Here is a 57,671-nt window from a genome sequence, read left to right on the forward strand (position 1 = left end):
TAAGATTTTGTTCGGCTCAATGAATACTGACTTCAAAACTTATCGTTACTCGAAAGTAACAAGCAATTTTAAAGCTATTACCATTCCAACAGAATGATAATGAATTGACTGTGCCAAATAACCGAAGTTATTTGTATTGGTCACTCAGTTCATTGATACCTAAAGTGATTCAATAGAATCATTTTTGGATTATCATCAACGAGTGCCCACACAGATTGATAGGTTTATATTTTTAAAGAGCGTTGTTTTAAGCTTTGCTCAAAACGGACGGCTATTTTAGCGAGATAACTTGTTGTGTCAAACACTTTTTTCGTTATTTTCTCTTAAAGTTAATAACTTAACTTTTAACCGCTCGATGCCTCGGATTGCTGAATCAGCTTCCCGTGACAACGAGAGCGGATTATAGAGATAATCTTCTTGAGCACAAGCTTTAAATTGAAATAAATTCAACTTCTCACACCATTAGCTGACAAACTAACCAAATCGATTTAAATTACAGCAAAAAGGCCCGAAAGGGCCTTGTTTTTTATTGATGTGCAATGATTTGATCTTTACTGACCACCAACTTAACTGGCTTTTCCGGTAAAATCTTGCCAGCCAGTATCGCTTTGGCCAACGGATTCTCCACTGTTTGCTGGATGGCTCGCTTGAGCGGACGAGCGCCAAATACCGGATCAAAACCAACCTGTGCTATCAGCTCTAATGCTTTTTCCGAGACTTCAAGCGAATAGCCTTTATCTTCCATCCGAGTCGACAGCTGGTTAAGTTGAATCGATGCGATGGATTTAATGTGAGCCTGACCCAACGGATGGAAAACAACGCTCTCATCCACTCGATTCAAAAATTCAGGTCGGAAATGCTTGTTGACCACTTCCATGACCTGAGATTTCATACTTTCATAATCAAGCGCACCAAAGTTTTCTTGAATTCGTGCAGAACCTAGGTTGGACGTCATAATGACCACAGTATTGCGAAAATCGACCGTTCGACCTTGGCCATCGGTCAAGCGACCATCATCTAGAACTTGCAACAAAATGTTAAACACATCTGGATGGGCTTTTTCGACCTCATCCAACAAGATAACAGAATAAGGTTTTCTGCGCACCGCTTCTGTCAGATATCCCCCCTCTTCATAACCAACGTAACCGGGAGGTGCTCCGACCAAACGAGCAACCGAGTGCTTTTCCATAAACTCTGACATATCGATGCGGACCATGGCACTTTCACTATCAAACATAAAGTGCGCGAGTGATTTACACAATTCCGTTTTGCCAACCCCAGTCGGACCTAAACACAAAAACGATCCAATTGGTTTGTCAGGGTCCGATAAACCCGCTCTACTGCGGCGAATAGCATTAGAAACCACTTCCACGGCTTCAGTTTGGCCTATGACACGTTTATGAAGTTCATCTTCCATACGCAAGAGTTTTTCTTTTTCCGCTTCAAGCATCTTAGACACTGGAATACCAGTTTGCTTTGAGAGTACATCTGCAATTTCGTTATCAGTAACCTTATTACGCAATAAAGTCATTTCCTGCATTTCAGCTTGAGTCGCCAGATCAAGTTGCTTCTCCAACTCTGGGATACGCCCATATTGAAGCTCTGACATTCGGTTTAGGTCTCCGGCTCGACGAGCAAATTCCATATCCAAGCGCGCTTGCTCAAGCTCACCTTTTATATGTTGGGTACCTGATAACGATGCTTTCTCAGCGTTCCATACTTCTTCAAGTTCTGCAAACGCTCTTTCTCGTTCACTTAGCTCATCGTTTAGCGTACTCAAGCGCTTTTCACTTGCTTCATCGTGCTCGTTCGTGAGTGCTTGTTGTTCTATTTTGAGCTGAATGATTTTTCGCTCTAATTTATCCAGTGATTCGGGTTTGGAATCAATCTGTATTCGAATACTCGAAGCGGCCTCATCGATAAGATCGATGGCCTTATCTGGCAATTGACGATCAGAGATATAGCGGTGAGATAAGCTCGCCGCTGCAACAATAGCAGGGTCAGTAATTTCGACATGGTGATGAAGTTCATAACGTTCTTTGAGTCCACGTAGAATAGCCACGGTATCTTCGACAGATGGTTCTTCTACGAGAACTTTCTGAAAACGACGTTCCAAAGCCGGATCTTTTTCGATGTATTGACGGTACTCATCTAATGTAGTGGCTCCTACACAGTGTAATTCACCTCTTGCCAAAGCCGGTTTCAGCATATTACCGGCATCCATAGAGCCTTCACCTTTACCAGCACCGACCATTGTGTGGATTTCATCAATAAAAAGGATGACACTGCCTTCTTCTTTAGACAGTTCATTTAATACCGACTTTAAACGTTCTTCAAATTCACCTCTATATTTTGCTCCAGCAACCAGCGCGCCCATATCAAGTGAGAGTACGCGCTTGTTACGCAATCCTTCCGGCACCTCGTTATTAATGATGCGCTGGGCTAACCCTTCAACAATGGCCGTTTTGCCTACCCCAGGTTCACCGATAATCACCGGATTGTTTTTTGTACGACGTTGAAGCACTTGAATGGTTCGCCGAATTTCATCATCCCTGCCAATAACAGGATCGAGTTTGCCCTGCTCAGCTCTCTCAGTCAGATCAATCGTAAATTTCTCTAAAGATTGACGTAAATCTTCAGCATTCTGATCATTGACTTTCTGCCCGCCTCTAACTTTATCAATCGCAGAACTAAGCTTCTTTTCAGTTAAACCCAGCTCTTTTAACAATTCGCCCAATGGCCCTTTGTCTTCAATTGCTGCCAGTAAAAAAACTTCAGACGAAATATACGCATCTTGGCGCTTTTGAGCGACTTTATCGCAGAGATTGAATAGTGCGCCCATAGAGCTGGATAGTTGGACATCTCCGCCAATACCACTGACTTTGGGCAAGCGGTCAAGAATCTCACTCACTTTTGAGCGTAAATGAGTGACATCAACATCAAGTATGGTCAGCAATGGACGAATGGGGCTGCCATTTTGATCCATCAATGCAACCATAAGGTGAACAGGTTCTATATATTGGTGATCCCTACCTAGTGCTAATGACTGGGCATCGGATATCGCGATTTGAAACTTGCTTGTGAATCTGTCAAGACGCATGCCTACTTTCCTAACCTCAAAGAAAAACTCTTATAATCAGTATGGAAGATGGCTACAGAAACCTGAGTTTTCAAGGGTAAGTCTATGCTGACTTCACAGTTTATTTAGTTTTCTTTCCAGATAAAGGTTGCTTGTCTGCCCGTGGTGCCATTGCGGCGATACGAGTAAAAGCGATTTGAATCTTCATAAGTGCATAAATTGCTATAGTAAATACGATGAACGCCTGCTCGGTTAAGTCTTTGAGTCGCCAATACATTCATATCGGCTAACCACTTTCCTTTTTGTTCCCTCTGCGTAAAGGCCTCAATGGCGCTAGGAACGATGGCCGTAAACGCCTCGACAACGTCTCTGCCCACTTCAAAAACGGTTTGACCTATGGCAGGACCGATCCAAGCCATCACTTCACCATCAAACTTTATCACTGCATTTTCAATAATACCGCTGGCCAAACCGCGCCAGCCAGCATGCACTGCCGCCACTTGTGTACCAAGCACATTCGTTAAAAGTACCGGAAGACAATCCGCTGTCATCGCGCAACAAACCACTCCCGAACTTTGGGTAAACGCCCCATCAGCATCGAGCACTGTTGTGGTTGGCTGAACCAGACTTTCCACCACTGTTGAATGGGTCTGGTTGAGCCACACGGGCGCTGACGGCATATTTGCCAGATACTCAATCTCACCTCGGTTTCTTTCAACGGTATGATTATCATCCCCAACATGTGTGCCCAAATTCAATCCTTGATATGGGCCACGAGAAAATCCACCTATTCTTGTCGAAGAAATGGCTTTAATGTTTCCTGCTGCTGGCCAATTGGGGATAATCATACCCATGATTAAAAATCATCTTCCAAGCCATATTCACGAGTATCCTGTCGCAGTGCTTCAGCCATTTCAATCATATCGTCTGGTACTGGCGCGTGAAACTCAACCTCCTCACCTGTCCTTGGGTGTTCAAACTTAAGCATGACAGCATGCAAAGCCTGACGGTCAAAAGAACGGATGTGTTCAGCCAATTCTTGTGAAGCGCCACTTGGTATACGCGCACGGCCACCATATGCAGTGTCACCCAATAGTGGGTGCTGTAAATAAGACATATGAACACGAATCTGGTGAGTACGGCCAGTTTCAAGGCGTAAGCGAATACGAGTATGCTCACGGAAGTGTTCAGCAACTCGATAATGCGTTATAGCCGGCTTACCCATAGGGCTCACAGCCATCAGCGTTCGCTTGGTTGAGTGACGACCAATCGGTTGCTCCACTCGACCACCAGCAGTCATTCGGCCAATCGCAATCGCTTCATACTCACGGACAAAGTTGCGCTTCTTCTGTAATGCGCGCACTAGGCGAGTTTGAGCAGGTACGGTTTTGGCGACCACCATTAAACCTGTGGTGTCTTTATCAAGACGATGAACAATACCCGCTCGCGGAACTTCAGCTATGTTAGGAAAATGGTGCAACAAAGCATTTAACACTGTTCCATCAGGCGTACCTGCACCAGGGTGAACAACAAAACCTCGTGGTTTATTGATCACCATAATGTCGTCATCTTCATAAACGATATCCAAAGGAATATCTTGTGCTTCCCAGCGTTCTTCATCTTCAAGTTCGGCTTGGAGGATGATTTCCTCTCCCCCCATTACCCGAGTTCTTGGCTTGGTCACAACCTCACCATTTACTTGTACTTTACCCCCTAGCAACCACTCTTTGAGACGTGAGCGAGAAAAATCGGCGAATAATTCGGCAATAGCTTGGTCCAAACGCTGACCGAGCTGGCTATCTTTTACTGTATTTGTTAATTCAATCTGCTGTGCCATATCGAACTTTTTTAAAAACTGTGAGACTAATTGTCACTAGTGTGGAAGAATATTGTTCCATTGTATCTGCTACCGCCAAGAAAGTAACGGAAGCAAAAAAAATATTTATCTCAAGGAATCGAATCCTGACATGAAAAAGCATACTTTATCTGGCTTGTTGGCACTCTCCGTTTTAGTTGGTTGCTCTAGCAGCAAAGAAGTCGTACCGGACGTACCACCCTCTCAACTCTACTCAGAAGCACAGATATCGCTGCAAAGTGGCAACTGGTTAACGGCAATTGATAAATTGGAAGCATTGGATTCACGTTATCCATTCGGGGCATATTCCGCTCAGGTTCAATTAGATTTAATTTATGCCTACTACAAAAATGATGATCTAGCACTTGGCCTTGCAACAATAGAGCGTTTTTCACGCCTAAACCCCACTCACGAAAAGCTCGATTGGGTACTTTACATGCGCGGGTTAACTCACATGGCGCAAGACCGAAACTTTATGCACGATTTGTTCAACGTGGATCGCAGTGATCGCGACCCTGAACCTGTGAAGAAAGCCTTTGCTGATTTCAAAAAATTACTGGAACGTAGCCCTGACAGTCCTTATGCCGAGGATGCACAGCAACGCTTGTTTGCTTTAAAAAATCGTCTGGCGAACTATGACCTTGCCACAGCAGACTTTTACCTTCGTCGAGAAGCGTGGATCGCCGCCATCAACCGATCGCAGGAACTACAAAAAACCTATCCAGATACTCAAGCCGCTCGCAAGTCTCTAGAAATTCAACTTGCTGCCTATCAACAGTTGGGATTAGAGGAAGCTGTTCAACGAACAGAACAACTCATTCAATTGAACCCTTAAGTAAACCTTCTTCTGTGAAACAAAAAACCGCTTCAAACGAAGCGGTTTTTTAGAATATCGATAGTTAACCCTGCGAGCCCGAAAATCTATGTGCCCAAGCAACGGGCTATCCGATTTTCTAACCGCTTTATACAGCGCAACAGATGATAGTGGGTAACAAGTGATTGGCTAACAAGTTTATCTTTTCTTTAGCCGCAATAAGTCACTAAAAAGCATTGAATTTTTAGTTGATTTCGTCTCTAAATTTAGCAAGATTTTTGATAGGTTCAAGCACTTTCTCTTGGTCATACCGAGACTCTTTGAAATAGGTCACGTTTAAATTCAACCAACCCAAATACCGACTAAAAGGTGATGTATATCACGTTATTTTTAATGGAGACGAGTAGTCTGAAGTTAACCCCACAAGGGATGCTTCAGAGGAAAACATCTATGAAAGTAAATATCACTGGTAAGAACATCGACATTACCTCTGCAATCCGCTCACACATTGAGAGCAAATTCAAAAAGTTAGAAAAGTGGCAAGTCGACATCATAGGCTGTCAGGCAACCTTCAGTGAAGAGCCGAATAAGCAAAAGAAATTTGAAGCCGTTATTACGATACCTAAAGGTCAACTGGTTGCCTCCTCAACCCATGAAGATTTATATATTGCTGTCAATGAGGTAGAACAAAAGCTTGAGCGTCAGCTAAATAAGCTACGCCACAAACCTGAAGCTCGCCGAGCAACAAAACCAGAACTCGAAGAAGAAGTTGAGTAAATTTAGAACTACAATTTAACAGAGAGAATAGCGCCGGAAGGCGCTATTTTTTTGCTTGACGATCAATAAGTGGTTGCTTATTGTGTAGGCACTATCACAAAAAATGATTTTATTATGCCTCACAGTGCACAGTTCTTTTTTGACTTATTTTTTCTCCACTAACACTGGAGGCTCTCTCGTTTTCGAAAGATAAATCAAAAACGAACAGAAAGCCTCCCACTGGGAGGTTTTTTTATATAGGAATGCAGGATGACCGAAAAAAAATACTCACTCGATGAAATTCGCGTACGTTTAAATGAGCTGGATGACGAGCTACTCAGGCTCTTATCTGAGCGAAGAAAAATGAGTATTGAAGTCGCAAAAAGCAAAGTCAAGACCTCAAAACCTGTGCGAGATGCTAATCGAGAACAACAGCTTTTGGTTAAGCTCATTAATTCAGGGCGTGACCTGTATGAGTTGGATGCTCAGTATATTACCAAACTGTTTCACACTATTATCGAAGATTCTGTGCTTCTTCAGCAGTCTTATTTACAGAATCTAGCCAACCCTGAACTGAGCCGTAAGCCTCTGTCTCGCGTCGCTTTTCTCGGTTCTAAGGGATCTTACTCTTATTTAGCTAGCCATGAATATTTCAGTCGAAAGAACATCGATTTGATTGAGCTTAACTGTGAACATTTTAAGGAGGTCACTCAGACTGTTGAATCCGGCCATGCCGATTACGGTGTCTTACCTATAGAAAACACCAGCTCCGGATCAATTAATGAAGTCTATGATCTGCTGCAACATACGACACTTTATATCGTCGGTGAACTCACGCTGCCGATTGAACATTGTCTCGTTGCCACTACTGAGCTTCGCCTTGAAGACATCAAAACGTTATACTCTCATCCGCAGCCTCACCAACAATGTAGCGAGTTCCTAAGCCGTATGAAAGGCGTGGTATTGGAATCCTGTTCCAGTACAGCAGATGCAATGAAAAAAGTGAAGGAAATGAACCGGAATGATGTCGCCGCTATCGGTAATGCATCTAGTGGTAAACTTTACGGCCTACAATCTATCCAAGGTAATATCGCTAACCAAACAGAAAACCACACTCGCTTTATCGTCGTTGCGCGGAAACCCGTTGAAGTATCGACCCAGATTCCAGCTAAGACAACCCTCATCATGTCCACTTCTCAGGAAGCTGGCGCTTTAGTTTCAACCTTGTTGGTACTCCAAAAGTACAACATTAATATTAACAAGCTGGAGTCTAGACCCATTATGGGCAATCCTTGGGAAGAAATGTTTTACGTTGACCTTGAATCCCATATTGAGTCAAATGAGATGCAACTCGCCCTCAACGAACTTACGCAACTCACTAAACACCTCAAAATATTGGGCTGTTATCCAAGTGAAAATGTTAAGCCGACAAACGTTAAACTCCAGTAATTAAGTCAGACAGATCAAATAAATGACCAGAGGTGACTGACACACTATATAAATAAACCTAACATGCACAACCTTGTTGCATATTGGTAGTGTCAGCCCTCACCGGCCTCCCACTCTGGTAGGCAGTATCCATTCACCGAATAGATGGGAATTTTCTAGCTACTATGAGGTTGAACACCCTAGTCATCGCCGTTACATTCATTCACAGCTTTGCCGCACACTCTGCTGAGTCCCTAAATATCTACATGTGGGAAGATACTCTCTCTCAAAATGTGGTCGACAACTGGCATAAAGAGTCACCCACCCAACTTAAGTTTTCTCACTTCGACAATGATGATGAACGAAGCTTGCTCATGATGAAAAGTGTTCAATTACCCTTTGATATCGTCATTTTGGATAATGTGTCAGCCAATATCTATGGAAGGCAAGGCGCTTTTGAAGATCTCTCTCAGTTAGAAAACCGCCATCACAACGACAAAAAGTGGCTCCAAGCCTGTGGTAATCATGCGATTCCTTACTTTTGGGGAACCGTAGGCATCGCTTACCGCCAAGATTTGGTTGGATCGCCCCCGAAAACTTGGCGGAACTTTGTCAACCCTCCCAAGGACTTGGAAGGGAAAATAGGGATGATCAACGATAGTATCGAAAGCTTTCTACCTGTCTTTTACAGCTTAAACATCTCACCAACCGAAGACGACGAAAGACTCCTGCAACGGGCTTATCCAGCCTTACAAGCATTCAACGATAAAATCCTGACGTATGAATATATTCTCAGCTACATTCGCAGCCATGAAAAAGCGGACAAGCTCGCGATGGCGCTCGCCTACAGTGGCGACCAATATTCACTTAATCGCTTTTACGAGGAACAGCAATGGCACTTTATTGCCCCTGAAGGAGAGTTGTTTTTATGGGTTGACTGCCTTGCCATCAACAGCCATTCTCAAAATAAAACAGCGGCAAAAGCCTTCCTTGAGTATCTTATGGATCCCAAAATAGCTGCAATAAATGCAAAAGACATCAAAGCTGCTACTCCGAACTTAACAGCCTTAAAACTGGTGCCTGATTGGTACAAAAATGATGCATCATTATTTCCTGAAAAAGAAAGAGTCGAACAAGGTCGTGTAGATAGCGAACTCTCGGCATCAAATATCAGCTTACGAGCAAAAATCATCAATCGCATTTTGAAACGTCATGAAGCTCAGCACTAGAGTTCTGTTGTTAGTATCGCCCGTCATCTTAATGAGCGCAGCGTTTTCTAGCTACGGCATTTATAACAACCAAAAAGACGCGTTAACGAAACGCGAAAACAGCTACTTGCAACTCACAATGGAGAAGCTTTCAGGCCACTTTCGTCAATCGGTCGCGCTACTTAATAGCTATTCACTCACGCTGACTAAAAGTGACATCATACGTCATTATTTTTTTCAGCAAGACAACCCTTATAGTGAAATGGAGCTGATTGACAACCTGCAGATAACCATAGACAACTTACAAGCTAACCGTAAAAATCAAATCGCAGTGGCCATTTTTGATCGTCATAGGCAGTTAAAGTTTTATGCAGACAATCAAGCAGATCCTTTCTCCAAACTTGACCGGAATGTGCACCAGTTTGTGGACAATACTTACAGACTCTCGGGAGCAACATCGCACACTGGATTTACTCGTAATCAGCAGGGACAAAGCATACTTGTTCGCTACGATGTCTTGGATGTAAATACTCTGATGTCACCGCTAAGTTATAATAAAGATCAGGTCTTCTTTGTTATTGTCTACTTATCTCTTGATAAATTTGATCAGCTAAAGCACATCATAGAATTCGATAATGATACGAGCTTGTTTTTCACGGATGAACCCATTGTCAAATCAGGTTTAACTCAGTCAGTGGAACTTCAACCAAGCTTGTTTGCGATTTTGGATCCTGCGCCGTACCTCATTTCAGAAAAGCTCAATAAGATCGAACAGTGGTTGACCCTATTTTTTGGCGCATCAACTGTAGTCACTATTGTCATTTTATTGTTCTTGCTCCACCGCAGAGTCGTCAGCCCAATCATTCGCTTAGAAATGCAACTACAAGAAGTAGAACAGAGGAAAAAACACAATATTGATCGACTGCGCAGCAATGATGAGATTGGGCGGCTATCAGCTCGTTTTTATGATATGTACAAAGAGCTCAATTCAAGCTATCAAAAAACAAAAGCAATGGCTGAAAATGATCACCTTACCCAGCTGGCGAACCGCTATCAATTCCAAGTATCGATTGAACAAGCTCTGGCTAACAAGCTACTTCACACCCATGCTTGGATTTTGTACATCGACCTTGATAATTTTAAGTATGTCAACGATAAATACGGACACCACTCAGGTGACTCACTCCTGATCAATTTCGCTCAACATATTCGAGGCGTTTGCCATCAATATCAGACAAGTCATGGAATAAAATGCCTAGCTTCAAGGCTATCAGGCGATGAGTTTGCGATTTTTATTGCATCCGCCTGCGAAAGTGACTCGCCGGATACCATTGCTCAGGCGGTGCTTGAACCGATTCAAAACCCCAAAAATTCACCACTGGGTAATTTCCCGATTACCGCGAGTATTGGGATCGCTACTTATCCCAAAGACGGCCAAGATCTGGAGAAGCTGCTTTCTAATGCAGACACCGCGATGTACCAAGCTAAGCGAGCAGGAAAAAACCAGATTGCACGCTATTCAGAAGAGCTAGGAAAGATTGTTTATCGACGAGTCCAAATTGAACGAGCATTGCGAAATGGTGAATTTAATCAGGAATTTACTTTAAAGTACCAACCTTACTTTGAACGCTCAGGTACAAAGATCGTTGGCGTCGAAGCGTTATTGCGTTGGGAGTCCCCAATTATGGGCCGAGTCAGCCCAGACGAATTCATCCCAATATCAGAAAAAACAGGCTTATTTGGAAAAATAGATCGCTGGGTTATCGAAAGCGCATTTAAGGATTTCGTTGCATTACAGAACAGCTTTGAACACGATATCCAACTTTCCATTAACCTTTCATCCGCGGAACTGGATTCTTTGCAATTAGCAAGGGATATTCAATCTATGGCGCATAAATACAATGTGATACCCAGCTTAATTGATTTTGAAATTACAGAAACGTTTGCCACTGATTCTCAGAGCTATTCACTGCTCCATGAACTCTCGATCATGGGTTTTAAACTGGCCATTGACGATTTTGGTTCGGGCTATACCTCCATCACACAACTGGTCGAATACCCAGTCCAAAAAATCAAGCTTGATCGCGAATTTCTCGCGGCCCTGATAAAAACCAATAATCAGAAAGTCGTCAAACCCCTTGTTGACCTGTGTCACTCTCAGTCAATGATAGTCACCGCTGAAGGTATTGAGTCCGAGGAGATGCACCAATGGCTCGCTGACAATCAGTGCGATTATATGCAAGGCTATTTTCTCTCTCGACCTGTACCACTTGAAGAGCTAAAGTACGTTAATTCAAGCAATGAAGGAAAGACCGATGTCGATGACAACTGTTATCGTCGCTTCGCTTAACCCGGCAAAAATCAATGCCGTGCGAAGTGCCTTTACGACCGCGCTACCCCATTTAAGCTTTGAATTCATTGGCATTAGTGCCGAAAGTGAAGTCCCTGACCAGCCGATGGATAGCCAAGAAACCTACACTGGAGCTTGCAACCGAGTAAAAAATGCAAAACTTGCCTACCCACTAGCCGCTTATTACGTGGGAATAGAAGCCGGGATTGAAGGCCAGATCACATTTGCGTGGATGGTGATAGAATCTGAGACGAAACGTGGAGAATCACGCTCAGCAAGCTTAATGCTCCCACCCATAGTGATTGAACAACTTCATGAGGACAATGAACTGGGCACGGTCATGGACGATGTGTTCGAAACAGAGAACATTAAACAAAAGGGTGGCGCGATTGGTTTACTCACTCAAAACCAACTCACGCGCAGTAGTGTCTATCATCAGGCGTTGATACTCGCACTTATCCCCTTTACAAATGCGCACTATTTTCCTGCCAACTTGCAGGAAATACGTACATAAAGTCGCTAAGCTTTTATTTTTTCTCTAGCAAGGCGGCCATCTCCGCCTTTTCCTGCTCTGTTTTTAATTTTAGCTCGTTGGAGCCTCTGGTGATCGTCGCGACACCAACGCCCAACATCTGACTGATCTGCCTTTGTGATAATTCACCTTTAAGTAATTCTCGAAAGATATTCATTCTTGCGATCAGTGAATCACGTTCATCGGGTGTAAGCAGCATGGTTAATAGCATTTCGTGCTGATCACAAGCACTGCTGCTTTTGATTACATTTAAAACCTGTTGCCAATCTGTGTACTCGGGTTGTGTTGCCATCTAATCTTCTTACCTAGAAACGTAATAATACTAAGAGATCTTCTCACCCTAGTATCTGGTATCAATTTCATTTTGATTGAGAAAAGCACCATCAACCCCTAGTAGATCACGATAATACGTTTCAAACATCAAAATATTTTGCACGTATCCCCGAGTTTCCTTAAAAGGAATGGCCTCGATAAAAGCGTAAGCATCCAGCTTTCCCTGAGTCCTCTTACGCCACGTTTTCACACGATACGGACCTGCATTATACGCAGCAAGCGCAAAAATTCGATTATTATCGTATTGATCAAGCAAGCCTTTAAAGTAATGACTTCCTATTTCTATGTTCTTCCCTACCTCATAGAGATCACGACTACTCTGATAAGCCAATTGGTATTTTCGTGCCGTATATTTTGCTGTAGACGGCATAATTTGCATTATTCCTCGCGCGCCCACAGGCGATCTTGCTTCAACGTCTAGAGCACTTTCTTGGCGAGCTAAAGACATCAGAGTAATGGGGTCAATTCGATGTTTTTCGCCATAGAAATCAAACCACCAGCGATGGGCAATCGGAAAACGAATCTCCAAGTTGTCCCACATTTTAGCCGTGATACTGGCTGTAACCGATAAGTGAGACCAATTTTTGTAAGACGCATAAGCGGCCAGCATCTCTTTTTGTTGAGCATTGGCTCTCTGAAGAAGCCAACGCCATTCACTTTTCGCTGCCGTAATTTTATCCCGTTCCACCAATTCTTCTATCCGCACTAAAGCCTTCATAAAGGGCTGCACCGCACGTTGCTCAAGAGAAAGCGACGAGACAGGGTAATTGATCGAACGTTGAATTTCCTTCGCAGCAGCAACACTGTAGAAATTACGCTGACCCACGAGATTCTCCAAACGATTATTCCCCGAAATGGCATCACCAGAGGCGACCTCACTGCGTCCAAGCCAATATTGCCAACGAATCGTATTCTGTGCACTCTCCGAGAGGTGAGCAACCCACTTAATGACACCGGTCCAATCTGCCTTTTGGATTGCTAAACGAATCCGTCGCTCTATCAACGCATCATTACCAGACGAGGCAATCATTGTGTCGCGCCATTGGGACAGCGATGCCTTATCCGTGTTAATCAATCTAAACGATATATAATCCGCCAATCTTTGCGCATCTTGCTGAGAAAATTGTTGAGCAGACACTACTTTTGAAAACACACTCTGCGCTAAGTCAGCATCTTTACGCGCGAGTTTCTTTACAGCCAGTTCAGCCTGACGACGGTTAAAATCCGTCGAAGTTCGTTGGCGTGAAAAAGTCACCACCCGTTCAGGCCGATTGAACAACTTTTTCATTTCTAATGCCTGCTTTCTCGACGTTCCTGAATCAAGTAGCGTTTTAAGATAATTCATCAATGAGCCATTGCGCGCTTCAAACGCCAACAGCATACGCTCTAAAACTTGCTGATCTGTCCTAAGGCCAGCTTTGTCCCAAACTTTAAACAATGGGTCACATGCATCGGCAATGCTTTTCCCTGAATGCCACAATTTCTTTGCCCCACGAAAGGCTTGTGTTTTTTTGCCCGTTTGGTACAGCGCATGATAATAATGACATTGATAAGTTTCACCTTTAGGCTCAACGGACTGAAAGTTAGCGAGTTTTTCCCACTGGTTGTTACGTGCCAGACTGTCAATATAGGGCGCTCGAATACGATTAGAAAAAGGCAGTGTGTTATAAGCTTGAATAAAGTTTTCTACTTCAATCGGTGTACGTTGAGCGATATTGACGAGAAAAGCTCGGTAGTCTGTGTAAGGGGTTAGTGGATAGTCTTTTATCTTGGGACGAAGTTGACGATATTGGGCAACTTGATTGCGGTCGAGATAATGCTGGGCTTTGTCATAAATGGTACGCTGCTCCTGAATATTGGCCGCCGTCACTGGGGAAGTAAAGCTCGCGCTGTAGACCATCGAAAGACCAATCAGAATCGATGAAGGAATACAATACAGCGACTTGGGAAACATCAACGTCATGAATTCTCGTCCTGTTGAGAATAGTTAGAGTCTGTGGATTAATTTACGCTTATTCTGGGCGTCCGTGTAAAGCATAAAGGTGTAAATAATCATAAAATCACACAACTGTGACATGGATTGCACCGTGCGCTTTCAATCATGCACTTATCTATCAATAATCTCAATGCGTTTCCCGCTCATGACTTTCTAAGGTAACAAAGCCTGCCATCTTGGTATAAAATGGCGCTTTACTTGAACCGAAAATTTTAGGAACGAGCAGCAATGGCTGAATACGTATATACCATGTCTCGGGTGAGCAAAATCGTGCCACCTAAACGTCAAATTCTTAAAAACATCTCACTGAGCTTTTTTCCGGGCGCCAAAATTGGTGTTCTTGGTTTAAATGGTGCGGGTAAATCAACGCTGCTACGCATCATGGCAGGGATTGATACTGATATCGATGGCGAAGCCCGTCCTCAACCAGGCCTTAATGTAGGCTATTTGCCTCAGGAACCCGTGTTGGATGAATCAAAAACCGTTCGTGAAATCGTAGAAGAAGCCGTTTCCGATGTCGCTGGTGCGCTCAAGCGCCTTGATAGCGTTTATGCAGCCTACGCCGAAGAAGGGGCTGATTTCGATGCCCTTGCCAAAGAACAAGGTGAATTGGAAGCACTGATTCAGAGTAAAGATGGGCATAACTTAGAGAATGCGTTAGAACGCGCCGCCAATGCGCTTAGACTTCCTGACTGGGATCAAACCATTGCACATTTATCTGGTGGTGAACGCCGCCGTGTCGCTATTTGTCGTTTGCTTCTTGAAAAGCCTGATATGCTGCTCCTCGACGAGCCCACCAACCACCTTGATGCGGAGTCTGTCGCTTGGCTAGAACGTTTTCTGGTTGATTATACAGGCACCGTCGTTGCTATTACGCACGACCGTTACTTCTTGGATAATGCCGCAGGGTGGATTCTTGAACTTGACCGCGGAGAAGGTATTCCTTGGCAAGGCAACTATACCTCGTGGCTCGAACAAAAAGATGCAAGATTACAGCAAGAGGCATCGCAAGAGAAAGCTCGTCAGAAAACCATCGAAAAAGAACTTGAATGGGTTCGTCAAAATCCAAAAGGTCGTCAGGCTAAATCGAAAGCACGTATGGCTCGCTTTGAAGAACTACAAAGCGGAGATCATCAAAAACGCAATGAAACTAACGAACTGTTTATCCCACCAGGTGACCGTTTAGGTGATAAGGTTATTGATGTGGCTAACCTGTCGAAATCTTTTGACGGTCGAGTACTTATTGATGATTTATCATTTAGCATACCAAAAGGTGCAATCGTCGGTATCATCGGAGCAAACGGCGCTGGTAAATCGACCCTATTTAAAATGTTAAGTGGGACTGAAATCCCTGATTCAGGCTCTATTGAAATGGGTGACACCGTTAAGCTGGCCTCCGTCGAACAGTTCCGAGATAGTATGGATGACAGCAAGACCGTCTTTCAGGAGATTTCTGAAGGTGCCGATATCATCAAAATTAATAGTTTTGAGATACCCGCGCGTGCTTACTGCTCTCGTTTCAACTTCAAAGGTTCTGATCAACAAAAGATCATCGGTGAATTATCAGGTGGTGAACGTAACCGCGTACATCTTGCTAAACTTCTAAAAGCAGGCGGTAATGTCCTTCTACTTGATGAACCTACCAACGATCTCGATGTTGAAACGTTGCGGGCTCTTGAAGAAGCTCTACTTGAATTTCCAGGATGCGCCATGGTTATTTCGCATGACCGCTGGTTCTTAGACCGTATCGCAACACATATCATCGATTATCGCGATGAAGGTCAAGTCAACTTTTATGAAGGAAATTATACTGAATATATGGATTGGCTGAAAAAGACCTTAGGTCCGGAAGCCGCAGAACCCCACCGCATCAAGTATAAGCGCATTACCAAGTAATCCCATCGCTTGGTGTTTATTCCAAGGCCGCTTTGATAGCGGCCTTATTTTATGCTGATTCAAAAAAGATAACCCATTTGTTGTGACCGAAATCATTAGACTATCTTCTGTCATGCCTCCATAACTCAAACTTTGATCATTCTATTTACTACTATTAGGGTAGATAACCCAGATTGAGAGAGTTAACTATGATTGAACGCCGCAAGTTTTCGCGTATCGTATACCAAACAGAAGCGTTACTATCTCAAAGAGGCAAAGTAGTCACATCCTCTGTATGTGATTTGTCCCTGCACGGATTGCTAGTGACTTCGGATGATGCCGACTCTCTTGAACTTGACAGTATGGTAGACGTACAGTTCTCTCTTCAGGACACAGACATCACGATTGCGTTGGTTGGAAAAATAGTCGGCCTCAATAATAATGTGATACGAATAAGTATCGATCATATTGATATTGAGAGCATCGGGCATTTGAAGCGGTTAATTGAGTTGAATGTAGGTGATGATGAACTACTGCACAGAGACATTGAACACCTTTCAGATTTGGGTGAATATACCTGACAAGCTTTATGACCAAGACATCATTCCTTGGACCAATATCACACTTTCTAATCGAAAAGGGCCACTAGCGCGGCCCTTTTCTAAGTACTCAATCAACAACTAACCTCGATGAATCGCATCATTCGCTTGTTTTAACAAGTTCTGACTCTCTTTCATAAACTGTTCAGAATAGGCCCCAAACCACTCACTAACCTTATCAAAACTCGTCACAAAGGCGTCTTTATCTTGACCATCGAGGATTTCAAGTGCCTCGCCAAAACAGTGGTGGAAACGTCTGATCATCTCAATATTTTCCTGAGAAGACAGAATAATATCACCGTACAAGTTAGGGTCCTGACAAAATAAACGCCCAACCATAGCAAGTTCCAGACGATAAATTGGGGAACTCAATTGCAGCAGTTTATCAAGATTAGGATTTTCACGGCACAAATGTAAGCCATAAGCGAATGAGGTAAAGTGGCGTAAAGCCTGAATCAGCGTCATGCCGTGGTCATGTTCATCGGCATCGACAGGGCACACACTTGCTCCCCAAATTAAAAACTGATCAAGTAACCATTGATAGTGTTCTCGGCCTCGACCATCACTACAGACAATAACTTGTTTAGCCAAACTAGGAATATCCGGACCAAACATAGGATGCAAACCTACCACAGGCCCTTGATGAACGTTCATCATCGCTTGCAAAGGTTTAGATTTTATCGACGTTAAATCACAAAGGATACAATCTTCGGGTAACTGACCGAGTTTTTCAATCACACCTTGAGTTAAATGAATAGGGACGGTCACAACAACCAAACCCGCATTACTCAGCATCTCAGCTGAATGCGCCCAATCTTGTTTTCCAAGAACTTTGACCTCGTAGCCCGATAATTTAAACATACGTCTAAATAACCCGCCCAGCTGACCATGGCCACCCACAATCACAACAGATCGTAATTCTGGCTTCAAACACTTAAACCCTGAATCATTCTCACTGGCATAAGACTCGCGCATTGTTCGTCGCAAAATATCTTCAATAAGCTGAGGTGGAACCCCTTTTTTTTCAGCTTCTTGGCGTCGAGAAGCCAACATTGCCGCTTCCCGATCTGGGGCATAAATAGGTAAACCGTGCTCACTTTTCACTTCGCCCACTTTCTCTACCAAGGCTAGTCGCTGTGATAAAAGGTCCACTATCTGTTTATCCACAGCATCAATTTGATCACGTAATTGGGTCAATTCAACGGCCATTATTCTTCCTTTCGATCATTTACGTCCTGACGGCTCTTCTAACCCTTTAGACGATTTTCCAAAAATGGAATGAGCTCAGCATGGGTATGTCTCAATAATGCCTCAGTTGACTCCCAATTGATACATGCATCAGTAATAGATACCCCGTATTGCAGTTTACAAAGAGGAACATCCGAAGGCTGATTCCCTTCATTTAAATGACTTTCGATCATCACCCCTATAATGGATTTGTTGCCTTCACGAATCTGATGGATGACATCCTCGGCCACCAGAGGTTGGCGACGAAAGTCTTTGCGGGAATTAGCGTGGCTGCAATCAACCATCAAGGAGGCTTCTAGATCGGCCTTTGCCAGCGCTTGCTCACACTCAAATACCGAAACAGAATCATAGTTTGTCTGCTTACCCCCTCGCAAAATCACATGGCCATTAGGATTACCTTGAGTCGTCAGCAGAGCAACCTGCCCCTCACGACTTATTCCCATGAAACGATGGCTTGAAGATGCCGCCTGCATTGCATTAATCGCCGTCTCCAAATTACCATCAGTACCATTTTTAAACCCTATCGGCATCGACAATCCACTCGCCATTTCTCGGTGAGTCTGAGATTCTGTCGTACGAGCACCGATGGCTGCCCAGCTAAAAGTATCAGCCAGATATTGAGGGCTGATCGGGTCCAGCGCTTCAGTCGCGAGTGGGACTTCCATTTCGGCTAATTCCACTAACAGTTCACGCCCCAAATGAAGCCCATGTTCGATATCAAATGACCCATCTAAATGAGGATCATTAATGAGCCCTTTCCAACCAACGGTCGTACGCGGTTTTTCAAAATAGACGCGCATAACAATGTAAAGTTGATCACTCAACTGCTCTGATAATGTTTTGAGACGTTTCGCGTAGTCTTTCGCCGCATCGATATCATGAATTGAACAAGGCCCACATACCACGAGCAAACGATGATCTTTTTTATGAATGATATCAGCGATCGTTTGGCGCGATGTCTGGATACAACGTCGCGCATGATCACTCAAAGGCAATTTGGCTTTCAATTCTTGTGGGGTGATCAGTACTTGCTCTTCACTGATGTTTACATTACTTAATTCACTTTTCTGCATAACTTAAAATCCGTAAAAATAAATTTACACCCCGTATAATGACTAACTGCCGGGCAAGAAAAGCCTAAGTTAACAGTATTAAATTTAATTTCAAGGTGTACACAATAAAAAACACACGTAAATTAAAATGTACACTTCAGCTCGTTTTTATACGCTTTAGGTATCGAGTAGATATTTCATTGCAGTTGACGCAGCCTTCCAGTTCTCAGAACGTTGAAGCTCAGATAACGTAAAACTTTGTTTTTTTAGAAGTCCATTTGCCACCGGAGTGTCCATGATGGGTAAGTTATCCAACACCTCAACTTGCGCATGACGTTGGTTACATACCAAGATCATGTCGCAACCCGCGACTAACGCTTGATGCGCTCGTTCTGCTGGCCCTCCCATTATCGAAGCCCCCTCCATCGTTAAATCATCGGAAAAAACAACGCCCGGAAAACCAAGATTTTCACGCAGCACTCGCTTGAGCCAAAACTGGGAACCGCTCGCGGGCTGCGGATCATAATGCGAGTAAACAACGTGGGCGGGCATCATGGCATCAAGTAAACCTGCGTTAATGTGCGCCTGAAAAATAGCCATATCTTGTTCTAGGATAGTGTCACGATAGTCATACGGCGTTTCTTTGTGAGAATCAGCGATGACGCCACCATGTCCCGGAAAATGTTTCCCCGTCGTCGCCATTCCTGCCGCCTTCATTCCGCGTAAATACGCGCCACTTTGACCAATAACAGTATGAATATCCTCTCCAAACGCTCGACTTCCAATCGCCAGACAATCATGTCCTTTATCCAAAACGGGGGCAAAGCTAAGATCAATATCATGAGCGATCAATTCTGCGGCCATCAGCCAGCCTCCTTGCTCTGCAAGCTGCTCACCATTGGCATGTTGTGCATAGATCTGGGCATCCGGTATCCTTGAAAAACCGTGTCGGAAACGTTGTACCCTTCCTCCCTCCTGATCCACACCAATTAAAATAGGTCGATTCGCCGCACGACGAATGGCTTGATTCAACGCTAATAATTGTTCGTTATCATGATAATTGCGAGAAAACAAAATAACACCGCCCACGGTGGGGTGAGCTAAAATTTCTCTGTCCTCCGCACTCAGTTCACAGCCCTCTACATCAAGCCACAACGGTCCCATAACCCTCTCCTTACTGGTTTTTCCGCTCTCTTTAGCCACCTATTCTACATTAACAAAGCGACTCAATTCATTATCGTAAAGCCCAGCCTTCGTATTCCAAGCGAAATACAGTGGCAAACACGTAAGCGTACAGATACGCTAAGTATTGTGTTGATAACACATGGCAAAGTCCCGCAAAAATAACACGTTGCAGGTCGCTTTTCAGCTAAGTTTAAGTGCATACTATCCACAACGTTCATTCCTTCAAGGTAATCATCACAATGAGTAAAGAGCTCTATATTGGCATCATGTCCGGCACTAGCCTGGATGGTATCGATACAGCACTGGTTGAGATTGAAGGCACAAACATCCGTCTGATCGCCGCGTTGGAACTTCCCATCCCAACCAACCTCAAGCAACGTATACTCAACATTAGCTTGGGGCAGCCAACCAGCATAATGGAAATAGGAAAAATCGATCATGAATTAGGGCTTCTTTATGCTGAAGCAAGCCTAGCGTTGCTCAAACAGAGTCACTATCGAAAAGAACAGATCACCGCGATCGGTAATCATGGACAAACCGTTTTCCACCAGCCCAATAGTGACACGCCCTTCAGTATCCAACTGGGTGACGCCAACATTATAGCCACCCAAACGGGTATCAACACCATTGCTGATTTTAGACGTCAAGATATCGCTTTAGGGGGGCAAGGCGCACCTTTGGTCCCCGCATTTCACCAATCTATATTTCCCTCAGACGCCAGTTCGACCCTTGTTCTTAACATAGGCGGGATCGCCAACATTTCAGTACTTGCTCCAAACAAAGAGGTGATCGGTTATGACACTGGACCTGGTAACATGCTTATGGATGCCTGGTGCAAAAAGCATAAAGCTTTACCATATGACCGCGATGCGCACTTCGCCCTCGAAGGCACGGTAAACCAAGCACTGCTTCAAGAATTACTCTTGGAGCCCTACTTAAAAGTTCATCCACCCAAAAGTACCGGAAGAGAGTTATTTAATTTACCATGGTTAGAGAACATTCTTAGCCATCATGGCCTCATACCAGTGGAAGATGTGCAATGTACCTTGTGTGAATTTACTGCGGTCACTATCAGCCGTGAGGTGCGCCAATATTCGTTTGGAAGTAACCCAAGATTACTTGTCTGTGGCGGGGGGGTAAAAAACCCCATGCTCCTCTCGCGCATGCAAGAGCTGCTCGAAAACTGGGAAGTCGTCCCGACGGATAACTACGGTGTTGACAGCCAATATATGGAAGCCATGGCCTTTGCTTGGCTCGCCTATTGCAGAATACATAACCTGCCCAGCAATTTGCCCAAAGTGACAGGGGCCAGCCGCAGTGTTTCCCTTGGCGTACTGTATTTAGCCAATTAGAAAGGACAATTATGACCAACGATACCCTGATTAACGCACTTTCACACTTGATCTCTGAAGATCGCAATCCAGAGACGATGGATATCGATTTATTGCCTTCTTTGGAGATCATCAAAAAAATAAATCAGCAGGATAAACTCGTACCTCTCGCAGTCGAAAAAGTACTTCCGGACATAGCTCAAGCTGTTGATAGAATTACCCAAGCCTTTATCAATGGCGGAAGGCTGGTATATATAGGTGCCGGAACCAGCGGGCGGCTTGGCGTACTGGATGCTTCAGAGTGCCCGCCAACGTTTGGCGTTTCAGAAAAAATGGTCGTTGGGCTCATTGCCGGTGGTCCACAAGCAATTCTAAAAGCCAAAGAGGGGGCAGAAGACTCACCTGAGTTGGGGACGAACGACCTTAAAGCAATCCAATTTAACAAGCAGGACGTCCTCGTTGGCATCGCGGCCAGTGGACGTACACCTTACGTTGTTGGGGCTTTAGAATACGCGAACAGCCTTGGGGCAATCACAATCGCACTGTCTTGTAACCCTTCCTCTGAGATCGCTGACCTTGCCCAGATAGCAATTAGCCCATTGGTCGGCCCGGAAGTACTCACCGGTTCGACACGTTTAAAATCGGGAACAGCACAAAAGCTGGTTTTAAACATGTTGACTACCGCTAGCATGATTCGTTTGGGAAAAAGTTATGAAAATTTAATGGTGGATGTCAAAGCGACCAATAAAAAACTCATCGCTCGAGCAACCCGGATTGTTATGCAAGCGACAGACTGCGGTAAACCCCAAGCTTTAGAGGCGCTAGAGCGAACGGAATACGACGTCAAGCTAGCGATACTTATGCTACTCACAGGACTCGATTTGGACGCAGCGAAAAGCCAATTAAACCATCAAGGTGGTTTTTTACGCAAAGCCGTTGGTAAAACCCGTCGATAACGTTTATCAGCTTGGCCACATACCAAGCTTATTCATGACTTGCGTCTCTGGCTTAGTAATATTCATTGGCATGTTCATCCCAACCACGCTTCCATTCCATGCGGAACTTCTGAGCCTCACTGGTTCCCTCGCAAACCCCTTCATAATACTGGCCTGTTAGACCTATTTGATAGGCCACATCGGGATTACAGTATTCAGAAATTCCGGACAAGTAACCCTGATCATACTCACTCTGTTTAACACTGCCGAGGCTGGCCAACTCCTTAAGTGAACGCTGATTGTGGCCACGAATCGCATCACGATAACCAATATCAAACCAATCTCCCTCACTCGCCATTTGTTCCACACTTACACTGCAAGCCGCCAACGTCAACATCAGTACCAGAAAAACGAGTTTTCTCATTATTTTTCCTCGGTTTATAGAGCTCATCTAATCAAAACACTAAACCGTCAAGTTTGCCAGTCAGATCATCACACAAACGGTGATCTATTCACTCGTGCAACAGCCACGATTGATATTCAACCTCGCGACCTTAGCACTCCTAAAAAATAAAAACCTATCACCAGCAGACAAAAAGCTCTCATGTTACGTCGAGAGCAAAAGTGTCATTTTTGGATAAAAGGGGAAACGTTTTGGTTGTCTTACTAGCTGATGGATGGCTTGCGAACCCATAATCACATCGAGTGATGTCGATACGGTTCAGACAGGACCACGTCTCACATTGGTAATGTAAGGCTGTCTCAAAGTAAAAACCTTCAATACGGACAACAAGTAAAACAGACCATGAGTCGCTTAGATAGTGGTCAAATAAAAACGTATTTGACCGACTGCTCAAACATAAAAAAAGCGACTTTCGTCGCCTTAACTGAGCTGTTTTATCTGCAGCTCTTTAGGGACTTCAAAGAACATATTCTCTTTTCTGCCCTGAACTTCCTCGACAGAACGCGTCCCAATCAAATCTTTTATTCTTTCAAGGATCTGGTCAACTAACTCTTCTGGAGCCGACGCGCCTGCCGTGACACCAACTCTGACCTTCCCTTCAAACCACTGCGGTTGAATATCCTCAACACAATCCGTTAAGAAGCCCGGTGTCCCCAGCTTCTCTGCCAGTTCTTTCAACCGCGTCGAATTCGATGAGTTCTTTGAGCCAACCACGATCACAACATCGACATCGGTCGCCATGTCCCGAATGGCATCTTGTCGATTTTGTGTTGCGTAACAAATGTCGTCTTTACGCGGTCCTTGAATGTCTGGAAAAACGCGGCGCAATTCTGCAATGACGTCGGCAGTCTCGTCCACCGATAATGTGGTTTGGCTGACATAGTGCAAATGATGGGTATCTTTGATTTTTGATTTCAATGCCACGACATCGGCTGGCGTTTCAACCAGATACATACCGCCTTTTTCACTCGCATACTGGCCCATTGTCCCTTCGACTTCCGGATGACCAGCATGGCCAATCAGCACAACTTCCATATGCTTACGGCTTGCTCGCGCCACTTCCATATGGACCTTAGTAACAAGTGGGCAGGTCGCATCAAAAACGGTGAGATCACGCTCTTTAGCTTCCTTTCGCACTGCTTGTGATACACCATGAGCAGAGAAAATGACGATATTATCATCTGGAACCTCATGCAACTCTTCCACAAAGATCGCACCTCGCTGCTTTAGACCTTCAACAACGAAGCGGTTATGAACAACTTCATGGCGAACGTAGATCGGAGGCTGATAGATTTCTAACGCACGCTCGACAATACTGATCGCACGATCCACACCAGCACAAAATCCGCGCGGGTTAGCTAATAAGATTTTCATTTCATTGCTCATGATAATTATTCTTTCTCGTTCAGAACGCTATTCTACTGCTAAAATCTCTACTTCAAAAGTGACATCTTGTCCCGCGAGAGGATGGTTAAAGTCAACGGTAACAGAATCCCCAGCAATTTGTTTAATTATGCCAGGAATCTCCATACCATCGGGGCCAGAGAAGGCCATAACAGTGCCGATTTCCACCTCAGCATCACCGACAAATTTAGCTCTATCCATGTAATGAATGTGGTCTGGGTTAGGCAAACCAAATGCATCTTCTGCTTTGAGTTCAATCGTTTTTTTCTCACCCGTCTGTAAACCGAGCAAACAAAATTCAAAGCTTTCACTCAAGCTACCATCACCTATCACTAACTTAGCCGGCTTCCCCATATTATGGGTACTATCCGCGACAGAGCCATCTTTCATTTTAATGGTAAAATGCAACGTGACTGCCGAGTTTTGAGTAATGATCATTTTATTACTGCTTCCTTGTTGTTTCGTTTCTTTGATATTAAATATCAACGCTCATGTCATGAGTTGCCGATAATCGTTCGGGAACATCCCTCATGAGTGATGGAGTGAAGACTTTGCGGTGAGGAGTCTGCTTGTCAACCACGAAGGACAAGCCAAAACGTTCTGCCGTGATCAACAGACAACCTTACAGAAATTCATAAAAAAGACCACTAAGCGGGTGCATCGCCTTTCTTACGAAAACCATCGAGGATAATCATGATAGCACCCACGCAGATGGCACTGTCTGCTAAATTGAAAGCGGGCCAATGGTAGTCACCCCAGAAAAAATCCAGATAATCCACGACAAAACCATGAACAACGCGATCATAAACATTGCCAACAGCTCCGCCAATGATCATCGCGTATGCGATATTATTCCATTTTTCTTTTACCGATAATTTACTCATCCAGTACGTCAACATTGCTGTTACCGTAAAGGCAATACCAGTAAACAGCCAACGTTGCCAACCTGCTTGATCACTCAGGAAACTGAACGCAGCACCATAATTATGGACATATAGGAAATTGAAAAAAGGTAAAACTTCAATACGATTAGACCAACCATAACCCATGTTGTTCATGACGATAAATTTCAGACCAATATCAGTCAGAAAAATAACCAACGCCAACCACAACCAACGTACGCCAGATTGTTTCAAAGAGAGTGCTTGTTCGCTCATACGATTCCTAAAAGTAGCCCCAGTAACGACTGGGGCTATCATATTGTTAAAAAGTTCAGCAAGACTTTCGCATCATTATACGAATTTTCGCACTTCACCTTCGCCATCGACGTTAGACACGCAGCGGCCACAGATTTTTTCATGGCCTTCAATTGTGCCAACGTCTGGTGTATGGTGCCAACAACGCTCACACTTTTCAGCGTCCACCGCAATCACTTCGACACACAATCCCTCTACATCGGTAGAGTGTGCCGCATCGGTTTTTTCAGCTAACGGCTTTACAATGACAGCGGAAGTTAACAGCACAAAGCGCAGCTCATCACCAAGCTGATTGACCTTCTGTGTTAGCTCATCATTGGCGTACAGAGTCACTTGCGCTTGCAACGATCCTCCAATTGTCTTTTCACTACGGGCCGTCTCTAAAAGCTTATTCACCGCGCCACGTACGGCTTGGATATCTTTCCAAAACTCGTTGTTCAGTGCTTCACCTTGTGCAAGACCAAACAGCCCATCGAACCATTCGCCCGTGAACACAAATTTATCGCGATGCTCCCCTGTAGGCAACATAGCGGGCATTTCGTTCCAGATCTCATCCGCCGTAAATGACATAATTGGAGCCATCCAGCGTACGAGTGCTTCAACAATATAATACAAGGCTGTTTGACAACTACGTTGAGCATGACCACCTCGTTTTGCCGTGTACTGGCGGTCTTTAATCACGTCTAAATAGAAAGAACCCATTTCAATTGAACAGAACTGCATGAGGCGCTGGGTAACAGCGTGAGTGTTATATTCATTGTAGGCTTTGATAATTTCCTCTTGCGCTGCCAGTGCGCGACCGACAGCCCATCGGTCAAGAGCCACCATCTCTTCAGCGGGAACGATGTCAGTTTCTGGCTGGAAACCACTGAGATTGGCGAGGAAAAATCTTGCTGTATTACGGATACGACGGTAAGCGTCTGCCGAACGTTTCAGGATTTCATCAGAAACCGCAACTTCACCGGTATAGTCGGTTGAAGCCACCCATAAACGTAAAATATCAGCACCCAGCTTATTGGTGACATCTTTCGGAGCAACAACGTTACCGATAGACTTGGACATTTTACGCCCTTGACCATCGACCACGAAGCCATGAGTCAGTACTTGTTTGTATGGCGCTTCGTCCTTCATCGCAATAGAAGAAATTAACGAGGATTGGAACCAACCACGGTGTTGATCCGAGCCTTCCAAATAAAGATCAGCACTATGACCACTGTATTCTTCTCGGGCATCGACGACCGAATAATGGGTAACGCCAGAATCAAACCATACGTCAAGTGTATCAAGAACTTTTTCGTATTGATCAGCATCCTCACCAAGTAGGTCTGAATTTTCTACATCCCACCAAGCCTGAATGCCACTCTCTTCAACCAGCTGAGCAACTTTCTCAATAAGGTCTAATGAATTAGGATGAATCTCTGCCGTTTCTTTATGAACAAAAAGTGCGATTGGAACGCCCCAAGTTCGTTGACGAGAAATACACCATTCAGGGCGACCTTCAATCATACCTTCAATACGGCTTTGGCCCCATTCAGGCATCCATTCAACGCCCTTAATCGACGCCAATGCTTTCGAGCGTAAACCCGCCTGATCCATTGAAATAAACCATTGAGGCGTCGCGCGGAAAATAATCGGGGTTTTGTGTCTCCAACAATGAGGGTAGCTATGTTCGTAGGCATGATGGTGCAATAATGCTCCCTTCTGTTTAAGAACCTCTAAAACAGAATCGTTCGCTTTGAAGACATGCTGACCTGCAAATAGCTCTGTGTCCGGCAAGTAGACGCCATTGGATCCTACTGGATTGGCCACTTCCAAATTGTATTTCTTACCAACCAAAAAGTCTTCTTGACCATGGCCTGGTGCAGTATGCACAACACCTGTACCCGATTCTGTTGTGACATGCTCTCCCAAGATAGCAGGTACGCTGAAATCATAAAATGGATGCTGAAACTGACTTAATTCAAGATCTTGACCTTTGGCAAAGCCAAGAGTGTGAAAACGTTCAATACCTGTACGCTCCATCACATCTTTAACCAGTTCAGAGGCAACGATGATTCGTTCTGGAACGTCACCCTCAACTTGAACAAGCACATATTCTAGGTCATCGCGCAAACAAACGGCACGATTTGCTGGGAGTGTCCATGGCGTAGTAGTCCAGATAACAATCGAGACCTCGCCCTCACCTTCCTGACCATCGACAAGGTTAAACTTAGATAACAATGCTGTCTCGTCTGCAGTCGCAAATTTCACGTCAATAGACGGGGAAACTTTATCCTTATACTCTACTTCCGCTTCCGCAAGTGCAGAACCACAATCGGTACACCAATGAACAGGTTTGAAACCTTTGAGTAAGTGCCCTTTGTCTGCAATTTTACCTAAAGCGCGAATGATATTTGCTTCAGTCGCAAAGTCCATTGTACGGTAAGGTTTATCCCACTCACCCATAATACCGAGGCGCTTAAAACTTTCTTTTTGGCCCTCGACTTGGCCTGCTGCGTATTTACGACATTCTTCACGAAACTCTGCCGCTGATATTTTTTGGCCTGGTTTACCTTTTTTCTTTTCTACCATAAGTTCAATAGGTAGACCGTGGCAATCCCATCCGGGAATGTACGGCGCATCAAAACCAGACAATGTTTTGGATTTAATAATAATGTCTTTAAGAATCTTGTTGAGAGCGTGGCCAATATGAATGTCACCATTGGCATAGGGAGGACCATCATGCAAAACGAAAGATTTTTTGCCTTTCTTGGCTTTACGGATCTCACCGTAAAGATCTTCTTTATACCAACGCTTAAGCATTTCTGGCTCACGATTTGCCAGATTGCCGCGCATCGGAAACCCTGTTTCAGGAAGGTTCAGGGTATCTTTATACTCACTCATCGATTCTTAATTCCGTTGTGTTGGGTGACTGTTAGACATTATGCCAAATAGCGAACTAAACTATCTGGTCTTTGCACTGACGCAACCACACCCTTGCCGCATCAGCATCCAATTGAATTTGTTTTTTTAACGCTTCAAACGAGTCAAACTTATGTTCGTCGCGTAGTTTATGTAAAAGTACAACTTCAAGCTGCTTACCATATAAATTGGCTTCAAAGTCAAATAAATGCACTTCTAATTGTTGGTGAACACCATTTACAGTTGGTCGATTACCTATATTCGCAACCCCCTCAACAGAATGAGGGCCAAGGCTAAGTACCCGTACAGCATACACACCTGAGACGGGTGATACACAGCGCTTTAGTGGGATGTTCGCCGTAGGGAAACCAATCGTTCGCCCCAGTTTACGACCATGGGATACTCGCCCACTAATACTATAATTACGCCCTAGCATCTGAGTCACTTCATCAAACTTATCTAGCGCTAAAGCATCACGAATCGCAGTACTGCTGACGCGTGATTTTTGCACGCAAAAGCTTTGGGTGCTGACAACATCAAAACCGAACTTTTCCCCAGCATCTTTTAGCATGGAAAAGTTACCTTTTCGATCGCGCCCAAAACAAAAATCATCTCCAACGACCAGAAACTTAACACCCAAACGCTTCACCAACAAGTCACGAATAAACCGATCAGCAGTCTGGTTGGCAAACTCAAGATTAAAGTGCACGCAAAGCAATCGTTCAATATCAAGTTTGTTTAACTGGATAAATTTATCCCTTAAACGCGTTAGACGAGCTGGCGCTTTATCTTGTGCAAACAGTTCCAATGGCTGCGGGTCAAACGTCATGACAGTAGAAGGTAAACCTAAGCTTTTTGCCTGTTCAGACACTTGGCGCAATACTTCCTGATGCCCTAAGTGAACACCATCGAAGTTTCCAATCGTCAATACACACCCTGAGTGGTGCGGTTTAATATTGTGAATGCCCCGAATTAATTCCATTGGCGAATGCTAAAAACCTGTAACTATAGTGAATATGGCGTGAAACTGACGGATTATATACTAATCAGCCTTACTCTGTCGCGGCTTTTAAATCTTTTAAACGTACGCCCAGTACCAAGAGGGTAACGAGGTAAACTAGCCCACTTAAACCAATGAGAGCGGCAAGAGAAGTAATACGCTCTGATAACTCCCATGACAGCCACGTTGCCATATCTTGTCCTTGCCAAAGCAGTACACTCACCATCAGCACGCCTGCAAATAATGATTTGGCCATGAAAATCAGTGTCTTTCCGGTCAACTGATAGACACCTGCAAGATGCAATCCTCTGTAAAGAAGAAACATATTGACAAAGGCAGACAAGGAAGTCGCGATTGCTAGCCCCACATAGCCATAAAACCATGCAAATATGGCGTTAAACACCATATTGCTCACCATTGCAATAATACCGTATTTGACCGGTGTTTTTGTGTCTTGACGAGAATAATATCCCGGAGCAAGTACTTTAATTAACATAAAGTTCAGCAAACCAGAGGCATAAGCCACCAGTGACATCGACGCAAACTCAACATCTTGAGGGCTGAACTCACCACGCATAAACAAAACCATCAACATAGGCTTTGCCAACACCATTAGACCCAGCATCGCAGGGACACCGAGTAACGTGACCATTCTTACCCCCCAGTCCATCGTCAGAGCAAACCCATCGTGGTGTGCTGTCACATGCTTTCGAGATAAAGCCGGTAGAATCACCGTCGCAATCGCAATACCAAACAAACCTAAAGGAAATTCCAATAAACGATCCGAATAGTACAACCAACTAATTGACCCTGTTTGTAAAAAGCTGGCAATAAACGTATCAAACAACAGGTTAATCTGGCTGACTGAAACACCAAATAATGCAGGTATCATGAGTGTGCGAATCTTGACCACACCTGGATCACGCCATCCCCATTGCGGTTTGACCATAACACCAGCCTGGATCAGAAATGGAATCTGAAATAGAAACTGAACGAGCCCACCTAAAAAAACACCGATGGCTAAGCCGATCTCTGGCTTAGAGAGTTGCGGAGAAATAAACCAAGCCGATAGGATGATGGTCACATTGAGAAAGACAGGGGTAAAGGAGGATACAGCAAACTTACCGATGGTGTTTAGAATCGCCCCAGACAACGCGACCAAAGTAATAAACCACAGATAAGGAAAAGTAATTTTGAGCATCAAACTCGCTAGCTCAAACTTTTCTGCAGAAGGCCCACCATTTAGCCAATCAAGAAACCAGCCGAATCCGAATAACGCAGTGACAACCCCAGATCCCAAAACCCCTAACAGGGTCACTATGGTAACCAAAACACCGAGAGTTCCCGCTGCCCGAGCAACTAATTGACGGGTTTTCTCCATATCTCCTTTGGCATGGTACTCCGTTAAAACGGGAACAAACGCCTGTGAGAAAGCCCCCTCTGCAAAAAGACGCCTCAAGAAGTTGGGGATCTTATTGGCAAAGAAAAACACATCTGCACTGGCACCTGCCCCCATTAAGTTGGCGACCACCACATCACGTACTAAACCAAGTACGCGAGAAATCAACGTCATAGCGCTTACAATAAGGCCAGATTTGAATAAACGTCTACTCACAAAAACCTCGTGAATCCTGCAATTTATGAAAATAAGTCAATACTCTATAGCGAGAATGTCAGAGCTAGAGCAGATTAGTATTAGCATTGAAAAAAAAATACTGATAGAATCCCCGCCATCTTAACCGTGAAGACCTTTCTAATCCAAAGTTTGTTTGGAACCGATGGGTTTTTGCACAAATCATTTGACATTTAAGCGCAAATAGGGGATATTCCTCGCCCTTAAATTGTCACCGAACTAAAGTTTTTGGGAGTTAGACCCTTGGCAAATAGTAAATCTGCTAAGAAGCGCGCTATCCAAGCTGAGAAACGTCGTCAGCACAATGCTAGCCGTCGTTCTATGATGCGCACTTACATGAAAAAAACTGTTGCTGCTGTTGAAGCTGGCGACAAAGAAGCTGCAACTGCTGCGTTTGCTGTAGTTACACCTATCCTAGACCGTATGGCGACAAAAGGCCTTATTCATAAGAATAAAGCAGCGCGTCACAAGTCTCGCTTTGCTGCTGCAATCAAAGCTCTGTAATAGAGTTCTGAATCTTCAGTGAAAAAAACCGGCAATCGCCGGTTTTTTTATTTCTGGAAACTTTATCTTCGTCACACTTATAGCAATGCGTCGTCGCAGTACAAACTGTGCAACAGGTGAATCATCGACTTAACTTCTTCACTGCTGAGTGTGTAAAACACCGTCTGAGCTTTTTTGCGTGTATTGACTAACCCATCACGACGCAACCAAGCTAAATGCTGTGATAACGCAGATTGACTCAGCTCAAGCTTGCTACACAATTCACCGACTGACAGCTCTTGATTGTGTAATAGACATAGGATCTGTAAACGTCTCTCATTAGCCATCGCTTTAAGTAGTACCACCGCTTCGGCAGAATTTTTTTCCATTTCTTGCAAATTCATCGGTTAGCACCCTTTAAAACAACAAAACATCAACAAACTTCAACCTTTCATTAATACATTGATACATATATATCTGATACTAATCTATTTGAAACAAGTAATCTATTTGTAGAAATGAAAACTCACTGAAATAAACTTGTAAAATCCGCATCGCAAACATTTTTTACCGCCGGGTGTTGGATCATCCTTTCAGCAAATATCACGTAGTATTCTTCTTTCAGACCATCAATATGCCCAACAAGCTCAAGTGTTGAATCGCTCTCGACTTCAGAAACATAAAGAGAAGGGGCCAGAAAAATCACTTCATGGTGATAACGGGCAAATGATTTCATAAGAGCAACATCATCAAATTCCCCCAAAATATTTGGCTTTAAGCCTTGCCGGTCAAACCACTGTAAAATTTTTCGTCCCATTGCAGTGCGGCTTCCAGGAATGAGGAGCTTTCTCTGTTCGAGCACCGATGGGAATTTACCCTGTGCTAAAGGGCTACTGCTGAAAAAGCTCATATTACATTCACCCAACTTTTTACTGTACAAGCCCGGACTTTGACTTGAATCAACAGGGCAATCAGAAAGGATCATATCCAACTTATGTTGAGCAAGCTGTTCAAGTAACATTTCATGTGTCGATTCGAAACAGCGTAAATGGATGCTGTTGCTCTCAGGAACCGTTGTCATCAAAATCTTACTGACAAGCCTTTTTGACAACGCATCGGCAACACCAACATCAAACAAGATATTGGAACGCTGACTGTAATTGACGATATCGAGCATTTCATAACTCAAGCCAAACATTCTATCTGCGTATTTAAAAACCAGTTGCCCTAATTCTGTCGGCTCAATACTGCGGCCAACGCGCTTAGTGAGTTTTCCTTCCATCCGCCCTTCGAAGGCTTTTATTTGCCCCGTCACTGTCTGGGGCGTCAGAAAAAGAGCGTCAGCTGCTTTGGTAACCGATCCTTGCTTACAAACCATCCAGAAATAATAAAGGTGGTTGTAATTTAAATGGGACATGAATGCACTCGCTCTATTAATGATGGCGAAAGTTATAACAGAACCTGTCAGGAACCACAATTAACTCGGAAAAACTTTCACATTAATAGATTTAAGAAATTTTTATCGAGCAATTTATTCACTTATATGACAAGGAATACCCAACATTCGACTATTTCACCTCTAATATTGATTTTTTCCTAAAGAAAAGAGGAATATAAAGAATAATGATTTTTAAAAAATAAAATAAAAACAATTACTTATGATAACTTTGTCGACATTTTTTCATAACGTACGTCCCCGTATACGCAAAAATAAATCACTTAAACATATTTGTAATATTAATGAAATATTACCCCTCTAGTATCGCCTCCAGTTTCAATCATTGACCTAAACAATAACTAGGGTCCAGGGAGAAAAATTATGAACCAAGCGACAACGGCTACAGCACCTATCACGAGTAAATCTCGTTGGTTGCGCTGGGCGAACTTGGCGTTCATGCTATATCTATTGCTTCTTGCAGTTTCAATGGTAGGCAGTGGTTTCAAATGGGCAGCCGCCGATCAAGCAAAAGTTTTATTCGAGTTTGCCTCGCACCCTATCGCTGGTTTGATGATTGGTCTTGTCGCTACCGCTTTGATTCAGTCATCAAGTACTGTGACCTCTATCATCGTGGGTCTTGTTGCTGGTGGATTACCCGTCGAAACCGCCATCCCGATGATCATGGGAGCCAATATTGGTACAACGGTAACGAACACGCTGGTTTCATTAGGGCATATACGTAACAAAGAAGAATTTAAGCGTGCTTTTGCTAGTGCCACTATCCATGACTTTTTTAATCTTCTTGCGGTCGCGATCTTCCTACCGCTTGAAATGCTGTTTGGGATCCTTGAGAAAATTTCACATTGGTTAGTTTCACCTTTTCTTGCTACAGGTGATATGAGCATAAAGGGTCTTAATTTTATCAAACCGATCACCAAGCCCGTCGTCAATGCCATCAAAGAGCCTCTGGGCGGATTTGGAGACACTATGGGTGGAATTCTACTTATCGTGCTCGGTATCACAACCATATTCGTTGCAATTACCGTGATGGGTAAACTAATGAAAAGCCTGATGGTTGGTCGAGCTCGTGAAGTTCTAAAAAGTGCCATCGGTCGTGGGCCAATACACGGTATTTTTTCAGGTTCCGTTGTGACCGTTCTGGTTCAGTCTTCTTCTACAACCACCAGTTTGATGGTGCCATTGGTGGGGTCCGGCGTACTGAAGGTACGTGATGTGTATCCGTTTACTCTTGGCGCAAACATCGGCACGTGCATTACCGCGCTACTTGCAGCAACGGCTGCCTCTGGTGAGTTTGCCGTTTTCGCCTTGCAAATTGCTCTTGTCCACTTAGCCTTTAACATTCTGGCGACGCTGTTTATTTTTGGTATTCCCTTCCTGCGTGAACTGCCTGTTAAAGCCGCTGATATTATTTCGGACATGGCAGTCAAAAATAAAGGCATTGTTGCTGGTTATCTCATTACCGTCTTCCTTGTTTTACCCGGAACCATACTTGCGTTAACCACCTAATGATGAAAGCCCGCTACTAAGGTAGCGGGCTTTCTTTATCAATAACATCTCAATCTCTGACAATCATACACCTCGATTCCCCTCCAACATTCGTCATCACAACGTTCAATTATGACCGTTCTCAATGCACACTAAAACGCAAGCATGATGAAAAAAGGACGACGTTGACGGCTCACTGTGCGTCGTTTTTGTTCGAGTCTGAGACGTAATTTTAAACCGAAAATGGATATTGTATCGGCTCGTGATGTTCATAACCCTCAACCCAAAAATCATTAAGAGTGACCCAAGTCTCTAAATCCTCTAATGATTTGATGTCTGGGTTAATATGAAAGGTTGCCCCTTTCATTGGTTCACGTTTTAGTTGGACATCTCGCATCAGTTCAAGCTGATCTTCATAGATGTGCGCATTAACTAACTTGTGATAGGCCTGACCCGCTTTTTTGCCTGTTATCTGCGCCATAATGGCCAATAGCACATAGACCTGAACCATATTAAAGTTCAAACCAAGTGGAACATCACACGATCGCTGAGTGCTGTTAAGGTGCAGCGTATCACCCAACAATGAAAAGTGATGGCTGTACATGCAAGGGCGTAAACAACCCATATGAAATTCACCTGGATTGTAAAAACTTAATATTTCACCTCGGTCATCCAAACCTTGGGACAAGTGCTCGACAATGTTCCGCAGCTGATCGATATGGCCTCCATCAAGCTTTGCCCAAGCTCGCCCTTGAACACCATACACTCGCCCCATATCATCGATTCCCTTACGATAAGGGTTATTTAGCCAAGCTTTATTCTGATTGGCATTTGCGTCCCAGGTTTTTGTGCCTAACTGACGAAAATCCTCAGCATTATCGTAACCACGAATGTACCCTAGCAGCTCAGCAACGGCCGCTTTCCAAAAGCTCTTTCTTGTTGTAACCAGCGGAAACTGATTTTGCGCCACATTGTAAGTGAGATCCACATTGATGACGGTCAGACAACGTTTACCCGTACGTTTATTTTCAATCCATTCACCTTGGTCAACGATACGTTGACAGAGATCCAAATACTGTTTCACGCCCAATCCTTATTTTGTCTGTTGTTGGAGTTCATCTTTATAATGACCGCGCTTATATGCCCAAACCATCAGCAACGCACCAACCACCACCATTGGTAATGACAAGATTTGCCCCATCGAGATAAATCCGCCAAATAAGCCGAGATGCGCATCAGGTTCACGTACATATTCCACGAGGAAGCGGAATGTACCATATCCCACCAAGAATAGCCCTGAAACTGCACCTAATGGACGAGGCTTTTTGATAAAATAGTTAAGAATGAGAAACAGTACAACGCCCTCAAGCAACATTTCATATAATTGGGAAGGATGGCGTGGAAGGGGGCCACCATTTGGAAAGACAACTGCCCAAGGAACATCCGTCACCCTTCCCCAAAGTTCGCTATTCATAAAGTTGCCTAAACGTCCCATACCTAGCCCAAACGGGACGAGAGGTGCGATAAAGTCAGCCACTCCAAAAACAGTCCGGCCATTTTTCTTTGCATACCAAACCATTGCCGTGATGACACCAAGCAAGCCACCATGAAATGACATTCCACCGGTCCAAACTTTAAAGAGATACAGAGGGTCTTGTAAGAACAGATCAAAATTGTAAAACAGCACATAGCCAACACGTCCGCCAATCACCACCCCGAGAAACCCGGCAAAAAGCAGATCTGAGACTTGCTCTCGAGTCCACCCACTATCTGGCTTATCGGCTCTTCGGTTTGCTAACCACAGTGCAAAAGCAAAACCAATTAAATACATTAGGCCGTACCAGCGTATAGACAAAGGGCCAATGGAGACTAAAACAGGATCAATGTTTGGAAATGATAGATATCCCTGAGACATAGGATTAATACTCTTGTGAATGAACGATAATAATGAAAGGTAAAGTTGAGAGTCCGTTAAAAAAGCATAGTTCCAGCAACAAGCAATAAAAATAATGCAAATATTTTTTTCAGTTTTGCTGTCGGCATAGCCGTTGCGTATTTGGCGCCAAGTCGAGTCGTTAGCATTGACGTAGAGGCGATAGCTAAAAGCGCTGGCAAATACACATAGCCCACGCTGTAGTTTGGTAAAGATTGTGCCTGATAGCCATTAAAGATAAAACCAAGCATGCCTGATACCGCAATAAAACACCCACATACTGAAGACGAGCCAATGGACTTGCGCATTTCAATACCGTGCCGGTTCAAGAAGGGGACAGACAAAGATCCCCCACCAATGCCCGCCAAGCTTGAAACCATGCCGATACCAGTACCTATTGCGAGCGTAGCCCCAGTGCTCGGCATAACATAACGAGTATTGCTTTTAATCGAAATTAACATCTGAGTAGCCAAGCAAAGCACAATGACACCGAACACCTGAGGCAAATACTGTGATGGGATCCATTCCGCAATATTAGCGCCAAAAAAACCGCCAATCACAACGCCCGGCATAAGCCACTTAACCACATAGAAATCAACATTACCCAGTTTCAAATGATTGAACGCGGATGAACCTGATGTAATGATAATAGAGGCAAGTGAGGTTGCTAAAGCAATATGCATAGTCAGCGCCGTATCAACACCTGACATCGGCAATAAAAACAATAACGCAGGGACGATAAGTAAGCCACCACCGATACCAAGAAGGCCAGCCATGAAACCGACAACACTGCCAAGAAGGAGCAGCAACAACACAAATTCAATATTCACAGTTTTCCTTATTGTTTACCGGCGCGAATAAAGCCAGAAAAGCCTTTCTTCTCGAAGAAATCTTGCATCATAGTATAGATTTCCTTGCCGTAAATCTGTTTCAACGCTTGGTCGGCGAGTTGGCGCAGTTCCTCAATGCTGGTGTGCCGGAGTAGATACTTCACCATCGCGACATTCGACGTATTCATACTTAAACTTCGATAGCCCAGACCCACCATCATTAATGAGCCAATGGGGTCCCCCGCTAACTCCCCACAAATACACACGGGTAAATTGAGTTGTGCACAAGTGCGCTGAATATGATCCAGCGCCATAATGACGGCAGGATGCATCGATTCATAAACATCTGAAACTCTTGCATTATTGCGATCAACAGCAAGAAGATATTGAGTAAGATCATTGGTCCCTATCGAGACGAAATCGACTTTTCCAGCGATCAGAGGTAACAAATAAATCATTGACGGAACTTCAATCATCACACCTATCGACGGCATTTCTATTTTTTCATCAATTTGAACCACTTCTTGATAAGCGCGTTCTATCAAATGAATAGCGCCGTCAAGCTCCTGAGCGCCAGAGACCATAGGCAATAAAATACTCAAATTGTTGCTAGATGCACTGGCGCGCATCATGGCTCGGATTTGCATTAAAAAAATATCAGGGTGATCCAAAGTAAATCGAATACCGCGCCAACCAAGAAATGGGTTATCTTCTTCTATTGGCAAGTATGGCAGAGCCTTATCACCACCAATATCCAGTGTCCTCATCACGACTCGCTTTTCCGGATACGTAGTGAGAACAGACTGATAATGCTGAGTCTGCTCCTCTTCTGAAGGGAAACGATGCTGGAGGAGAAAAGAAATCTCCGTGCGGTAAAGACCGACACCATCGACACCTTGATTCACCGCTATGTTCGCATCTGCACTTAATCCTGCATTCAGCATCACCTCAATACGAACATCATCACTGGTGCAAGCTGGTTCAAGACTACTCTGATTCACAAGCGTCGCCAATTCATGTTCTTCTGTCACAAGCTGGCGATACTCTTTTAACAATGGTTTGGCTGGCGCAACAAAAACTTTGCCACTATAACCATCAACGATACCTCGTTTACCGTTGACCATTTTTGCATTGAGAGAAACGTTCATCACAGCAGGAATTCCCAGCGCTCTAGCAAGTATGGCCGCATGGGAATTCACCGCCCCTTCTAAGGCAACAACAGCAAGCAGTTGTTGTTTGGGAATAGACGCGAGTAAACTGGCCGTTAACTCACGAACGACCAAAATAATAGGATGCTCAAATATAAGTTCATCGGTTTCTGTGTGGTGGAGAAAGAACAGCAACCTTTGACCCAGTTCTTTGATGTCTTGTGCCCGTTGCCTGAGATAAATATCTGACATCTCAGAGAATCGTTGCGAATAGCTTTCAACGACTTGCCTCAACGCCCAGTCCGCTCGATCACCTTGTTGGATCTTCGCTTTCAAATCACTGCGTAGCAATGGGTCATTGAGTAAATGAGTAAACAAATCAAAAATGGCTAAGGTTTCTTTGTTCAGCTCACTATCGAGCTTTTTGCGCATGCGTCTAAAATCCGTCAGTGCCTCTTCAATAGCAAGCAACAACCGCTCTTGTTCCTGCTCAATATTCAGCGTCGAAGCGGGGCTGACTTTAGATAATTCTGGTTGCGTGTCATCCCACCAGAATTCTCCTATTGCAACGCCAGTTGACGCTGCCACTCCCTTAATCGCATGCTGCTTTTTCTCTAGCCGCCAATAACCTTGAGTTTGAGCATGCGCGATAATAACGGCGAGTTGAGCCGCTAGAGTCACCAGAAAAGATTCTTCCATTTCATTAAACTGGCGAGGCTGTTTCTGCTGAACAACCAGAACACCTAGAATTTGTTTGCGATGGATGATAGGCGTACCTAAAAAGCTTTGGTAAAGCTCCTCACCCAATTGAGAAAAGTACTTGAAATGACGATGTTTGGAGGCTTCAGCCAAGTTGAGTGGCTCAGCGCTACGCTTGACCAAACCAACCAAACCTTCATTAAAATTTATATGAATTTTATTGCCTTTAAAACGCAAACCTTGAGTCGCCATAAGCTCAAGGCGTTGCATCTCTTCATTGGCAAGATAGACAGTGCAGCATTCGGTGTTCATAGCACGACACGTCTGCTTAACTAAAACCTTTAATGCCTGATGAACATCTTCGACTTTAGATACCTGTTCAACTATTTCCCTTAGTTGAGAAAGCATGCCTATCCTCTTTTGTGTTTGCGCTTACCTTTGGTTCTGCGTTCTCTGAAAGGCATCGCTGCAGATACAAATTCCTTCATTGCTCGGCGATATACATCACGCTTGAAAGACACCACTTGTCTCACTGGATACCAATAACTCACCCAGCGCCAACCATCAAATTCAGGAGAGTTTCCTCTTTGCATATTAATCTGTGACTCATCACAGTCCAAACGAAGAAGGAACCATTTCTGTTTCTGTCCGATACAAACAGGTTTCGAATCCCATCGTACCAAGCGTTTTGGCAGCTTGTACCTTAGCCAATGCCGACTGGTAGCGACAATTTTTACGTCTTTTTTAGTAAGACCAACCTCTTCATACAACTCCCGATACATTGTCTGTTCAGGAGTTTCACCCTCATCAATTCCCCCTTGAGGAAACTGCCATGAATGTTGCCCGTATCGTTTAGCCCAGAAGACCTGACCATGGTGGTTACAGATTACAATTCCCACATTTAAGCGGTAACCATCGCCATCTATCACTGGCCAACCTCAAATAAAATCTTTAATTACAGTGATTTTTCCACATATCCCCAAATCTAGCAAACTTACTATTGTGACTGGGATGGAAATTATCGCGATATTGGCTGATTATGGATAACTTTTCATCAAGACTGGGTTTATACACATAAATGTGAGACATGTGCCTCATTTATTCACGTTTTCTGTGCATAACCATGTGAAGAATCGAACCAAAAGAGCGTATTCTTGTTTCTTATCACGTTTACTTCGCTCCAAGACCTGTTTTCAATAAACAAATAAATAAAATAAAATCAAAGCCTTATAAAAAGATCCTTACACCCCCCCTATTGATCCTGATGGATATGAAAAAAAATTTACAATGCGCTCAAAGATCCATCAGTTTTAGTTTTATCCACAAAAATACGCACCCGATTTGACGTCATTACAAAAATTAAAGGTCCAATCTCACCAAAAACCTGTTTATTGATCCAGATCGAAATCAATACAGTCCATTGAGATAATGGCTTGTGGATAACCTGATATGAGAGATTTAACCAGACCAGCAACCAGTTAACCCATCACTTTTTTATTCAATTCCGTTACAATAGGGATCTCTTAATCGACCAAAATCAAGGTATGAAGCCTGAACCACGCTCAGAAGAAGAACTTGTACTGAGAGCAACCCATATTGCAGGGGCGAGTTTTCAAGAACTGGCCGATGAGGCTTGCCTCATTGTCCCTCCAGATCTTAGACGGGATAAAGGGTGGGTTGGACAGCTTTTAGAGTGGCACTTAGGAGCCACAGCAGGAAGTAAACCTCAACAAGATTTTGAAAAACTCGGCATTGAGTTAAAAACTATACCGGTCAACCAAGAAGGTAAGCCGCTTGAAACAACGTTTGTCTGTGTCGCACCGCTGACCGGAGTTCATGGTCTCACTTGGCAAACAAGTCACGTCAGAAACAAATTATCACGAGTTCTCTGGATTCCAGTCCAAGGTGAGCGAGAAATTCCGCTTGCTGAGCGTCGCGTTGGTTCACCTCTGATCTGGTCACCAGATCAACACGAACTGCTGCAACTCAAAACCGATTGGGAAGAACTGATGGAGATGATTGTCTTAGGTCAAGTAGAACAAATCACCGCTCGACATGGTGAAGCTCTGCAGCTCAGACCTAAAGCCGCTCATAGTAGAATATTAACGGAAGCCTACGGAGAAAGTGGCAACCCTATCATGACAAAACCTCGGGGGTTTTACCTAAGAACTCAGTTTACTGCCAAGATACTTGAACGAAGCTTTTTCATACCCAGTTAATGGGAAGTCAGAGATAATTCGACATCGTGATATAGGGGAACATCACCTATACCACATTCATCATAAGTATTGTGGAGTCTCAGGTATGCCCGTTCTACGCCCAAATGACATAACGCCTCTTTCACGGTATCAAGTGATTCAAAATGAATAGGTTGATTGTCTTGTCGGATAGGCTCCAACTTATGCTTATATTCTACCGCGAGTAAATAATGAGGGAGATCTGAACAGCCGATAACAAAGATTTTAGGTGGCTGATAACCCTCTTTATGATACCCATGAATCCATTTATCAAGTTGTTTTTTGTGCATAATTCACCCCTCTTATAACACTTTAGTTAAAAACGCGCATTTTTGCTAAATTGTTATTATTCCCATTTCATCTGCGGAAGCGATCCCCTATATTGTGGTAACAAGTAAAAGTACAGTTAGGAAGATCTATGCAATACAACAAGTTACCTCACTCTACTCTTGAAGTAAGTCAAATTTGTCTTGGCACTATGACTTTTGGTGAACAAAACACCCAATCAGAGGCTTTTAGTCAGCTAGACTTCGCTATAGAACATGGTGTTAACTTCATTGATACTGCTGAGATGTACCCCGTTCCTCCCAAGGACAACACTCAAGGTTCAACCGAACACTACATTGGTAACTGGCTTCAAAAATCGGGTAAAAGAGAAAAAGTGATATTGGCCACTAAGGTTGCAGGGCCTCGCAATGTCCCGCACATTCGCGACAATATGAGCCTAGATCGCCGCAATATTCATATCGCAATTAATGAGAGTTTGCAGCGTCTACAAACAGATTATATCGATCTCTATCAGCTTCACTGGCCACAACGTCAAACCAACTGCTTTGGTCAACTGAACTATCCGGATCTTGCTGAGAAAGAAGAAATCACTCTCATTGAAACACTAGAAAGTCTGTCAGATTTGGTCAAAGCCGGTAAAGTACGCTATATCGGCGTATCAAATGAAACTCCGTGGGGGGTGATGACTCTACTGCGACTTGCCGAGAAACATGAACTTCCTCGGATTGTCTCTATTCAAAATCCATATAACCTATTGAACCGCAGCTTTGAAATTGGTTTGTCGGAAATAAGCCACCATGAAGGCGTTCAATTACTGGCATACTCTCCACTAGCATTTGGCTGCCTAAGTGGTAAATATCTTAAGGGTTCACGTCCAAAGTCAGCACGATGTACCCTTTTTGAACGATTTTCACGTTACTTTACACCGAATGGAATCGAGGCAACACAATCCTATGTCAACTTGGCGAGAGAGCATGGTCTGGATCCGGCTCAAATGGCACTGGCTTTCGTCAATCAGCGACCATTTGTTGCATCGAACATCATTGGAGCGACCAAATTAGACCAGCTGAAGTCAAACATTGACAGTCTTAATGTGACGCCCAGCAATGAACTTATTCAGGGGATTAAAGATATCAGTACAACCTACTCAAACCCCTGTCCTTAAAAGAATACCAATGAATTGGCAACAAAACGGGCTGGTATTATATACCAGCCCACTTTATTACGTTGATATTCGAGCACTAAGCGCACGGCGAAGATGACGAATACGGCGAGTCGTTTTTACATTATCGGGCTCTGAGTAACCCATTGAATAACCATTGGCTTCCAAACCAATGTCTTTAAGCAAGTGAGTGTTATTCCATGGGACTTGGCAATGGTTACGACGAACATAACGTTTCCATATCCGTTCTTCTCGGCGTAGATCCGCTTTAATAAGTAACGTCGCAAATGTCAGATATAAAGAGTGATTCATGATATTTCTCCAGTTGAGTAAAGGCAGCTGGGAAAAGATCAACGAGGTGTAAAGATAAGACTTTATATTTAATTCGCTGCTTTTCCGCAGCCAATTAAAATAAAAGGGAACGGATTAATTACATTACTTTGATGCGAGAGCAATCCAACAACGTCGGCTTGGTGTAGAGTGCCGCCATATTTGAAGCTTGATCGTAAGACGTCATCGTCAATGAGTTAAAAGTGAATTTTTTCATGATACGCCTCCGTGTAATGTATTAATCTAAATAAGAATTAGTGTAGTAAATGAGCTTAAGCCCACGGATAATTCTATGCTTAAATAATAATATTTCAACCTATTTATTCTATAAATTCAAAATAAAAACGATAAACTAACAACGCTGTCACTACCAAGTAAATATAGAACATTTCACTTAGGGAACAGTCCATAGAATGTGATTACACTAACAATTAAAACCACGCCCACCAGCGTGGTTTTACTCTATAGCGATACAAAGTTAGATTGCGATATCACTGATTAAATTATGCTTATTCAATAATCGGTACATGGTTGCACGGGATACCCCTAATTCTTTTGCTGCCATAGAAACCTGACCTGCATGTGATTCCAACACAAGTATTAAAGCATCTCTTTCACTACGCTCGCGGATACTTTTCAAACTTCGTTTACCATCAGTTCGTTTGGGTAAATCCAGATCGTTCTCATCCAACATCACTGTTTCAGACATCAAGACGTTGCGTTTAATCTGATTCATTAATTCACGCACATTACCTGGCCAGTGATATCGAGTCAGTGCCCGTATCGCTTCCTCAGTAAAGCTCCTCGCTTGTGCATTATACTCTTTCGAATATTCCTGTAAGAAGTGCCGCGCCAGTATCGCTATATCTCCAGCACGCTCTTTTAAGCTCGGAACGTTAATGCGTAAAACATTAATGTAATGGTAAAGCTCTTCATTAAAATCACCATCGATCAACGCTTTTTCAATATCCGCAGAGTTTGCCGCCAAAATACGCACATCGACGTCTTTTCGGCCGTTAATTGTCTCAACAGTCCCTTCCTGAAGAAAACGCAACAGATTGAGTTGCTGTGATTTAGGTAAAGTCAGAATATCATTAAGTAACAAAGTACCTCCATCCACTTTCTCTAAGATGGATGGCGCCGTAAGATCATCGCGATTAATCCCAAACAAATCGCTTTCAAGACGCCTTTCAGACATAGCCCTACAATTGACGGAAATAAATTCTTTCTGAGCTCGTGCCGATGTCTGATGGACCGCTTTGGCCACGCTTTCTTTACCTGCTCCGCTTTCACCATAGATCAATATACTGACATCTGTCGGTCCAATTCGCTTAATTTGGTCCCGAAGACGTGTAATCGCAATCGATTCTCCAATCAACCCCATATCATTATTGTTGCCATAATGCGGCCAGACCTTTTTCTCTAATTTGAGCATCCCTAATTGATGACCAATAGTACTGAGGAGCTGGGCATCTGGTATAGGGGCTGTAAAGAAGTCGATGCAGAAGTTGACGATGAACTGACAAATGGTGTCAGAACTTAGCTGGGGCTCACGAATAAACGCCAGCCAACGCACCTGCTTATGATTGCTCACTAAATTAGCAATCCCATTAAGGCTGAACTCATCATGACTGAGATCAACGATACCAATGCATGGCCCCGCTTCGCTAAACAAGACATCTGCTTTGCGTAAATCTGCACACTGGGTGCAACGCCACCCAACTTGCTCCAAAACCGACAGCCAAGGTTCGTACGTACCACCGACAACGATAAGTGAGCCAGGAATGGAGTCCATTCGGAACTGACTAGCCATGAGATGTATCCCTTTTAATTCAAATGTTAATGCTGTGCCTTGATCGACACATAAAACTCAGCTGCTACATTATAGAGACTCGGTTAGATAATCTGTCTCAATTACAAGATTAGCTATTGAATTATATAATATCCAAACTGTAATTCGATTAGCATCAAACAAAGTTTGCAATCAAACGCATAAACTAACGATTTAAATTAGGGATCATCAAGGTTTTCATTTCTCCTGATTTATTGTTTATTCTGATAATAATAGGATTTCATGATTTAGTATTGTGTCGTGATGATCGGTTCATCGATTCTCATGCTATGACGTACATCTTTAATCAGCATCACGGCAACAATCACACCTAACGCTATATTCGATAGAGGATAGGCCAACCAAATTCCAGGGACACCAAATAATTTTGGCATTATGAATAAAAATGGTAGCTGAATAAGCAAGTTACCTAGTGTAACAAACATCGCCTTGCTGCCTTTATTCGTCGCCTGATAGTAAGCCGCAGCCACCACTAAAAAACCATCTAAAAACAACGCAAACATGTGTAGCCTTATACCTAAAACTGTACGCTCTAACAATTGATTGTCACTGCTGTTAAAGACCGTAACGAACTCGTGAGGGAAAATATTCAGTAGTAAAGTGAAGCCAATACCGATGGAAATTGATGTCACCATAGAAATGTTAAGCAGCTTACCTATATTTGTTTGATTTCGCGCACCATGATTAAAACTCACAAGGGGCTGCATACCATTAGCCACCCCCTCCACAGTCAGGTAATAGACCGTCACTATATAACTCAGTATCGCATAGGCACCAATGGTCAGCGCATCTCCATACTGAGTAAATAAACTGTTGTGCAGTGCCACCATCATCGAACCATAAGCGTACATAAAGAAACTTGATGTTCCTATCGAAAAGATCTGTGGGATCACCCCCCAGTTGAAACGTAAGTTATTCAACTTGAGTTTGGCGCTTGGTGAACAAAAATAGGCCACACCCAATAATGTTACGACGGCTTGTGCTATGGCCGTTGCTATAGCAGCTCCTTTGAGTTCCCATCCCCAAACGGCGATCATTAGATAGTCAAGCGCTATATTCACAACCGCCCCTATAACCATAAGTAATGTAGCAACAGTCGGGCTATCATCATTACGAATTAAAAACGGCATCGCTATTGAGCCAAGCGTAAACACACAAGCCCCAGTTAAAATAGATAAGTATTGATCCCCTAGCTCAAACAATCGTCCCTTAGCTCCTTGCCAAGCTAAAAAATCGCCGCCAAATAAGTAAAGCAAGCCAGAGACGGCAGGAGAAAGAACCACTAACAAGATCAATCCCGTCGTCAATATGTGGTTTGCCCCTAAATGGTCCCCCTCACCTTGTCGAATAGAGATCAGTGCACCGCTCCCTACCCCCACCAGCATACCCAACCCCAGAATCGTTCCTATAACAGGCCACGCAACATTGATCCCGGCTAAACCATCGGCACCAACATAGCGCCCAATGAAAATACCATCCACAACTTGGTAAAACCCGCTGACGAGCATAGCCGCAATCGTTGGGATGACGTAATTCCAGAACTGTTTATAAATAGAAATTTGCATATGGTTTTTCACTAGTTAGCAAGGCTAACTAAATAATCAAATTATTTGGTTAGCGATTTATCTAAAAGCCTGATGAGCGTCTCCGCTTCCTGAGCAGTAAGCTTCGAGTTCATTGATTGTGCAATTTCTTTATAGATGGTTTGCTCCATCGACATACCATTTATCACCTTTTCGGTAAGTATGATCCGTTTTGAACGACCATCCTCATGGCAAAACAAGCGTTTCACGAATCCTTTTTTTTGCAGCCTTACCACCATATTGGAGGCTGAAGGTTTGGACACCTTGAGCTCTTTAGCAAGATCGGTAATTCTGACTCCCTCAGGGTGATCCTGAATCACCCGCAAGTAGTCGTACTCATTGAAACTCAATAAAGCGAGAGGATCATCTTTTGCGTGTACACGCCAAGCTTTTGAACAAAAACGTTCTAACTCAATCAGGCTATTTTCTAGTCGCACTGCACGAGGCCTCTTAGTTAGCAAGGCTAACTATATTAGTAAAAGGTGGTTCCGTAGGCAATAAAAAATCCGCAGAAAAACGCGGATTCTTATGACCTACTATCTCGATTGAAAAGAACTGTACCTTGGCCTATTCTCTTTTTTGAGCAAGCTTATTACCTTTAGTCTGTTCATAAATTCGTGATAGCTCGAGCAAGGCATATCGATGTTCAACATATTCAAAGACATTAAAAGACGTTGCAAGTTGGTAGAATGAAATCGCTTTAACTAAATCTTCTTCCGTCTGCTTAGACTCATAACGCTTACCTAAATAGAAATAGGCTTCAGTCAAATGTTGAGCCAGGGCCACTCTATTTGGGCTGTTCTCTACGATTGTCTGAAACGCCTGCTTTTCAGAAATCTCACCTAAAGTAATCGCCACTAGGACCCAACCCCATTGATCATCATGATCTTGGAAAGCCTTCAACAAATCTTGCCTTGCCAATTCAGGTTCGAGCTTAGACTGCACTATATATAGCCACAACGCTCTAAAAGGGTCACTGGGATCGTCGTTATAATGGCGCTGCATGTCTTCCAATGCCAGATCAATACGATCACCATAATACAACGCAATGGCTCTGTTCCGAGCCGCATAGGAGTTATTAGGTGCAAGCTCTAGCGCGGAATCAAAGGCATCATACGCCTGATCAAATTGCTGCTTTTCAGTAAAGTAAACACCTAATAGGTTAAAAATATCAGCTTGAACAGGGTAAATGGAGAGTGATTGCTCGTAGTCTGATCTTGCCAAGTTGCGCAAACCAACACTGTCATAATAGTTACCTCTTTCGAAAAGTATCTTAGCGCGTGTTTCATTGGGTAAATCAGGTCGTAAAAGAAGTTGACTCAAACGCACGATCTGAACTTCCTGCTGTAAAGTCGGCTGCAGAGCCTCTACAGTCGGAGGCAACATCCAATCAGACTGCTGATTAAAATTCGATGAACAACCTGCCGTAATGAAGAGAGCAAAGCTAAGCGTTCCGGTTCGAAACCATTTCACAAATAAATACTCCTGTTCCTAAGCTTTAAGCCTAGAGTTATCCGCAATAAAAAAGGGAGCGTAATGCTCCCTTTATATCATGATTCTAGCAAAATAGGCTAATCCACTAACGGATCAAGCCCCGCTAAAATTATGCGTCTGCTGACGGCTTTTCTTCAGAGGTCATTTCTTCTGTCTTTTCGACAGCTTCTTTCATGCTTAAACGCACACGGCCCTGACGGTCAATTTCGAGTACTTTGACTTGGACCTCTTGTCCTTCAGCAAGGTAGTCAGACACTTTCTCAACACGCTTATCAGCGATTTGAGAGATGTGTACTAGGCCATCTTTACCTGGAAGAATAGTAACAAACGCACCAAAGTCAGCCAAACGAGCAACTTTACCCGAATAGATACGACCAACTTCAACTTCAGCAGTAATCTCTTCGATACGACGAATCGCTTCTTTTGCTGCAGTACCTTCTGTAGCAGCAATCTTGATGGTGCCGTCGTCTTCGATTTCGATCGTTGTACCCGTCTCTTCAGTCAGAGCACGAATCACTGCACCACCTTTACCAATCACATCTTTGATCTTCTCAGAGCTAATCTTCATCGTATGGATACGAGGAGCAAACTCTGAAATATCTTCACGTGCACCAGCGATCGCTTCATCCATTACAGAAAGGATGTGTTTACGTGCACCTTGCGCTTGGTTAAGAGCAATTTGCATGATCTCTTTCGTGATACCTTCAATCTTGATGTCCATTTGAAGTGCCGTGATACCTTCGTTAGTACCTGCTACTTTAAAGTCCATGTCACCTAGGTGGTCTTCGTCGCCAAGGATATCAGAAAGAACAACGAAATCGTCGCCTTCTTTAACAAGACCCATTGCGATACCCGCAACAGAAGATTTGATTGGAACACCAGCATCCATAAGAGCTAGAGATGTACCACATACAGAAGCCATTGAAGAAGAACCGTTAGATTCAGTGATTTCCGAGACAACACGAACTGTGTATGGGAATTCATCAACAGAAGGCATAACAGCAGCGATACCACGCTTAGCTAGCTTACCGTGGCCGATTTCACGACGCTTAGGAGAACCGACAAAACCCGTTTCGCCAACACAGTATGGAGGGAAGTTGTAATGCAGTAGGAAGTTGTCTTTACGCTCGCCTGTTAGCTCATCGATGATTTGAGCGTCACGTTGTGTGCCTAGAGTAGCAGTAACGATAGCCTGAGTTTCACCACGAGTGAATAGAGAAGAACCGTGTGTACGTGGAAGAACACCAGTACGTACGTCTAGCGCACGAACCATGTCTTTTTCACGACCATCGATGCGTGGGTTTCCAGCGATGATGCGGCTACGTACAACGTTTTTCTCTAGAGAACCAAGCATGCCACGGATTTCACGCTCGTTGAGTGTTTCGTCTTGACCTAGAAGCACTTCAACCACATCGTTCTTGATTACGCCAACTTGCTCGTAACGAGCCATTTTTTCAGTGATTTGATAAGCGTCAGATAGACGAGTTTCTGCTAGCTCAGCAACACGAGCTTTAAGCTCAGTGTTTACGACTGGTGCTTCCCAGTTCCACGCTGGAGTAGCAACTTCTGCTGCGAACTCATTGATAGCGTTGATAACTACTTGTTGTTGATCGTGACCGAAAACAACGGCAGAAAGCATCTCTTCTTCTGTCAGGTTATCTGCTTCAGATTCAACCATAAGTACTGCATTGTCAGTACCTGCAACAACAAGATCAAGTTTGGAGGCCACTAGCTCAGTGTTGCTTGGGTTGAGCACTAGTTGACCATCGATGTGACCGACACGTGCAGCACCGATTGGACCGTTGAACGGGATGCCAGAGATAGCAAGCGCCGCTGAAGTACCGATCATTGTAACCATGTCCGGTTGAACGTCTGGGTTTACAGACATTACTGTAGCAATTACTTGAACTTCGTTCTTGAATGAATCTGGGAAAAGAGGGCGAATTGGACGGTCGATCAGACGAGCCGTTAGAGTTTCACCTTCAGATGGACGACCTTCACGCTTGAAGAAACCACCTGGGATTTTACCCGCAGCGTAGGTACGCTCTTGGTAGTTTACTGTTAGAGGGAAAAAGTCTTGGCCTTCTACCGCTTCTTTTTTACCAACAACAGAAACGAATACAGCGGTGTCGTCCATCGTCACCATCACAGCCGCTGTGGCTTGACGTGCGATAACGCCGGTTTCAAGAGTAACCGTATGGTTACCATACTGGAATGTTTTAACAACTGGTTTTTCGAACATTATTATTCCTTTATCTGGGCAATCGCTCAGACTGAGTTAATTAATTGACTCAAGGCATTACGAATCGCGACTAGTCAAAAGGCACTGTATTATAGTGAGCAGTGGCTTTTGAATAGTCGCGACCTGTTGGCCGACTTCGGTGACTGTAATGCAAAAAGTGCTACTGAATAAAACTACTGAGATAGTTTTAACCGGACGTAGTATAAACTACTTGAAGAGAGTTTGGGACAATTTAGGCAACAAAAAAGGGGCCGATGGCCCCTTTCATGACAAACTGTTCTATGCAGCCGCTGATTAGCGACGTAGGCCTAGACGCTTGATTAGGTCTTGGTAACGAGCAAGGTTTTTACCTTTCAAGTAATCAAGAAGCTTACGACGGCTAGAAACCATACGTAGAAGACCACGACGGCTGTGGTGATCGCCTTTGTGTGCTTTAAAGTGGCCTTGTAGGTGGTTGATAGAAGCGGTAAGTAGAGCTACTTGAACTTCTGGTGAACCAGTGTCGCCTTCGCCTTGAGCGTATTCTGCAACGATTGCTGCTTTAGTTTCTGCATTCAGAGACATTATTCTCTCCTAATAAGAGTAGGTTAATATTTGTGCCAGCCAATCTCTGATTCAGCCGACACGAGAAGCGCGGATTATAGGAGATGTGCTTCTTTTAAGCAATAGGAAATTTAAGCCATTAAGCCCCAGAACGACACGAAGAAACTGAACACAAGTCTCCTCCCCTTTTTAACGACCAATCAAACTCGGGTTTCTACCATCAGTATTTCTGTTACACTGAACTCAACTCAAATTAACTCTCTGAAATGGCGGAATTCATCATGAAAATCGGCATCATAGGAGCAATGGAGCAAGAAGTCTCTATTCTCCAGGCATCCATCCAAAACGGTAAAACTGTCAACAAAGCAGGTTGCACTTTTTTTTCTGGCCAACTCAATGGTGTAGAGGTTGTGTTACTGCAATCGGGCATCGGTAAAGTTGCGGCGGCGATTGGCACAACGCTACTTCTACAAGAATACCAACCTGACATTGTCATCAACACAGGGTCTGCTGGCGGTTTTGACTCAACGTTAAACTTGGGTGACGTAGTGATCTCCACAGAAGTTCGCCACCATGATGCAGATGTCACTGCATTTGGTTATGAAATGGGGCAGATGGCTCAGCAACCTGCTGCGTTTGTCGCTGATGCAACATTAATGAATACTGCAGAACAAGCCCTTGCACAAATGGACAATACACACGCGGTTCGTGGCCTGATCTGTACAGGAGATACCTTTGTTTGTAGTGCCGATCGCCAAGCATTGATACGCCAACATTTCCCAGACGTTATTGCTGTCGAAATGGAAGCCTCAGCGATTGCTCAGACCTGCCACCAATTTAAAGTACCGTTTGTTATTGTGCGCGCCATCTCTGATGTAGCAGATAAGGCATCTCCTATGAGTTTCGAAGAGTTTCTTCCTTTGGCAGCGAAAAGTTCTTCTGAGATGGTGTCAAAAATGGTTGAGCTCCTGAAAGCATAATCATCACTAACTGGCCAATACTCATGGAAGAAATTTTTGATCAGTGGTATTCCAACGGAGCGCTCCTCGTCTTGTGGGGGGCTCTATTGTGTCACCTTATCCTACCTTTTCCCCGACGTGCACATCCTGCGGTTCTATGGCACAAGTTCGCTGAGCAACTGGCCGATAAAGTCAATACTAACTCGAACTACTCGCAAAGCCTTATTTCTGGCACATTAGGCTTTCTTCTGATGACAGTCCCAACGCTTATGGTGCTCATCGCGTTAAAACCTCTTGTTTGGCAACCAGTACTCTTCGAGTTAGCGTTATTGCTTCTGGCAATAGATTGGCGTAACACCGATAAGTTTACCGCGCACTTCGTAGCGGCTCTAGCACGCGAAGATAAAGAACAGGCAAAGATGCTGCTCCAGCCTATCGTCAACCGCTCAACCGCAACACTTTCACTACTGGGGTTAGGAAAAACAGGAACCGAAACGCTCATTATGTCCTACGGCCGTAATGTTATCGCCGTGATGTTTTGGTATGCCGTCGCAGGAGGGACCGGTGCCTTCCTCTATCGAATGACTGTCGAGCTTGCAAGGGCTTGGTCCCCTTCTCGGCAAAAATTCTCGCCTTTTGGTCTTCCCGCGGTTCGTGTCGTGGCCGTGCTGGATTATATTCCCCTGCGTCTATTTGCCTTGATGATTGCGGTGGGGGGTAGAATGAAGGAGGTCTTTGCTTTGTTGAAACAACAGGCTAACGCCTGGCCACTGCCAGGACCATCTTGGTTGCTGATTTCCGTTGGTGCCAAACAACAACTTTCTCTTGGTGGCCCCGCTATTTATGACGGAAAGAAAACCGTTCGCTCTCGGATAGGCGGCCGGATTGCCCCATCCGCGATTCATATGGCGCAAGTTCAGAGACTGTTAGTCTGGCGAATGTCGGTATGGGTTATCGTACAAAGCGCGGTTATGGCAGCCGTTTATCAGGGTATATAAATGCAGGCTCGATTACTTTTATTACTGCTCCTATCTTCCTCGATATATGCGGCGCCAGCAGAGCGCATAATTAGCCTTGCACCTCACGCAACCGAACTCGCGTACGCAGCAGGTTTAGGCGATCAATTGATCGCGGTCAGTGAGCACAGCGATTACCCAATAGCGGCACAAAAACTGGAAAAAGTATCAAATTATCAGGGACTCAAACTTGAACGTATTATCGCTCTCCAACCGGATCTTATTATCGCTTGGCCCTCAGGTAATCCAGCGCGGGAGCTCGATAAACTCAAGCAATTTGGTTTCAATATTTACGATACGAATACAGGAACACTTGACGATATTGCCTCCAATATCGAGCAGCTAAGCCAATATTCACAAGACCCCTCCGTAGGCAACCACTCAGCCACACAGTTTCGAGAGAAACTTCGCCAACTCAAACAGACTTATCAGACCGATAGCCCCGTCAGATACTTTTATCAATTGAGCGCAACCCCATTAATGACAGTGGCAAATGGAAAATGGCCCAGTGAAGTCTTTTCTTTTTGTGGCGGCGTCAACATCTTCGAAAACAGTTCTGTCTCATATCCTCAAATAGGAAAAGAGCTCGTATTATTGCGCGACCCTGACGTTATCTTTACCTCAGAACACAGAGTGGCTGAAGACAATACATGGCATGATTGGCAAGGTTCCCTGACTGCGGTTAGAGAAAGCCACATATGGTCCCTCAATTCTGACTGGCTAAACCGGCCAACGATAAGAACGTTGAATGCTGTTGAAGAGATCTGTCAATACTTTGAGAAAGTCAGGCAAAATCGCTAACAACCTTAACCTTGAATACATTACAATCCTTGATTTGTGATCTAACTCAGGTAAAACCTGAATCTTAATGAGAGATTAAATTCCAGTGGATTCTATCCTGCTCTACAGTATCGATTTATTCGGTACCGCTATTTTTGCTATTTCCGGCGTTCTGCTCGCAGGCAGACTAAAAATGGACCCATTTGGTGTAGTGGTACTAGGCAGTGTCACCGCCATTGGCGGGGGAACCATTCGTGATATGTCACTTGGCGCAACCCCCGTATTCTGGGTCACAGATACCAACTACCTTTGGACAATTCTTATTACTTGTCTACTCACCATGCTCATTGTGCGTCGACCCAAACGCCTTGCGTGGTGGATCATGCCAGTTTGCGATGCCATCGGGTTGGCTGTTTTTGTTGGTATTGGCGTCGACAAAGCAATGTCATATCAAGATTCAGCACTGGTGGCCATTATCATGGGAGTAATTACCGGGTGTGGTGGCGGTATCATCCGTGATGTTCTAGCCAGAGAAGTACCCATGGTTTTACGAAGTGAGGTCTATGCCACTGCCTGTATTGCGGGCGGTATATTTCATACCATGTCGCTGGCGATGGGGCACGATAACGATACGGCATTCTTAGCTGGGGTATTTTCAACGTTGTTGATTCGTTTGGGAGCTATTCGCTGGCATTTATCCCTACCAACATTCGCATTGAATCGATAATGTGGTAGATAAATAAGGTCGCTTTGGCGACCCTATTTATCTCGTTCGACTATCGGTTACTTTTGAACTTTACGAAGCACAACTTTCAATGCATCGAAATCATTAGAAAGCTCTTGAGATAAAAGTTCCATTGCAGCGTGCTTAGCCAATGGTGCCGGAAGCTCAATATCCAAGCCTAAAATATCATCGACAACTTCTTTAAATTTAGCGGGATGCGCCGTACATAAAAAAAAGCCAGTTTCGCCTTCTTGCAGCTGCTCATTTAATAAACGGTAGGCAATGGCCCCATGAGGCTCACACAAATAGCCTAACGAGTGTAAATCGCGGACTGATTCTGCACTTTGCAGATCCGACACTTTACCTTTACCTAATGTATCCAGACCCCAACCCTTCAACCGACATAGCTCTTCGATACGAGGCCAGTTGTTCGGCTGGCTAACGTCCATGGCATTAGAGGTCGTCGCCACCGTCGGTTTAGGCTCCCATTGTCCTGTCTCCAGATAACGAGGAACGGTGTCATTTTCGTTGGTCGCAGCAATAAAGCGTTTAACGGGTAAACCGAGAGCTTTCGCCAATAAACCTGCAGTGAGATTGCCAAAATTACCACTCGGTACTGATATGACAAGATTTTCACGTTGCTCTTTAGTCAATTGGGAAGCGGCTTCAAAGTAGTAGCAAATTTGAGCCATAAGGCGACTTATATTGATAGAGTTGGCGGAATTCAGGCCAATTTCCTCACGCAAGTCTGCGTCATCAAATGCTTGCTTTACAAGCGCTTGGCATGCATCAAAATCACCGTCAATGGATACTGTGTGAATATTACCCCCTAAAGTACAGAAGAGTTTCTCCTGAAGTGGGCTGATTTTTCCATTTGGATAAAGAATAACAACATTGATGTCCTCCATACCATAAAAGGCATGCGCTACAGCCGCACCAGTATCGCCTGATGTTGCCGTCAATATTGTAATCTTACCGCCATCTGATACGGCAACAAGCGATTGCGCCATAAAGCGCCCACCAAAATCTTTAAACGCCAGTGTAGGCCCATGGAATAACTCCAATGCATACACACCTTCTTTGATACGGTTTATTGGCGCCGAAAACTGAAAAGCAGAGTCCACCATAGCGTGTACTTGCTCTTTTGCTAATTCATCACCAATCAAAGCGGCTAAAATCTTTGTACTACGCGATACAAAGTCTTCTGCAAGCAAGGCATCCACATCATCAAGCTCTGGTAGAGTCGATGGAAAGAAAAGGCCTTGGTTACGACCTAGCCCTTGACGAACAGCTTGGCCAAACGTTACTTGTTGATCATTTTCTTTTATATTGTACAGCTTCATAGCTCACTTCCTGTCACTTTCGAACCTTGCTTGTCAAGTTGGCAAACATGGACGAACCCTTGTTCGTTTTGTACGTAATTTTGTTCAAGCCAGCGTGCAACACGCTCAGCCACTTCTTTATCATTGCAAATACTAAATAACGTCGGGCCACTGCCGGATATTCCGGTCGCCAATGCTCCCGCCGATGTCGCATAGCGGCGTGCCTGAGCAAAGCCTGGCAGCAGTTTCTCACGATACGGTTCGGCAATCACGTCTTTAATCATTTTTGCCGCCAGCTCAGGTTGACCGGAGTGACACGCATGAATAAAGCCCGCTAAATGACGACCATGAGCAATCACATCTTGACGACGATACTGAGAAGGTAGAATGCCACGAGCTTCAGCCGTAGAAACCTTGATTCCTGGGTAGGCCATAACCCAATACCAATCATCAAAGCAGGGAACAGTCTGGCTAATGATATCCAATTCTTCCAACATCAATTGCACACCACCGAGATAACAAGGAGCGACATTGTCGTAATGTACCCCCCCAGAAATCTGACCTTCCATTTCGCCCATTAAGTCCAGTAACTCATTACTAGTGAGTGGATTACCATGAAATTGATTTAAAGCATCTAAAGCCGCGACAATCGAGCAAGCACTGGAGCCTAACCCAGACCCGATCGGCATATTTTTCTCAAGTGTCATCTCTAAAGGCAATAATATCTCCGTCTTTTTTTCCAGCTCCCTAGCAAAAACTTTCCAGCAATCGTAGACAATATTTTCTTTAGGATCAGCGGGTAATCTATCAACAAAGTTCCCTGATGTTTTTAGACTAAATTGTTGAACGCTCGCCTTGACCCATACCCGATCACCCAGCAAAGTCCCATCCACTGGGGATACTGCGGCACCAAGCACATCAAAACCAACGCTTACATTTCCTATGGATGCTGGGGCATAAACCACGACGTCCTGACCAATACTCATCGACTTAGACCCCTAATTTCCAACCCAACGTACGCATCACGTCAGCAAATACCCCCGCCGCAGTGACCTCAGTTCCAGCGCCATAACCACGTAATACCAGTGGGATCGGCTGATAGTAACGGCTGTAAAATGCCAGCGCATTTTCACCGTCTTTGATTTTGAACATAGGATCGTTACCATCAACCGCCGCCATAGTGACCCGACATTGACCCTCGGAAATTTCACCGACATAACGTAAGACTTTCCCTTCTTCCGCAGCTTTAGCTGACAATTCTTGAAAATAAGCATCCGCTTCTGGTAACCGTGCCATAAAATCGTCGACGCTGCCTGAATCATCAAAACCTGGTGGCAGCGCTTGATCAACAATGACTTCCTCTAACTCGAGGCTCATTCCTGCTTCGCGGGCCAAAATAAGCAATTTACGCGCAACATCCATTCCTGAGAGATCATCGCGTGGATCAGGTTCAGTAAAACCATGTTGCTTGGCAATATTTGTTGCCTGACTCAGTGTCATCCCTTCATCCAACTTACCAAAAATGTATGACAGTGAACCCGACAAAATACCGCTAAAACGCTCAAGTTCATCGCCTGCGGCGATCAAGTTTTGAAGGTTTTCAATCACCGGCAAGCCTGCGCCTACGGTAGTTTCATACATCAGTTTACGTCGAGAGCTTCGAGCAATATCACGCAATTGATGGTAGTAAGCCATACCTGCGGTATTTGCTTTCTTATTGGGCGTAACGACATGGAAGCCTGCGGCAAGGAAATCAGAGTACTGGTTAGCAATCGCTTCACTAGAAGTACAATCGACCAAAACGGGATTAATAATATGATTGCGCTGTACGAGTGAAATTAAACGAGCCAAGCTAAACTCTTCTGTGGCATCTTTCATTCGATCCCGCCAGTGTTTTAGGGGGAGTCCTTCACTGTCAAGTAATAGTCC

The 57,671-nt window shown here is 44.1% G+C and carries 51 protein-coding genes and 1 other annotated feature (1 of these 52 running past the window's edge); of the genes, 18 read left to right on the forward strand and 33 right to left on the reverse strand.

Going from position 1 to position 57,671, the window contains the following annotated elements; translation table 11 throughout:
• Window positions 1-526 precede the first annotated feature (526 nt).
• The 3 genes from clpB to rluD all read right to left on the reverse strand — a co-directional run bounded on the left by clpB (window position 527) and on the right by rluD (window position 4,916).
• Window positions 527-3,100, reverse strand: coding sequence for an ATP-dependent chaperone ClpB (clpB, locus tag HLM86_RS17175; protein WP_170883412.1), 2,574 nt, complete (start codon window positions 3,098-3,100; stop codon window positions 527-529).
• Between the two features lie 104 nt (window positions 3,101-3,204).
• Window positions 3,205-3,933, reverse strand: coding sequence for a peptidoglycan editing factor PgeF (gene pgeF, locus HLM86_RS17180; protein WP_076590110.1), 729 nt, complete (start codon window positions 3,931-3,933; stop codon window positions 3,205-3,207).
• Between the two features lie 2 nt (window positions 3,934-3,935).
• Window positions 3,936-4,916 (reverse strand): 23S rRNA pseudouridine(1911/1915/1917) synthase RluD, encoded by a 981-nt coding sequence (gene rluD, locus HLM86_RS17185; RefSeq protein WP_076590109.1) that lies wholly within the window; start codon window positions 4,914-4,916, stop codon window positions 3,936-3,938.
• Between the two features lie 130 nt (window positions 4,917-5,046).
• Between rluD and HLM86_RS17190 the strand changes: the two genes are divergently transcribed.
• The 6 genes from HLM86_RS17190 (at window position 5,047) to yjjX (ending at window position 12,004) form a co-directional block, all read left to right on the forward strand.
• Window positions 5,047-5,769 carry an outer membrane protein assembly factor BamD gene (locus HLM86_RS17190; RefSeq protein ID WP_076590108.1) on the forward strand — a complete coding sequence of 241 codons (723 nt, stop codon included), beginning with the start codon at window positions 5,047-5,049 and terminating at the stop codon, window positions 5,767-5,769.
• Between the two features lie 429 nt (window positions 5,770-6,198).
• Window positions 6,199-6,525: a ribosome hibernation-promoting factor, HPF/YfiA family gene (gene hpf, locus HLM86_RS17195; protein ID WP_170883415.1), complete on the forward strand. Its 327-nt coding sequence runs from the start codon at window positions 6,199-6,201 to the stop codon at window positions 6,523-6,525.
• Between the two features lie 116 nt (window positions 6,526-6,641).
• Window positions 6,642-6,761, forward strand: a sequence feature (Phe leader region).
• A gap of 13 nt (window positions 6,762-6,774) precedes the next feature.
• Window positions 6,775-7,953, forward strand: coding sequence for a prephenate dehydratase (pheA, locus tag HLM86_RS17200; RefSeq protein ID WP_076590106.1), 1,179 nt, complete (start codon window positions 6,775-6,777; stop codon window positions 7,951-7,953).
• A gap of 164 nt (window positions 7,954-8,117) precedes the next feature.
• Window positions 8,118-9,161 carry a polyamine ABC transporter substrate-binding protein gene (locus HLM86_RS17205; RefSeq protein ID WP_076590105.1) on the forward strand — a complete coding sequence of 348 codons (1,044 nt, stop codon included), beginning with the start codon at window positions 8,118-8,120 and terminating at the stop codon, window positions 9,159-9,161.
• Entirely contained in the window at window positions 9,145-11,490 is a 2,346-nt protein-coding gene (locus HLM86_RS17210; RefSeq protein ID WP_076590104.1) for a putative bifunctional diguanylate cyclase/phosphodiesterase, read from the forward strand. Before HLM86_RS17205 ends, HLM86_RS17210 begins: the two co-directional genes overlap by 17 nt.
• The gene (gene yjjX, locus HLM86_RS17215) at window positions 11,456-12,004 is read left to right on the forward strand and encodes an inosine/xanthosine triphosphatase (RefSeq protein ID WP_170883417.1); all 549 of its coding nucleotides are present in this window, start codon (window positions 11,456-11,458) and stop codon (window positions 12,002-12,004) included. The genes HLM86_RS17210 and yjjX overlap by 35 nt, the downstream gene beginning before the upstream one ends.
• Window positions 12,005-12,017: 13 nt before the next feature.
• On the opposite strand, the gene trpR is transcribed toward yjjX, so the two are convergent.
• Both trpR and sltY read right to left on the reverse strand, forming a co-directional pair.
• Window positions 12,018-12,314: a trp operon repressor gene (gene trpR / locus HLM86_RS17220; protein ID WP_076590102.1), complete on the reverse strand. Its 297-nt coding sequence runs from the start codon at window positions 12,312-12,314 to the stop codon at window positions 12,018-12,020.
• Window positions 12,315-12,362: 48 nt separating this feature from the next.
• Window positions 12,363-14,318, reverse strand: a complete 1,956-nt coding sequence (gene sltY, locus HLM86_RS17225) for a murein transglycosylase (RefSeq protein WP_076590101.1) — start codon at window positions 14,316-14,318, stop codon at window positions 12,363-12,365.
• A 261-nt stretch (window positions 14,319-14,579) separates the two neighbouring features.
• Between sltY and ettA the strand changes: the two genes are divergently transcribed.
• Complete coding sequence (gene ettA / locus HLM86_RS17230; protein ID WP_076590100.1) at window positions 14,580-16,247, forward strand: energy-dependent translational throttle protein EttA; 1,668 nt, start codon at window positions 14,580-14,582, stop codon at window positions 16,245-16,247.
• Window positions 16,248-16,435: 188 nt separating this feature from the next.
• Entirely contained in the window at window positions 16,436-16,807 is a 372-nt protein-coding gene (locus HLM86_RS17235) for a PilZ domain-containing protein (RefSeq protein ID WP_076590099.1), read from the forward strand.
• Between the two features lie 99 nt (window positions 16,808-16,906).
• On the opposite strand, the gene tyrA is transcribed toward HLM86_RS17235, so the two are convergent.
• From tyrA to nagZ, 3 genes are all read right to left on the reverse strand, one after another.
• Window positions 16,907-18,034: a bifunctional chorismate mutase/prephenate dehydrogenase gene (tyrA, locus tag HLM86_RS17240; RefSeq protein WP_076590098.1), complete on the reverse strand. Its 1,128-nt coding sequence runs from the start codon at window positions 18,032-18,034 to the stop codon at window positions 16,907-16,909.
• Between the two features lie 38 nt (window positions 18,035-18,072).
• Window positions 18,073-19,146: a 3-deoxy-7-phosphoheptulonate synthase gene (locus HLM86_RS17245; protein WP_076590097.1), complete on the reverse strand. Its 1,074-nt coding sequence runs from the start codon at window positions 19,144-19,146 to the stop codon at window positions 18,073-18,075.
• A gap of 156 nt (window positions 19,147-19,302) precedes the next feature.
• Window positions 19,303-20,289 (reverse strand): beta-N-acetylhexosaminidase, encoded by a 987-nt coding sequence (gene nagZ, locus HLM86_RS17250; RefSeq protein WP_076590096.1) that lies wholly within the window; start codon window positions 20,287-20,289, stop codon window positions 19,303-19,305.
• Window positions 20,290-20,549: 260 nt separating this feature from the next.
• Here nagZ and HLM86_RS17255 point away from each other — a divergent pair, with 260 nt between their 5' ends.
• Window positions 20,550-21,662 (forward strand): anhydro-N-acetylmuramic acid kinase, encoded by a 1,113-nt coding sequence (locus tag HLM86_RS17255; RefSeq protein WP_170883419.1) that lies wholly within the window; start codon window positions 20,550-20,552, stop codon window positions 21,660-21,662.
• 11 nt (window positions 21,663-21,673) lie between these two features.
• Window positions 21,674-22,597, forward strand: coding sequence for an N-acetylmuramic acid 6-phosphate etherase (gene murQ / locus HLM86_RS17260; RefSeq protein ID WP_170883422.1), 924 nt, complete (start codon window positions 21,674-21,676; stop codon window positions 22,595-22,597).
• A gap of 52 nt (window positions 22,598-22,649) precedes the next feature.
• Here the strand turns inward: murQ and HLM86_RS17265 are convergent, their stop codons facing one another.
• The 7 genes from HLM86_RS17265 to murJ form a co-directional block, all read right to left on the reverse strand.
• A complete protein-coding gene (locus HLM86_RS17265) occupies window positions 22,650-23,000 on the reverse strand; it encodes a DUF2799 domain-containing protein (protein WP_170883424.1) in 351 nt (116 codons plus the stop codon).
• 459 nt (window positions 23,001-23,459) lie between these two features.
• Window positions 23,460-24,425: a 4-hydroxy-3-methylbut-2-enyl diphosphate reductase gene (gene ispH / locus HLM86_RS17270; RefSeq protein ID WP_076590092.1), complete on the reverse strand. Its 966-nt coding sequence runs from the start codon at window positions 24,423-24,425 to the stop codon at window positions 23,460-23,462.
• A 27-nt stretch (window positions 24,426-24,452) separates the two neighbouring features.
• Entirely contained in the window at window positions 24,453-24,881 is a 429-nt protein-coding gene (gene fkpB, locus HLM86_RS17275) for an FKBP-type peptidyl-prolyl cis-trans isomerase (RefSeq protein WP_170883426.1), read from the reverse strand.
• A 209-nt stretch (window positions 24,882-25,090) separates the two neighbouring features.
• Window positions 25,091-25,600: a signal peptidase II gene (gene lspA, locus HLM86_RS17280; protein WP_076590090.1), complete on the reverse strand. Its 510-nt coding sequence runs from the start codon at window positions 25,598-25,600 to the stop codon at window positions 25,091-25,093.
• Window positions 25,601-25,675: 75 nt separating this feature from the next.
• Complete coding sequence (gene ileS, locus HLM86_RS17285; RefSeq protein ID WP_170883428.1) at window positions 25,676-28,522, reverse strand: isoleucine--tRNA ligase; 2,847 nt, start codon at window positions 28,520-28,522, stop codon at window positions 25,676-25,678.
• Window positions 28,523-28,577: 55 nt separating this feature from the next.
• Window positions 28,578-29,522, reverse strand: a complete 945-nt coding sequence (gene ribF / locus HLM86_RS17290; RefSeq protein WP_076590088.1) for a bifunctional riboflavin kinase/FAD synthetase — start codon at window positions 29,520-29,522, stop codon at window positions 28,578-28,580.
• Between the two features lie 70 nt (window positions 29,523-29,592).
• Complete coding sequence (gene murJ / locus HLM86_RS17295) at window positions 29,593-31,155, reverse strand: murein biosynthesis integral membrane protein MurJ (RefSeq protein WP_170883430.1); 1,563 nt, start codon at window positions 31,153-31,155, stop codon at window positions 29,593-29,595.
• A 261-nt stretch (window positions 31,156-31,416) separates the two neighbouring features.
• Here murJ and rpsT point away from each other — a divergent pair, with 261 nt between their 5' ends.
• Window positions 31,417-31,677, forward strand: coding sequence for a 30S ribosomal protein S20 (rpsT, locus tag HLM86_RS17300; protein ID WP_076590084.1), 261 nt, complete (start codon window positions 31,417-31,419; stop codon window positions 31,675-31,677).
• Between the two features lie 77 nt (window positions 31,678-31,754).
• Here the strand turns inward: rpsT and HLM86_RS17305 are convergent, their stop codons facing one another.
• A complete protein-coding gene (locus HLM86_RS17305) occupies window positions 31,755-32,060 on the reverse strand; it encodes an ArsR/SmtB family transcription factor (protein WP_076590082.1) in 306 nt (101 codons plus the stop codon).
• A gap of 122 nt (window positions 32,061-32,182) precedes the next feature.
• The gene (nhaR, locus tag HLM86_RS17310) at window positions 32,183-33,073 is read right to left on the reverse strand and encodes a transcriptional activator NhaR (protein ID WP_076590080.1); all 891 of its coding nucleotides are present in this window, start codon (window positions 33,071-33,073) and stop codon (window positions 32,183-32,185) included.
• Between the two features lie 402 nt (window positions 33,074-33,475).
• On the opposite strand from nhaR, the gene HLM86_RS17315 reads away from it, so the two are divergent.
• Window positions 33,476-34,621 carry a Na/Pi symporter gene (locus HLM86_RS17315; protein WP_076590079.1) on the forward strand — a complete coding sequence of 382 codons (1,146 nt, stop codon included), beginning with the start codon at window positions 33,476-33,478 and terminating at the stop codon, window positions 34,619-34,621.
• Window positions 34,622-34,832: 211 nt separating this feature from the next.
• Here the strand turns inward: HLM86_RS17315 and HLM86_RS17320 are convergent, their stop codons facing one another.
• The 5 genes from HLM86_RS17320 to rppH are packed head-to-tail and all read right to left on the reverse strand — an operon-like array spanning window position 34,833 to window position 40,139.
• Window positions 34,833-35,684: a thymidylate synthase gene (locus tag HLM86_RS17320; RefSeq protein ID WP_170883432.1), complete on the reverse strand. Its 852-nt coding sequence runs from the start codon at window positions 35,682-35,684 to the stop codon at window positions 34,833-34,835.
• 9 nt (window positions 35,685-35,693) lie between these two features.
• A complete protein-coding gene (gene lgt / locus HLM86_RS17325; protein ID WP_076590076.1) occupies window positions 35,694-36,515 on the reverse strand; it encodes a prolipoprotein diacylglyceryl transferase in 822 nt (273 codons plus the stop codon).
• 56 nt (window positions 36,516-36,571) lie between these two features.
• On the reverse strand, window positions 36,572-37,363 hold the full coding sequence (locus HLM86_RS17330) for a sulfite exporter TauE/SafE family protein (protein ID WP_076590074.1): 792 nt from the start codon (window positions 37,361-37,363) through the stop codon (window positions 36,572-36,574).
• Window positions 37,364-37,371: 8 nt separating this feature from the next.
• Window positions 37,372-39,618, reverse strand: a complete 2,247-nt coding sequence (ptsP, locus tag HLM86_RS17335) for a phosphoenolpyruvate--protein phosphotransferase (RefSeq protein ID WP_076590072.1) — start codon at window positions 39,616-39,618, stop codon at window positions 37,372-37,374.
• 2 nt (window positions 39,619-39,620) lie between these two features.
• Window positions 39,621-40,139, reverse strand: coding sequence for an RNA pyrophosphohydrolase (rppH, locus tag HLM86_RS17340; protein ID WP_076590070.1), 519 nt, complete (start codon window positions 40,137-40,139; stop codon window positions 39,621-39,623).
• A 615-nt stretch (window positions 40,140-40,754) separates the two neighbouring features.
• On the opposite strand from rppH, the gene mutH reads away from it, so the two are divergent.
• On the forward strand, window positions 40,755-41,429 hold the full coding sequence (gene mutH / locus HLM86_RS17345; RefSeq protein WP_170883434.1) for a DNA mismatch repair endonuclease MutH: 675 nt from the start codon (window positions 40,755-40,757) through the stop codon (window positions 41,427-41,429).
• Here mutH and HLM86_RS17350 read toward each other — a convergent pair.
• Window positions 41,426-41,737: a DUF6482 family protein gene (locus HLM86_RS17350; RefSeq protein ID WP_076590067.1), complete on the reverse strand. Its 312-nt coding sequence runs from the start codon at window positions 41,735-41,737 to the stop codon at window positions 41,426-41,428. The genes mutH and HLM86_RS17350 overlap by 4 nt on opposite strands.
• 128 nt (window positions 41,738-41,865) lie before the next feature.
• Here HLM86_RS17350 and HLM86_RS17355 point away from each other — a divergent pair, with 128 nt between their 5' ends.
• The gene (locus HLM86_RS17355) at window positions 41,866-42,900 is read left to right on the forward strand and encodes an NADP(H)-dependent aldo-keto reductase (protein ID WP_170883436.1); all 1,035 of its coding nucleotides are present in this window, start codon (window positions 41,866-41,868) and stop codon (window positions 42,898-42,900) included.
• 57 nt (window positions 42,901-42,957) lie between these two features.
• Here the strand turns inward: HLM86_RS17355 and HLM86_RS17360 are convergent, their stop codons facing one another.
• The 7 genes from HLM86_RS17360 to rpsO form a co-directional block, all read right to left on the reverse strand.
• Window positions 42,958-43,209: a DUF1127 domain-containing protein gene (locus HLM86_RS17360; RefSeq protein WP_170883438.1), complete on the reverse strand. Its 252-nt coding sequence runs from the start codon at window positions 43,207-43,209 to the stop codon at window positions 42,958-42,960.
• 496 nt (window positions 43,210-43,705) lie between these two features.
• A complete protein-coding gene (gene vpsR, locus HLM86_RS17365) occupies window positions 43,706-45,040 on the reverse strand; it encodes a cyclic-di-GMP-binding transcriptional regulator VpsR (protein WP_076590062.1) in 1,335 nt (444 codons plus the stop codon).
• Window positions 45,041-45,306: 266 nt separating this feature from the next.
• Entirely contained in the window at window positions 45,307-46,644 is a 1,338-nt protein-coding gene (locus HLM86_RS17370) for an MATE family efflux transporter (RefSeq protein WP_076590060.1), read from the reverse strand.
• Between the two features lie 41 nt (window positions 46,645-46,685).
• The gene (locus HLM86_RS17375; protein WP_076590058.1) at window positions 46,686-47,099 is read right to left on the reverse strand and encodes a MarR family winged helix-turn-helix transcriptional regulator; all 414 of its coding nucleotides are present in this window, start codon (window positions 47,097-47,099) and stop codon (window positions 46,686-46,688) included.
• A 130-nt stretch (window positions 47,100-47,229) separates the two neighbouring features.
• Window positions 47,230-48,135 (reverse strand): lipoprotein NlpI, encoded by a 906-nt coding sequence (gene nlpI, locus HLM86_RS17380; RefSeq protein ID WP_076590056.1) that lies wholly within the window; start codon window positions 48,133-48,135, stop codon window positions 47,230-47,232.
• A gap of 130 nt (window positions 48,136-48,265) precedes the next feature.
• Window positions 48,266-50,398 (reverse strand): polyribonucleotide nucleotidyltransferase, encoded by a 2,133-nt coding sequence (gene pnp / locus HLM86_RS17385; RefSeq protein WP_170883440.1) that lies wholly within the window; start codon window positions 50,396-50,398, stop codon window positions 48,266-48,268.
• A gap of 294 nt (window positions 50,399-50,692) precedes the next feature.
• Window positions 50,693-50,962 carry a 30S ribosomal protein S15 gene (gene rpsO / locus HLM86_RS17390; RefSeq protein ID WP_076590052.1) on the reverse strand — a complete coding sequence of 90 codons (270 nt, stop codon included), beginning with the start codon at window positions 50,960-50,962 and terminating at the stop codon, window positions 50,693-50,695.
• A 260-nt stretch (window positions 50,963-51,222) separates the two neighbouring features.
• Here rpsO and mtnN point away from each other — a divergent pair, with 260 nt between their 5' ends.
• The 4 genes from mtnN to HLM86_RS17410 all read left to right on the forward strand — a co-directional run bounded on the left by mtnN (window position 51,223) and on the right by HLM86_RS17410 (window position 54,423).
• Complete coding sequence (mtnN, locus tag HLM86_RS17395) at window positions 51,223-51,921, forward strand: 5'-methylthioadenosine/S-adenosylhomocysteine nucleosidase (RefSeq protein WP_076590050.1); 699 nt, start codon at window positions 51,223-51,225, stop codon at window positions 51,919-51,921.
• 23 nt (window positions 51,922-51,944) lie between these two features.
• Window positions 51,945-52,898: a cobalamin biosynthesis family protein gene (locus HLM86_RS17400; protein ID WP_170883442.1), complete on the forward strand. Its 954-nt coding sequence runs from the start codon at window positions 51,945-51,947 to the stop codon at window positions 52,896-52,898.
• On the forward strand, window positions 52,899-53,717 hold the full coding sequence (gene btuF / locus HLM86_RS17405) for a vitamin B12 ABC transporter substrate-binding protein BtuF (protein ID WP_076590046.1): 819 nt from the start codon (window positions 52,899-52,901) through the stop codon (window positions 53,715-53,717).
• Window positions 53,718-53,802: 85 nt separating this feature from the next.
• Window positions 53,803-54,423: a TRIC cation channel family protein gene (locus HLM86_RS17410; RefSeq protein WP_076590044.1), complete on the forward strand. Its 621-nt coding sequence runs from the start codon at window positions 53,803-53,805 to the stop codon at window positions 54,421-54,423.
• Between the two features lie 56 nt (window positions 54,424-54,479).
• Here the strand turns inward: HLM86_RS17410 and thrC are convergent, their stop codons facing one another.
• The 3 genes in view from thrC to thrA are tightly spaced (at most 4 nt apart) and all read right to left on the reverse strand, a layout consistent with a single transcriptional unit that may run on beyond the window.
• Window positions 54,480-55,763, reverse strand: coding sequence for a threonine synthase (gene thrC, locus HLM86_RS17415; RefSeq protein ID WP_170883444.1), 1,284 nt, complete (start codon window positions 55,761-55,763; stop codon window positions 54,480-54,482).
• Window positions 55,760-56,728 carry a homoserine kinase gene (gene thrB, locus HLM86_RS17420; RefSeq protein WP_076590041.1) on the reverse strand — a complete coding sequence of 323 codons (969 nt, stop codon included), beginning with the start codon at window positions 56,726-56,728 and terminating at the stop codon, window positions 55,760-55,762. Before thrB ends, thrC begins: the two co-directional genes overlap by 4 nt.
• A gap of 4 nt (window positions 56,729-56,732) precedes the next feature.
• Window positions 56,733-57,671, reverse strand: partial view of a bifunctional aspartate kinase/homoserine dehydrogenase I gene (gene thrA / locus HLM86_RS17425; protein ID WP_076590039.1) — the 3' portion only. 1,521 nt of this gene lie beyond the right edge of the window; 939 of the gene's 2,460 nt are visible here — the last part of the coding sequence; its start codon lies off the right edge, out of view; its stop codon occupies window positions 56,733-56,735.

The organism is Vibrio ostreicida, assembly GCF_013074385.2.
Classification (GTDB): domain Bacteria; phylum Pseudomonadota; class Gammaproteobacteria; order Enterobacterales; family Vibrionaceae; genus Vibrio; species Vibrio ostreicida.

Excerpts from the sequence above, each read along its gene's own strand:
- clpB (WP_170883412.1), bottom strand. The coding sequence starts at position 3,100 with ATGCGTCTTGACAGATTCACAAGCAAGTTTCAAATCGCGATATCCGAT.
- pgeF (WP_076590110.1), bottom strand. The coding sequence starts at position 3,933 with ATGGGTATGATTATCCCCAATTGGCCAGCAGCAGGAAACATTAAAGCC.
- rluD (WP_076590109.1), bottom strand. The coding sequence starts at position 4,916 with ATGGCACAGCAGATTGAATTAACAAATACAGTAAAAGATAGCCAGCTC.
- HLM86_RS17190 (WP_076590108.1), top strand. The coding sequence starts at position 5,047 with ATGAAAAAGCATACTTTATCTGGCTTGTTGGCACTCTCCGTTTTAGTT.
- hpf (WP_170883415.1), top strand. The coding sequence starts at position 6,199 with ATGAAAGTAAATATCACTGGTAAGAACATCGACATTACCTCTGCAATC.
- pheA (WP_076590106.1), top strand. The coding sequence starts at position 6,775 with ATGACCGAAAAAAAATACTCACTCGATGAAATTCGCGTACGTTTAAAT.
- HLM86_RS17205 (WP_076590105.1), top strand. The coding sequence starts at position 8,118 with ATGAGGTTGAACACCCTAGTCATCGCCGTTACATTCATTCACAGCTTT.
- HLM86_RS17210 (WP_076590104.1), top strand. The coding sequence starts at position 9,145 with ATGAAGCTCAGCACTAGAGTTCTGTTGTTAGTATCGCCCGTCATCTTA.
- yjjX (WP_170883417.1), top strand. The coding sequence starts at position 11,456 with ATGTCGATGACAACTGTTATCGTCGCTTCGCTTAACCCGGCAAAAATC.
- trpR (WP_076590102.1), bottom strand. The coding sequence starts at position 12,314 with ATGGCAACACAACCCGAGTACACAGATTGGCAACAGGTTTTAAATGTA.
- sltY (WP_076590101.1), bottom strand. The coding sequence starts at position 14,318 with ATGACGTTGATGTTTCCCAAGTCGCTGTATTGTATTCCTTCATCGATT.
- ettA (WP_076590100.1), top strand. The coding sequence starts at position 14,580 with ATGGCTGAATACGTATATACCATGTCTCGGGTGAGCAAAATCGTGCCA.
- HLM86_RS17235 (WP_076590099.1), top strand. The coding sequence starts at position 16,436 with ATGATTGAACGCCGCAAGTTTTCGCGTATCGTATACCAAACAGAAGCG.
- tyrA (WP_076590098.1), bottom strand. The coding sequence starts at position 18,034 with ATGGCCGTTGAATTGACCCAATTACGTGATCAAATTGATGCTGTGGAT.
- HLM86_RS17245 (WP_076590097.1), bottom strand. The coding sequence starts at position 19,146 with ATGCAGAAAAGTGAATTAAGTAATGTAAACATCAGTGAAGAGCAAGTA.
- nagZ (WP_076590096.1), bottom strand. The coding sequence starts at position 20,289 with ATGGGACCGTTGTGGCTTGATGTAGAGGGCTGTGAACTGAGTGCGGAG.
- HLM86_RS17255 (WP_170883419.1), top strand. The coding sequence starts at position 20,550 with ATGAGTAAAGAGCTCTATATTGGCATCATGTCCGGCACTAGCCTGGAT.
- murQ (WP_170883422.1), top strand. The coding sequence starts at position 21,674 with ATGACCAACGATACCCTGATTAACGCACTTTCACACTTGATCTCTGAA.
- HLM86_RS17265 (WP_170883424.1), bottom strand. The coding sequence starts at position 23,000 with ATGAGAAAACTCGTTTTTCTGGTACTGATGTTGACGTTGGCGGCTTGC.
- ispH (WP_076590092.1), bottom strand. The coding sequence starts at position 24,425 with ATGAGCAATGAAATGAAAATCTTATTAGCTAACCCGCGCGGATTTTGT.
- fkpB (WP_170883426.1), bottom strand. The coding sequence starts at position 24,881 with ATGATCATTACTCAAAACTCGGCAGTCACGTTGCATTTTACCATTAAA.
- lspA (WP_076590090.1), bottom strand. The coding sequence starts at position 25,600 with ATGAGCGAACAAGCACTCTCTTTGAAACAATCTGGCGTACGTTGGTTG.
- ileS (WP_170883428.1), bottom strand. The coding sequence starts at position 28,522 with ATGAGTGAGTATAAAGATACCCTGAACCTTCCTGAAACAGGGTTTCCG.
- ribF (WP_076590088.1), bottom strand. The coding sequence starts at position 29,522 with ATGGAATTAATTCGGGGCATTCACAATATTAAACCGCACCACTCAGGG.
- HLM86_RS17305 (WP_076590082.1), bottom strand. The coding sequence starts at position 32,060 with ATGAATTTGCAAGAAATGGAAAAAAATTCTGCCGAAGCGGTGGTACTA.
- nhaR (WP_076590080.1), bottom strand. The coding sequence starts at position 33,073 with ATGTCCCATTTAAATTACAACCACCTTTATTATTTCTGGATGGTTTGT.
- HLM86_RS17315 (WP_076590079.1), top strand. The coding sequence starts at position 33,476 with ATGAACCAAGCGACAACGGCTACAGCACCTATCACGAGTAAATCTCGT.
- lgt (WP_076590076.1), bottom strand. The coding sequence starts at position 36,515 with ATGTCTCAGGGATATCTATCATTTCCAAACATTGATCCTGTTTTAGTC.
- ptsP (WP_076590072.1), bottom strand. The coding sequence starts at position 39,618 with ATGCTTTCTCAACTAAGGGAAATAGTTGAACAGGTATCTAAAGTCGAA.
- mutH (WP_170883434.1), top strand. The coding sequence starts at position 40,755 with ATGAAGCCTGAACCACGCTCAGAAGAAGAACTTGTACTGAGAGCAACC.
- HLM86_RS17350 (WP_076590067.1), bottom strand. The coding sequence starts at position 41,737 with ATGCACAAAAAACAACTTGATAAATGGATTCATGGGTATCATAAAGAG.
- HLM86_RS17355 (WP_170883436.1), top strand. The coding sequence starts at position 41,866 with ATGCAATACAACAAGTTACCTCACTCTACTCTTGAAGTAAGTCAAATT.
- HLM86_RS17360 (WP_170883438.1), bottom strand. The coding sequence starts at position 43,209 with ATGAATCACTCTTTATATCTGACATTTGCGACGTTACTTATTAAAGCG.
- vpsR (WP_076590062.1), bottom strand. The coding sequence starts at position 45,040 with ATGGCTAGTCAGTTCCGAATGGACTCCATTCCTGGCTCACTTATCGTT.
- HLM86_RS17370 (WP_076590060.1), bottom strand. The coding sequence starts at position 46,644 with ATGCAAATTTCTATTTATAAACAGTTCTGGAATTACGTCATCCCAACG.
- pnp (WP_170883440.1), bottom strand. The coding sequence starts at position 50,398 with ATGTTCGAAAAACCAGTTGTTAAAACATTCCAGTATGGTAACCATACG.
- rpsO (WP_076590052.1), bottom strand. The coding sequence starts at position 50,962 with ATGTCTCTGAATGCAGAAACTAAAGCAGCAATCGTTGCAGAATACGCT.
- mtnN (WP_076590050.1), top strand. The coding sequence starts at position 51,223 with ATGAAAATCGGCATCATAGGAGCAATGGAGCAAGAAGTCTCTATTCTC.
- HLM86_RS17400 (WP_170883442.1), top strand. The coding sequence starts at position 51,945 with ATGGAAGAAATTTTTGATCAGTGGTATTCCAACGGAGCGCTCCTCGTC.
- btuF (WP_076590046.1), top strand. The coding sequence starts at position 52,899 with ATGCAGGCTCGATTACTTTTATTACTGCTCCTATCTTCCTCGATATAT.
- thrC (WP_170883444.1), bottom strand. The coding sequence starts at position 55,763 with ATGAAGCTGTACAATATAAAAGAAAATGATCAACAAGTAACGTTTGGC.
- thrB (WP_076590041.1), bottom strand. The coding sequence starts at position 56,728 with ATGAGTATTGGTCAGGACGTCGTGGTTTATGCCCCAGCATCCATAGGA.